Source organism: Succinimonas amylolytica DSM 2873 (assembly GCF_000378405.1).
In the GTDB taxonomy this organism is placed as follows: domain Bacteria; phylum Pseudomonadota; class Gammaproteobacteria; order Enterobacterales; family Succinivibrionaceae; genus Succinimonas; species Succinimonas amylolytica.
Window position 1 is genome coordinate 52,946 of sequence record NZ_KB899639.1, and the last position, 57,671, is coordinate 110,616.

The 57,671-nt window shown below is 51.5% G+C and carries 44 protein-coding genes (1 of these 44 cut by a window edge); 36 read left to right on the forward strand and 8 right to left on the reverse strand.

From position 1 onward, the window contains the following. Positions 1–301 precede the first annotated feature (301 nt). Positions 302–1,327, reverse strand: coding sequence for a UDP-glucose 4-epimerase GalE (galE, locus tag F557_RS0114420; RefSeq protein WP_019002926.1), 1,026 nt, complete (start codon positions 1,325–1,327; stop codon positions 302–304). A gap of 128 nt (positions 1,328–1,455) precedes the next feature. Then, complete coding sequence (gene purM, locus F557_RS0114425; protein ID WP_019002927.1) at positions 1,456–2,487, reverse strand: phosphoribosylformylglycinamidine cyclo-ligase; 1,032 nt, start codon at positions 2,485–2,487, stop codon at positions 1,456–1,458. A 449-nt stretch (positions 2,488–2,936) separates the two neighbouring features. On the opposite strand from purM, the gene F557_RS0114435 reads away from it, so the two are divergent. Continuing rightward, a complete protein-coding gene (locus F557_RS0114435; RefSeq protein ID WP_019002929.1) occupies positions 2,937–4,244 on the forward strand; it encodes a DUF2066 domain-containing protein in 1,308 nt (435 codons plus the stop codon). Between the two features lie 25 nt (positions 4,245–4,269). Further along, positions 4,270–5,037: a DnaA ATPase domain-containing protein gene (locus F557_RS0114440; RefSeq protein ID WP_019002930.1), complete on the forward strand. Its 768-nt coding sequence runs from the start codon at positions 4,270–4,272 to the stop codon at positions 5,035–5,037. A gap of 321 nt (positions 5,038–5,358) precedes the next feature. Here the strand turns inward: F557_RS0114440 and F557_RS21505 are convergent, their stop codons facing one another. After that, complete coding sequence (locus F557_RS21505; RefSeq protein WP_019002932.1) at positions 5,359–6,960, reverse strand: AI-2E family transporter; 1,602 nt, start codon at positions 6,958–6,960, stop codon at positions 5,359–5,361. Positions 6,961–7,390: 430 nt separating this feature from the next. Here F557_RS21505 and F557_RS20270 point away from each other — a divergent pair, with 430 nt between their 5' ends. After that, entirely contained in the window at positions 7,391–8,827 is a 1,437-nt protein-coding gene (locus F557_RS20270; RefSeq protein ID WP_019002934.1) for a M48 family metalloprotease, read from the forward strand. Positions 8,828–8,968: 141 nt separating this feature from the next. Here the strand turns inward: F557_RS20270 and F557_RS0114465 are convergent, their stop codons facing one another. After that, positions 8,969–9,817 (reverse strand): tetratricopeptide repeat protein, encoded by an 849-nt coding sequence (locus F557_RS0114465; RefSeq protein ID WP_019002935.1) that lies wholly within the window; start codon positions 9,815–9,817, stop codon positions 8,969–8,971. Between the two features lie 3 nt (positions 9,818–9,820). After that, positions 9,821–11,668, reverse strand: coding sequence for a DUF3413 domain-containing protein (locus F557_RS0114470; RefSeq protein WP_019002936.1), 1,848 nt, complete (start codon positions 11,666–11,668; stop codon positions 9,821–9,823). Between the two features lie 519 nt (positions 11,669–12,187). Between F557_RS0114470 and malE the strand changes: the two genes are divergently transcribed. The 23 genes from malE (at position 12,188) to F557_RS20290 (ending at position 41,555) form a co-directional block, all read left to right on the forward strand. Further along, positions 12,188–13,381, forward strand: a complete 1,194-nt coding sequence (gene malE, locus F557_RS0114480) for a maltose/maltodextrin ABC transporter substrate-binding protein MalE (RefSeq protein ID WP_019002938.1) — start codon at positions 12,188–12,190, stop codon at positions 13,379–13,381. A gap of 171 nt (positions 13,382–13,552) precedes the next feature. Then, a complete protein-coding gene (malF, locus tag F557_RS0114485; RefSeq protein ID WP_026297937.1) occupies positions 13,553–15,262 on the forward strand; it encodes a maltose ABC transporter permease MalF in 1,710 nt (569 codons plus the stop codon). A 3-nt stretch (positions 15,263–15,265) separates the two neighbouring features. After that, entirely contained in the window at positions 15,266–16,186 is a 921-nt protein-coding gene (malG, locus tag F557_RS0114490) for a maltose ABC transporter permease MalG (RefSeq protein ID WP_026297938.1), read from the forward strand. 68 nt (positions 16,187–16,254) lie between these two features. After that, positions 16,255–17,391, forward strand: coding sequence for an ABC transporter ATP-binding protein (locus F557_RS0114495; protein ID WP_019002941.1), 1,137 nt, complete (start codon positions 16,255–16,257; stop codon positions 17,389–17,391). Between the two features lie 313 nt (positions 17,392–17,704). Continuing rightward, positions 17,705–18,718, forward strand: coding sequence for a RelA/SpoT domain-containing protein (locus tag F557_RS0114500; protein WP_019002942.1), 1,014 nt, complete (start codon positions 17,705–17,707; stop codon positions 18,716–18,718). 18 nt (positions 18,719–18,736) lie between these two features. Beyond that, positions 18,737–19,531 (forward strand): cold-shock protein, encoded by a 795-nt coding sequence (locus tag F557_RS0114505; protein WP_019002943.1) that lies wholly within the window; start codon positions 18,737–18,739, stop codon positions 19,529–19,531. Between the two features lie 440 nt (positions 19,532–19,971). Then, on the forward strand, positions 19,972–20,187 hold the full coding sequence (locus F557_RS0114510) for a hypothetical protein (protein ID WP_019002944.1): 216 nt from the start codon (positions 19,972–19,974) through the stop codon (positions 20,185–20,187). A gap of 322 nt (positions 20,188–20,509) precedes the next feature. After that, complete coding sequence (gene queA, locus F557_RS20275; protein ID WP_019002946.1) at positions 20,510–21,601, forward strand: tRNA preQ1(34) S-adenosylmethionine ribosyltransferase-isomerase QueA; 1,092 nt, start codon at positions 20,510–20,512, stop codon at positions 21,599–21,601. 4 nt (positions 21,602–21,605) lie between these two features. Beyond that, positions 21,606–22,715 carry a tRNA guanosine(34) transglycosylase Tgt gene (tgt, locus tag F557_RS0114525; RefSeq protein ID WP_019002947.1) on the forward strand — a complete coding sequence of 370 codons (1,110 nt, stop codon included), beginning with the start codon at positions 21,606–21,608 and terminating at the stop codon, positions 22,713–22,715. A 208-nt stretch (positions 22,716–22,923) separates the two neighbouring features. Next, the gene (locus tag F557_RS0114530) at positions 22,924–23,670 is read left to right on the forward strand and encodes an aminotransferase class IV (protein ID WP_169335213.1); all 747 of its coding nucleotides are present in this window, start codon (positions 22,924–22,926) and stop codon (positions 23,668–23,670) included. Between the two features lie 245 nt (positions 23,671–23,915). Then, positions 23,916–24,284, forward strand: coding sequence for a preprotein translocase subunit YajC (yajC, locus tag F557_RS0114540; RefSeq protein ID WP_019002950.1), 369 nt, complete (start codon positions 23,916–23,918; stop codon positions 24,282–24,284). Positions 24,285–24,373: 89 nt separating this feature from the next. After that, on the forward strand, positions 24,374–26,248 hold the full coding sequence (secD, locus tag F557_RS0114545; RefSeq protein WP_019002951.1) for a protein translocase subunit SecD: 1,875 nt from the start codon (positions 24,374–24,376) through the stop codon (positions 26,246–26,248). 12 nt (positions 26,249–26,260) lie between these two features. Continuing rightward, a complete protein-coding gene (gene secF, locus F557_RS0114550; protein ID WP_019002952.1) occupies positions 26,261–27,232 on the forward strand; it encodes a protein translocase subunit SecF in 972 nt (323 codons plus the stop codon). A 220-nt stretch (positions 27,233–27,452) separates the two neighbouring features. Further along, positions 27,453–28,427 carry a hypothetical protein gene (locus tag F557_RS0114560; protein WP_019002954.1) on the forward strand — a complete coding sequence of 325 codons (975 nt, stop codon included), beginning with the start codon at positions 27,453–27,455 and terminating at the stop codon, positions 28,425–28,427. A gap of 17 nt (positions 28,428–28,444) precedes the next feature. Next, on the forward strand, positions 28,445–29,233 hold the full coding sequence (locus tag F557_RS0114565; RefSeq protein ID WP_019002955.1) for an RNA methyltransferase: 789 nt from the start codon (positions 28,445–28,447) through the stop codon (positions 29,231–29,233). Positions 29,234–29,521: 288 nt separating this feature from the next. Then, positions 29,522–30,880: an ATP-binding protein gene (locus F557_RS0114570; RefSeq protein ID WP_019002956.1), complete on the forward strand. Its 1,359-nt coding sequence runs from the start codon at positions 29,522–29,524 to the stop codon at positions 30,878–30,880. Between the two features lie 625 nt (positions 30,881–31,505). Continuing rightward, entirely contained in the window at positions 31,506–36,743 is a 5,238-nt protein-coding gene (locus tag F557_RS20280; protein ID WP_019002958.1) for a PKD domain-containing protein, read from the forward strand. A 203-nt stretch (positions 36,744–36,946) separates the two neighbouring features. After that, positions 36,947–37,189, forward strand: coding sequence for a heavy-metal-associated domain-containing protein (locus tag F557_RS0114590; protein WP_019002960.1), 243 nt, complete (start codon positions 36,947–36,949; stop codon positions 37,187–37,189). Between the two features lie 40 nt (positions 37,190–37,229). Next, positions 37,230–37,694 carry a transcriptional repressor gene (locus F557_RS0114595; protein WP_019002961.1) on the forward strand — a complete coding sequence of 155 codons (465 nt, stop codon included), beginning with the start codon at positions 37,230–37,232 and terminating at the stop codon, positions 37,692–37,694. A gap of 86 nt (positions 37,695–37,780) precedes the next feature. Then, positions 37,781–38,947: an aminotransferase class V-fold PLP-dependent enzyme gene (locus F557_RS0114600; protein WP_019002962.1), complete on the forward strand. Its 1,167-nt coding sequence runs from the start codon at positions 37,781–37,783 to the stop codon at positions 38,945–38,947. Continuing rightward, on the forward strand, positions 38,944–40,287 hold the full coding sequence (locus F557_RS20285) for a hypothetical protein (RefSeq protein WP_019002963.1): 1,344 nt from the start codon (positions 38,944–38,946) through the stop codon (positions 40,285–40,287). The genes F557_RS0114600 and F557_RS20285 overlap by 4 nt, the downstream gene beginning before the upstream one ends. An 89-nt stretch (positions 40,288–40,376) precedes the next feature. After that, positions 40,377–40,808: a nucleoside-diphosphate kinase gene (gene ndk, locus F557_RS0114610; RefSeq protein ID WP_026297941.1), complete on the forward strand. Its 432-nt coding sequence runs from the start codon at positions 40,377–40,379 to the stop codon at positions 40,806–40,808. 9 nt (positions 40,809–40,817) lie between these two features. Then, positions 40,818–41,555, forward strand: a complete 738-nt coding sequence (locus tag F557_RS20290) for an NAD-dependent deacylase (protein WP_019002965.1) — start codon at positions 40,818–40,820, stop codon at positions 41,553–41,555. Between the two features lie 3 nt (positions 41,556–41,558). Here the strand turns inward: F557_RS20290 and F557_RS22375 are convergent, their stop codons facing one another. Then, complete coding sequence (locus tag F557_RS22375) at positions 41,559–41,708, reverse strand: hypothetical protein (RefSeq protein ID WP_019002966.1); 150 nt, start codon at positions 41,706–41,708, stop codon at positions 41,559–41,561. 92 nt (positions 41,709–41,800) lie between these two features. Here F557_RS22375 and rlmN point away from each other — a divergent pair, with 92 nt between their 5' ends. The 9 genes from rlmN to F557_RS0114665 all read left to right on the forward strand — a co-directional run bounded on the left by rlmN (position 41,801) and on the right by F557_RS0114665 (position 51,619). Then, the gene (gene rlmN / locus F557_RS0114625; protein ID WP_026297942.1) at positions 41,801–42,901 is read left to right on the forward strand and encodes a dual-specificity RNA methyltransferase RlmN; all 1,101 of its coding nucleotides are present in this window, start codon (positions 41,801–41,803) and stop codon (positions 42,899–42,901) included. An 18-nt stretch (positions 42,902–42,919) separates the two neighbouring features. After that, positions 42,920–43,714, forward strand: a complete 795-nt coding sequence (locus F557_RS0114630; RefSeq protein ID WP_019002968.1) for a tetratricopeptide repeat protein — start codon at positions 42,920–42,922, stop codon at positions 43,712–43,714. Between the two features lie 20 nt (positions 43,715–43,734). After that, positions 43,735–45,057, forward strand: coding sequence for a helix-turn-helix domain-containing protein (locus tag F557_RS0114635; RefSeq protein ID WP_157617917.1), 1,323 nt, complete (start codon positions 43,735–43,737; stop codon positions 45,055–45,057). 36 nt (positions 45,058–45,093) lie between these two features. Continuing rightward, positions 45,094–46,206: a flavodoxin-dependent (E)-4-hydroxy-3-methylbut-2-enyl-diphosphate synthase gene (gene ispG, locus F557_RS20295; RefSeq protein WP_019002970.1), complete on the forward strand. Its 1,113-nt coding sequence runs from the start codon at positions 45,094–45,096 to the stop codon at positions 46,204–46,206. Between the two features lie 12 nt (positions 46,207–46,218). After that, entirely contained in the window at positions 46,219–47,487 is a 1,269-nt protein-coding gene (hisS, locus tag F557_RS0114645; RefSeq protein WP_019002971.1) for a histidine--tRNA ligase, read from the forward strand. A 19-nt stretch (positions 47,488–47,506) separates the two neighbouring features. Beyond that, a complete protein-coding gene (locus tag F557_RS0114650) occupies positions 47,507–48,214 on the forward strand; it encodes a YfgM family protein (protein WP_169335214.1) in 708 nt (235 codons plus the stop codon). A gap of 68 nt (positions 48,215–48,282) precedes the next feature. Next, positions 48,283–49,509: an outer membrane protein assembly factor BamB gene (bamB, locus tag F557_RS0114655; protein WP_019002973.1), complete on the forward strand. Its 1,227-nt coding sequence runs from the start codon at positions 48,283–48,285 to the stop codon at positions 49,507–49,509. A gap of 67 nt (positions 49,510–49,576) precedes the next feature. Then, positions 49,577–51,211 (forward strand): ribosome biogenesis GTPase Der, encoded by a 1,635-nt coding sequence (der, locus tag F557_RS0114660; protein ID WP_044143687.1) that lies wholly within the window; start codon positions 49,577–49,579, stop codon positions 51,209–51,211. 6 nt (positions 51,212–51,217) lie between these two features. Continuing rightward, on the forward strand, positions 51,218–51,619 hold the full coding sequence (locus F557_RS0114665; protein ID WP_019002975.1) for a YchJ family protein: 402 nt from the start codon (positions 51,218–51,220) through the stop codon (positions 51,617–51,619). Between the two features lie 408 nt (positions 51,620–52,027). On the opposite strand, the gene gdhA is transcribed toward F557_RS0114665, so the two are convergent. Further along, entirely contained in the window at positions 52,028–53,374 is a 1,347-nt protein-coding gene (gdhA, locus tag F557_RS0114675) for an NADP-specific glutamate dehydrogenase (protein ID WP_026297944.1), read from the reverse strand. Between the two features lie 641 nt (positions 53,375–54,015). Continuing rightward, positions 54,016–54,153, reverse strand: a complete 138-nt coding sequence (locus tag F557_RS22380) for a hypothetical protein (protein ID WP_157617918.1) — start codon at positions 54,151–54,153, stop codon at positions 54,016–54,018. A gap of 345 nt (positions 54,154–54,498) precedes the next feature. Between F557_RS22380 and purL the strand changes: the two genes are divergently transcribed. Next, a protein-coding gene (purL, locus tag F557_RS0114695; RefSeq protein WP_019002981.1) for a phosphoribosylformylglycinamidine synthase crosses the window boundary here: on the forward strand, positions 54,499–57,671 show its 5' portion. The gene runs 712 nt beyond the window's last position; only the first 3,173 of its 3,885 coding nucleotides appear in the window; the start codon lies at positions 54,499–54,501; its stop codon lies off the right edge, out of view.

Consider the following 57,671-nt stretch of genomic DNA (forward strand, 5'->3'; position numbering starts at 1 on the left):
GAACAGGGTTTACAGGCAAGTCCACCTCCGTCTTTGATCGTATCACTTTTCAAATTTCGTTACCGTGGATGGCCTCCAAGTTTTTCCTTTTACCACCAGGCCACATCTCAAATGCATGGGCAGGCTCTAAGGCCTTATAGGTTTCAAGAGCGAAAATTTATGTACCGAACCATGAACTTACAACGGTCTAGTACTTTCTTTCATGGGGTATGTCAGGGATAAAACGGCCATACCCTGGGTGATTTGTCACGGTACCACAAAACAAGCGGAACCAGGTCGTACATTCGGGAAAATTTCGATTCTACAGGTTACATCTATACCCGTCTGGGTTTTTACGCTGCCAGTTATTGGCGTCGCTTACCATGTCATGCAGATCCAGTCTGGTCTCCCAGTTTAATTCCGCCCTGGCCTTGGCAGGATCAGCATAGTATTCGGCAATATCACCAGGTCTTCTAGGGCCATAAACGAAGTTAAGAGGCTTATCCAGAATGGCACTGTAAGCATCTACCACTTCTTTGACACTAATGCCATGTCCGGTACCGAGATTGTAGGCATAGCCCCCTGGAACGTTGAGACAGTGTGAAAGTGCGGCAAGATGACCATTAGCTAAATCCACGACATGAATATAGTCTCTGATACAAGTACCGTCTCTGGTTGGATAATCATTGCCCCAGATATTAAGGTACGGTCTCTTTCCAATAGCCACCTGGGAGATGTACGGCATAAGATTGTTTGGTATTCCCAGAGGATCCTCTCCGATAAGCCCTGACTTATGAGCCCCCACCGGATTAAAATATCTCAATACGCAGACTGAAAGACTGTTGTCGGAGTTATACCAGTCCTGAAGAATAAGTTCGATATCAACCTTGGTCTGAGCATAAGGACTGTTTCCTCTCTTTAACGGCTCCTCCTCCGAAATACGCGGACTGGATGGTGTTCCATAAACTGTGGCACTGGAACTGAACACAATATTTTTCACATTGTTTTTGGCCATAGCCTTAATAAGCTGCACACTGCCGTTAACATTGTTGTCATAGTATTCCACCGGTTTGTCACATGATTCACCTACAGCCTTCAATCCCGCAAAATGAATTACCGAATCAAACTTTTCCTGCGAAAACACCCGGTCAAGAGCGGCAAAATCACGAATATCGGCCTGACAGAACTCTGGCCTTTTACCAGTAATCTCGAAAATTCTGTCAATAACGCTGGCCTTGCTGTTACAGAGATTGTCAAGGATGGTGACATCGTAACCGCTATTAAGAAGCTCTACAGTGGTGTGACTTCCAATATAGCCGCAGCCGCCGGTTACTAAGATCCTTGTCATTGAAACTTAACTCCTGAATTGTGAACATCCTCAAGAGAAATTTTAGCTTCTCTTCCTGGGCCTTGAATTAAAAAAGGGAGCCAGAGCTCCCCTTGTCCTAATTAGTACAATCTGTTGTTACGGTTCTGCTACTTGATAATTACCTGCTCTTCGCCAGCTGCAGCATTCTCGATAGAACCGATGATCCAGCTCTTTTCGCCGCAGGAATTCAGGATTTCCACAGTCTTCTCGGCATCTTCCTTGCTAACAACGCAGATCATGCCAACGCCGCAGTTAAAGGTGCGGTACATTTCGTGGGTATCAATGTTGCCGTTCTTCTGAATCCAGCTGAAAACCTCCGGCCAGGTCCAGGTGGCAGAATCGCATACCACCTTGGTTCCTTCAGGAAGTACCCGGGGAATGTTTTCCCAGAATCCGCCGCCGGTAATGTGAGCGAGGGCGTGGATGGTTACGGATTCCATAAGCTTCAGAACCGACTTGACATAGATTCTGGTAGGGGTAAGAAGCGAATCAATAAGAGTGCGGCCGTCAGAAAGCTTCGCATAGGGATCAGCCTTTGATACTTCAAGAACCTTGCGGATCAGGGAATAGCCGTTGGAGTGGGGGCCTGTGGAGGCCAGGGCGATTACGGAATCTCCTGTTTTAACCTTGCTGCCGTCAATAATCTCGTCCTTTTCAACAACGCCTACAGCAAATCCGGCCAGATCGTAATCGTTGCCGTGATACATGCCAGGCATTTCTGCTGTTTCGCCGCCGATAAGGGAGCAGTTTGACTGTCTGCAGCCTTCGGCAATGCCGGCGATAACCCTGGTTGCGTCATCTACGTTAAGCTTGCCAGTGGCATAGTAGTCCAGGAAGAACAGCGGCTCGGCACCCTGAACAATAAGATCATTTACGCTCATGGCTACGAGATCGATTCCCACAGTGTCATGCTTTTTAAAGTCAATGGCTAAACGAAGCTTGGTGCCGACGCCGTCCGTTCCGGATACCAGAACAGGATTTTTATAGCGAGCCGGAATCCCGCAGAGAGCTCCGAAACCTCCGATGCTGCCCATTACCTCGGGTCTGGTGGTTGACTTTACGCTGCCTTTGATGTTCTGCACAAGTGCGTTGCCGGCGTCAATATCCACACCAGCCTCTTTGTAGCTTAATTTATCCATATGTTACTGAATCTGCCTCGTAAGAGATGCTGAAAAAATTTTGTTCATTTTAACAACAGCCCCGTATTTTATCAAGGCAGATCACATTTTTAGAAAATTGCCTTTTTCAGAAATTGTGCCGTGGCATCGCTCCGAATAAGGATCCAGCGTGAAAGTGTTATCAAACCTGCTTTATTGCTGCTTCAGAACACTGATTTCTTATCTTTTCCCATAAATTTTCTTTGGACTGCTTCTGATTCCGGCCGGTTTTTCGAGCTGGATAAAATTTTATTCCGGGCGGCACGGGATATTTTTCTGATACTTAAACCGTAAATGATATAATGAGGCGGGTTTTGTTCTGTAAAGATTGTCCGGTATTGCCGGATTAGAAGGCCGGGTGACAGGGCTGTTCAGGTGTCATTCCGGGGATCCACGGAAAAGAGTCAGATAAACTAACTGTCGGCAGAGCTATGAAAATTTCATTCAAAAGTGCATTGTTTTGTTCCCTTCTGGGATTATCCGGAGTTTCTCTGGCAGCCGGATACACCTATAAGGTTCCTTTTGACGGTGACTATGATGCGGCGTATTCCAAAGCCTTTAAAAAGATGGTTACCGAGGTGAGCCACGGAGCCACGGATCCGGATTCTCTCAGAGTTAACATTCCGTCCCTGATTGCTTCCGAGGATATTTCTCTGGACGGTTCGGAATACATCGTGGTTTTTGATGAGGCCAAGGTAAAACGGCTTATTTCAAGAGGAGATATCTCAGTATGGAAGGGGTTCAGCCAGCCTCTGGTAGCCTGGGTGCTTCTGGGATTGCCGGAAACCGATGATTTGGGTGAGCAGCAGTACAAAACCTCATTTATTACCGATACCGAGGATCAGTTTTTAAAGGAACTTAAGAATGCGGGCAGCAAAAACGGCGTCAGTCTTCTGGTGCCGGTTTTTGATCTTGATGACATGACCGCACTCGGAACCTCAGATGTAATGCTTTCAGATGCCGGAAAGGCCAGCACTGCCTCTGCGAGATATAGTTCCGGATATGCTCTTTTGGGGGTTTTGAGTCCGGAGGCCGGCGGTCCGTACCAGTTTTCCTATCACATTGTGAATATTGCCCAGAAATCCGAAGTGCTTTCAAATTCAGTTTCCGGGAGCCTTTCTCAGGTGGCGGTGAGGTTTTATCAGGATCTGAAAAATAATGCGGCGCTGTTTTCAAGAAAGAATGTCGTAGATAATGACCGGGACAGCCAGAACGGCCGGGACAACAGCAGTGATGCCGATACTGTTCCCGGATACTCTCATGTGGAGGCTCTCGGACTTGGCAGGCAGGATGACGGCTCCTACCGGATTCTGGTGCAGGGAGCGGTAAACTTTTCCATAATGAAGCAGATTAAGGATGACCTTTACAACCGGGGATTCCAGTCGGTAAGCATTGCCGAGGTCAAGGGCGGAGATGTGGTTTATGCCCTGAAACCGGAGAAGAACATGTCTCTCGAAGAGGTTCTGGCTCAGGAAAAGGTACTGGTCAACAGAACGCAGTATGTTTATCTGTATAATCCCAAGGCCTTCGGACGCAGTTCCGGCACCCAGTCTTCGGGAGGAAGTTCCGGAAGCGGGCGTGTCACTGAAGCCCCTCAGAGCGGCGATGCTCAGGACAGCAGCAGCGTGTCCTATGATGAAGCTGCCAAGGAGATCAGAGAACGCTACCGGCGCGATTCCGGCGGCTCTCCCAACCCGAACAACAGACTTCATACCGGCGGAGGCGTGGTAGAACGTTAAGCTGTCACAGGACAGGCAGGCTACTATGGTGAAAAGAAATTCTGACGTTACAGAAAGCGGCATCCAGATGCCCCTGACTCTTTCGTTCGGGGCAGGCATTTCCATGGACTCGTTCTGCGTCTGCCAGTCAAATGCAGCTGCCTATAACTATATTAACGAATCGGTGGATACCGCCCGTGATGAACGTCGTTTTCTGTACCTTTACGGTCCTTCAGGCAGCGGGAAGACACATCTTATAAAAGGGGCTACCCTCCGGGCCGAAGCCATGGGAATGCGGGCCACAGTACTGGATATGGCCATCGTCAGCGAGTTTGACTGGGATTCCATGTACACCATGATGGTAGGTGTGGAAAGCAATGACGTTATCCTTCTGGACAATATTGACGCCATTGCCGGAAACAGCGATCTGGAGGCGGAGATATTCAGTCTCTACAACCGCTGGCTAGGAGAGCCTTCCGGTTTTTTGGCGGTTGCTTCTCACGGATCCCCCACCAAGTCCGGCTTTGCCAAAAAGGATCTTATTTCCCGGTTCTCTTCCGGGGTCACCCTCTCAGTGGACTGCATTCCCCCGGAAATGTATCCTGAAATGCTGATGCGGCGCGAGAAGGCAAAGGGCGGCATTCTTCCGGAATCCCGGGCCGAGCAGATCTGCCGCCGCGTTAACAATATCAAGGATGCGATCAGGGCAGTAGATCTGATTGACGAAACCAGTATTGCCAACAAGAAGGGCGTTACCCGGAATCTGGTAAATCTGGTGCTGGATCGGCTGTTCGGCCGGAATGCCGAGAAATAGCAGGAAAACGTAAACCATACCTTTCTTAAGAGAGGTGGGGGAGTAGGAGAGAGTAGAAGTAGAGTAGAGGCTTACCTCATTGTTATTTACGAACGATGAGAGTAGCTCAAAAACTTCCTTTTTACCAAAATAAAAGGAAAGCCGTTTTCAGGACTTTTTTCGTAAGGTTCAGACTCAGACTGGGGTTTATTTTCAGAAAACTCAGTATCTCACCCAGGATTTTCTGGGACTGTTCAGATTTTCTTCATTTTATTCCCGGTTTCCGGTTTTATGCCGGGATTTCCGTATGTCCATACGGAAATCCCGAACTCTCTTCGGCCGTCAGCTTTGCGCGGCATCCGGCGGCAGCTCTTTTTCAGGCGGGGTGTCGTGGGGTGGCAGTTCCCGTGTGGGCCACATGGTTACCACCGTCTTTACAAAAATTGCCAGCGGGATAGCCAGCACAATTCCCCAGAAGCCCCAGATGGCCCCGAACACGAATACCGATATCAGAATTGAGAAGGCATCCATGTTCAGTCTTTCTGAAAACAGCATCGGAGTAATGACATAGGCGTCTATCAGCTGAAGAACGGCATAGATGGTCAGGAGCATTACCAGATCTCCGCTTAGACCGAACTGCATGATTCCCACAGCGACCAGGGGGATGGTGATGATTACCATTCCCACATAGGGTACCAGCACACTGAGACCAACGCCGATTGCCAGGAGCAGGGCGTAGTTCAGATCCATTGCCCACAGGAAAATGCCGTTTATTAGGGCAACAATGGCTATGTGGATAATGTTTCCGATAAAGTACTGGGTGATAAGCCTGTTGATCTCCTTCCAGAAGTTCGCCACTTCATCGTAGGCGGAACAGTAATGCCCGATGATACTGAGCAGGCGATCCTTGTCCTTGAGCATAAAGAAGGAAAATATCGGAACAATGATAACGTAGACCGTTATAAAGCTCATGGTGTTCATGAACAGGGGGGCAATCTGCTTGATAGCAGGAGTAATGAGATTCTTGAACCCCTCTTCAAGATAGTCTACCAGAGACTTCAGCTGATCGGTAGTGATGATGTTCTGATAGCTTTCGGGAAGCTTGCTCCGGATTTTGTTGAACTGCTCGGTGAGCCAGTTTAATGCCTTGTCGTTTTCGGCCTTGTCAATTTCATTCCGGGCCTGCTTTCCGCTGTCAGCAGGCACTTCTTCATTGTTATCGCCGGCATCCTTTGCTGCGGGATCTTCAGATTTGGCGATGCTTTCGTCTGGAACACTTTTTCCGGTCTCAGAGACATTGGTTACAGTGTTTTCCGGGGCCGGACTACCTTCAGGAGTTTTCACGGCTTCATTAAGCGCACTTTCCCGGGGGGCTTCGGAAATCACCGGGGTTCCCTCAAGGACGGGAGTGTCCGCATTTTCTAAATGCTGTTCCGGGGTATCCGGGACTGCGTCCGGGTCTTTTACCGCTTCCTCTGACTCCGGTTTGGGAGTTTCGCTGATTACCGTATCTTCCTTTTGAGAAGTATTGCTATTCGGGGAGATTTTTTCAGACCGGGAGAACATTTTTCCCTTCCCGGAACCAAAGACGGCTTCGTTTGGTGCGGGAGTATTGCTGTTATTAATGGCAATGCCGATTTTCTGGGTCATGGTGGTAAGCTGCTTTACCGCAGGAGGTGCTACGGCAAACACAATGCTTCCCACGAGAATAAGGGCGGACAGCATGATGATGGTGGCGGCTTTGGTACGGCTGATGCCGTGCTTCACCATGAAGGATACCGGCCGTTCAAAGATAAAGGCCAGCACCAGAGCGGCGATGAGGGGCCCGAATACGCTGCTCCCGTAGTAAACCATAAGGTAGATGGTTATGAACTGAAGCAGAAGGACGGCACATGGGGGATTTGAAAGATTTCGAAAATACCACTTTCTGATAAACTCAAACATATTTCACTTCTTCAATAACAGACCAGAAATATACTGCTATGCTACCATAAAGTGGCCTTGCCGTGCTAATGTGGCAGGACGGCCTCTTGGGGTGTAAGCCGGTAATCACAATCAGGGGAGAATTTTTCGGGAAGTATCTGTGGATAAGTGCCTGATAAACGTCAGCTAAGCCCTTGGAACGGATTTTGCCGGGGCATATGTGCGGTCCTGCGAGCTGTGCCAGGGATTCAGATTCCGTTTTTTACTGTTTCAGCCGGCAGAGCGTCGAACATTTTGACCGTTTTCTCTATCTAATGCTGGTAATGGATTTATGATGTCGGGAAGTTTCTGGGTGTTTTTCCGGTTTTTTCTATTGATTTCCTGCAGTATCCGGGATTTTTAGGCCTGAAGGACCGTGCGGGACGGCTCTCTCACATCAAATGGTGGTTTTATGATTCTGAAAGTGCGGAAAACTCTTAAATTGCTTCTGATAGCCGGACTTCTGACCTGCGGAGGTACCGGGGCTTCTGATTTTAACATCGGAACAGCCGGTGTCAGGGGGATGACTGTTGAAAAGGAAAAGGAGCTGGGACAGTATTTCATGCTTGTGGCCAGATCCCAGCTTCCGATTGTCTATGATCCCGTGCTCAGCGAATATCTCACCGGTACTGTAGGCAGAATGGCCGCTCAGGCCCAGGGTGTCAGGTATCCCTTTGAATCTTTTTTTGTGGAGGATTCTTCGGTTAATGCCGCCGCGTTTTTCGGGGGAAAGGTCATGGTTAATACTGGCCTTATTGCGGTAACCGACACGGAGAGCGAATTTGCCGGAGTGCTGGCCCATGAAATGACTCACATTACCCAGAGACACCTGGCACGCAGTATTGAGATCCAGAGTGATGCTCAGACCGCCGGAATTCTGGGAATGCTTGGCGGGCTTATTCTGGGAGTGGTAAACCCCGCCCTGGCGATGGCCACTGTTTCTGCATCTATTAACGGAGTACAGCAGACGTCCATAAACTATACCCGCAGTAACGAGGAGGAGGCGGACAGACTCGGGGTGGATCTTATGTACCGGTCCGGTTTCAACCCCGAAGGGATGCCGGGAATGTTTAGAAAACTGCGCACTCTTGATAATAAGGTTAATCCGGCTTTTGAAATGCTTTTGACACACCCTCTCAGCGAAAAGCGCGTGGCCGATGCCGAAAACAGAGCCCGGCAGCTCAAAAAGAACCGGTATTACGAAAGTGATGACTATCAGTTTGCCAAAAGCCGTGTTCTGGCCAGATTCAGCAAGCTCCCCCGGGATTACCTCAGGGGGGAAGCCGAAAGGCGTATCAGGGGAAATCCTGATGATTACGGAGCCTGGTATCTTCTGGCTCTGGTAGCGACTGACGGCGGAGACCGTGCTACAGCGGGGAAGGCTCTTGAAGTTCTTAACCGGAAATTCAGTTCCAATCTTTTTATTATTGATACGATGACTGACTATCTGATTGGTTCCGGAAAGGCGGCCAGTGCTGCTGAAATGCTGGAAAAGCAGCTAAAGAAGCATCCGGACAACGAAGTGGTGGCCGTAAATCTGGCCCAGTCCTATCTGGAAAGCGGCAAGCCGGACAGTGCCATTCAGGTGCTGAGACGCCTTAACCGGACCCGGGATTCTGTTGTGGGAAAGGAGCTTCTGATGAAGGCCTATCGCAGTAAAAAGGATATCTGCAGCATGTATCAGCTTAACGCCGAGCTTATGACCTATCGTGGCCGCTGGGAAGAGGCGATGATGAATGCAAATACTGCATTGCGAGTCTGCAAAAATAAAAACGATGTGATGCGAACCAGAGCTCTGGTTTCAAAAATTGCGAAGGATCAGTCCCTGTACAAGGAGCTCCTGAAATAACCCCCCCGGAGCGATTATGCTGTCTCTCTGAGAGAGTCTTCATTGAAAAAAGAAAGCGCGGAACTTTTTGAAGTCCCGCGGATTTTCTGATTCTGGAGGCGGCATTCTGTCAGCCTCCTGTGCTGCCGGATTACAGGTTAGTTAATACATGAGGGAGTAAATGGCCCGGCGGTACTTCGCCTGCAGCGGATCTCCGTTCAGAGTAGAAAGAATGTCGAGATAAACTTTCTTGATATTTCCGGCATTGAGATCCTTTTTAAGGTAGTCCAGGAGCATCTGGAGAGCCTGTTCGGTTTTTCCGTCCTGGCTCCAGGCAGTGGCCAGCTGTTCGGCGATGGAGAGATCGTCAGGATTCTCATGATGCCGGTTTTCCAGAATTTTTGTCTCCGGGTTTTCCAGATTCTTTTCGGCCAGAGTCAGGGCGGCCATGAGATCCTTGAAGATCTGGGACTGCTGATCGGCAGGATCCGCAGCAGCGAGGAGTTCCCGGGCCTTTTCCAGCTTTTTGGTCTTAATGGCGATGTTGGCAAAACCGAATCTGATATTGGTATCCTTCGGCGCTATTTCAAAGGCTTCCTGCAGCTTGGCATAGGCTTCATGATTATTTCCGGCCTCCTCCAGCTTCACGGCTTCGCTGAGAAGGATTTTTTCTTTGGCAGGAAGGAAGGAGGCTATTAGTCCGGGAACAGCCTCCGGATTGGCAAGTCTGTCGGAGAGCACGAGATCCACCGGACGCCCTTCCTTCAGCACGCATATTGCCGGCAGCGAGGAGATCCCCACCTGGGCGCAGATGCTGTAAATGGCAGGATCCTGAACATCTGCCTCTGCCAGCATTATGTAGTCGTTATTCTGTCCAACGGCGTTTTCCAGTGTCTGGGTCAGTGCTTGGGACTTGGGGTCCTGCGGGTCGAAAACGTACAAAAGCACCGTCTTTTCTGCTGATTTCTGAATAATGTCCCTGATGTTGCTCTGATTTGCTGTTTCAATCATTTTCTATTTATCCTTAAATTTATTGAGAATCTTAATTGCCTTGATAAGAGTTGACATGTTTGGCTGACTCTTGTGTTCGGGGTCGTCGCTGTAGATACTGGCATTTCCGTGCTTGTCAAAGGCGGTGGTCTGTGTGCTGGCAATGATCCGGATTTCGGAGGAATCGCCGCTCAGTATCCAGGGACGGTTATCCAGATCCCTGACGTTCATTCCGGTGCTGTAGGTATCGTAATCGTTGCGTATTCCCAGAATTTCCCGGGAAATGGTGGGTGCCAGATCCTGGGAGCTGGTAAGCGCGGTAATTTTTGCCGGGATTATGGCATCGGGCCAGCTTATGATAAGGGGAACATGGAATGTCCGGCGATCGTACTTGGTTTCCTGATAGGACGGGAAGGGAAGGGTCATGCCCCGGATCGAGGTGATGATAAACACCGTGTTTTTGAGTTTTCCGTCCTCCAGAAGGGCTTCCTGAATCTCGTCAATGAGGATGTCCGTGCTGAGCAGGGTGTTGTAGTACCGGTTGAATACCTGCGGATCTCCGTTTTCGACATTTTCCGAAATTAACTGACTGTACGGAATTTCAGGCTGGAACTTCCGGGGGGCGATACGGGAGTCTTTCAGAGTCAGCGGGCCGTTAAGGCTGACAATTACCATCTGGGGGCGCGATGAGTCCCATTTTCTGATGTACTGCACTGCCGACTTTACGGTTTCCTCATCAGAGGAAAAACTTTTAAGCTGGTTTCTTCTGATGCCGCTGATGGCCCGGAAATCGGTAACCTTCTTGCTGGGCTTACCGGTCATGAAGGACTGAAACTTATAATCCTGCTGCAGCATTTCCGTCATGCTTACCGGAGGTGTTTCACTGGATCTTATCAGGGGAAGATACTGTCCGGGGAGACCGTAGAAGATCTCGAAGGTTGTAAGAGTGGCGTCATTGCTGCCGAGATAGTGGTTTTCATAGGAATCGTGCCTGGCAGCAAAGTCCACCAGTCTTGGCATGTACTCAATGTTGAGATACTCCTTGGAGAGTCCTTCGATTAATACCATCACGATATTCAGGGGGGCTTCGTTTGGTGTTACTCTCAGGTTTTCCAGGGGATAGCGTATTTTTTGCTGATAGCGGTCAATATTCTTTCGTTCAATTTCGTTATGACTGCCCTCATGGATGTCCACTATCCAGCCGTGTTCCTTAAGGAAGGTATTGGCGGTCATGGGGTAGTAGGCCGGGAATATGGATTTCTGCTGTGTGATGGGGACGTATTTGTAGGCGTCGGCCCAGATATGCATGATGTGAGCAGAAAAAAATGAAATCAGAAAGACCGAGGAAACAAAAAAGCTGAGCTTCTGGTGGCTTCTGGTGTAGATATGCCGCCAGGCCAGCGACGAAAACAGACATTCGATGGCCAGAAGCACCGGGGCGGCAATATAAAGGAAATTAAAATTCAGGCCGGTGGAGAAGCCTTCCTGTTCGAAAAAGAGATCCAGCACGGACAGATTGATATGGATTTTGATGGCCTGGTAGAGCTTTACGTCCACCAGCATGATCATAAACAGCAGCACGGTGAGTATTACTGCCAGAACCCGGTAGATTTTCAGATTTCCGATAAAGGAAAGGGGAAAAAAAATCAGAATATAGATAATGGTTACGAGGCAGCTGAAGTGTCCCAGCCAGCTGATGACCAGATAGACAATTCCGAGGCCGGTGGACGGTGTGGGGGTGTTGTAGAGATAGCTGAGTCCGATGGCCACGGCAAGGAAGATGTTCAGGAACAGAAACCAGTGTCCCCAGCTTATGGTGCGGGAAACTTCGTCCTTGTAGGTAAAAAAACTGGGAATTTTCAAATTATCCATGTTGCCTGATCCTAAGAGAATGCCGATTTCTGTGACGTGCATGCCGGTATGTAATTATAAGTAAAACGGCTGATTTATTCCACATGGCGGTTCCGGGCGTTCGGGAGATTGCTGGTGAGAAGGCGGTGCTCTCCCTGCGGAGATGGCAGTGGTGTACAAAGTAACTGTATTTCCGGGCAAAAAAATGTGCAGTGTGCGGGCAGGGAGGAGGGGAGGGCGGGTAACTCATTTTCCGGAACTATGAAGGGTATTGTCGGCAACCAGGAAATAAAGCAGGAATATGGAAACGGAAGCAGCCCGGAAAACGGAATTTTACCGGACAGGCGGCTCTTTTGAATAAATATTGCGCAAAAAGCTGATTTCAATTCCTGAAAATATGAGCGAGGTAGAAAAATTCGCTTTTTTTGTTGTGTAGTGGATCTTGATATCGTCTATCATTTCTATCTGTTAGGCTAACTGTTTTGTTTTTTTTTGACAGTGATGCCGTCTCATCTGGTAAATATATAAAAGGATAGACTAATGAAAAAGAGTGTTTTAGCAACTGTGGTTGGTTTGGCTGCATTTGGCTTATCTCAGTTTGCTGTTGCCGGTATCGAAGAAGGTCAGCTCACCATCTGGGTTAACGGTGATAAGGCTTATGACGGCATTGCCAAGGTAGGCAAGAAGTTCGAGCAGGCTACTGGTGTTAAGGTTACTGTTCAGCATCCTGACGGGGTTGAAAACAAGTTCCAGCAGACCGCTGCTACCGGTAACGGCCCTGACATCTTCATGTGGGCTCACGACCGTTTCGGCGAATGGGCTAAGCAGGCTCTTCTTACCCCGATTGAGCCTACTGCCGAAGAGAAGGCTCGTTTTGCTGACTTCGCATGGGAAGCAATGAAGGTAGATGGCAAGTATTACGGCTATCCTGTATCAATCGAAGCAATCGGCCTCATCTGCAACAAGGCAATTGTAAAGGACGCTCCTAAGGCATTCGAAGACTTCATCGCTCTCGATGACAAGTTAAAGGCTGACGGCAAGCGTGCTATTATGTGGGATTACAACAACGGCTACTTCACCTATCCTCTGATTTCCGCAAACGGCGGCTATGCATTCAAGAAGACTGCAACCGGCTATGACGTTAAGGATTCAGGTGTTAATAACGACGGTGCCAAGAAGGGTGTTAACTTCCTCGTTGACCTCATCAAGGGCGGCCATATGGAGAAGGGTGTTGATTACGGTGTAATGGATTCCTCCTTCGTTAACGGCAAGGTTGCATGTATCATCAACGGACCTTGGTCTTGGGGTAACTACGACACCAAGAAGATCGACATCTCCGTTAATGCCATTCCTTCCCTTGGCGGCCAGACTGCTCATCCTTTCGTAGGTGTTCAGGGCATGACCATCAATGCAGCTTCTCCTAACAAGGACCTTGCAAAGGAATTCCTCGAGAAGTACCTGCTTACCGATGAAGGTCTCCAGGCTATGAACGATGACAAGCAGCTCGGTGTGGCAGCTCTCAACTCCTTCGAAAAGAAGCTTGAGGCTGATCCTAAGATCGGTTCCCGTATCGCTGCAACCAGAGCTAACGCCGAGGTTGGTCATCCGATGCCTAACGTAGCTGAAATGAACCGTTTCTGGTCTTCATTCCAGACTGCTCTTACCAACTCCACCAAGGGCCGTCAGACTGTTGACGAGGCACTGAGCACTGCTGAGCGCCGTATTGAGCAGTAATAGTTGCTAAGCTGTTTTAGAGGCTTCGGAAGGAATCTTCCGGAGCTTTTTAAAGAGTTTTTAGAAGTAAAAACTTTAATAAGAAATTATTAAAGTTTTTATTTGTAATAAAGCTCATGGTTTATTACAGAACAGAAAAGCTAGGTTTGTTTGTTTTTAAGGTTTGTTAGCATGGAATCTATTAAGAATGGAGGAAAAGCTTCAGGAGGAGGAGCCTCAAAGGGCGATTCCGGAGCTTTACGAAAAATCCTAATCATGGCGCCAATTCTGGTGTTTGGACTGTGGTGGGTTTGCTCAATGCTTGTGGATGGACAGTATGCATTTGCAGCGTTGTTCTCCGTGGTAATTGGCGGTGGTTTGATAGCGTTTTGGTGCAAGCGCTTCTACCCGCACCGCTACATATACCCGGGCATTGCCAGTATGATAATCTTTATTATCTTCCCGCTGGTATACACAGTGTATATTGCCTTTACCAACTATTCGGATAATAACCTCTTTACTCTTGAAAGAGCTGAAGAATTTCATCTTCAGAAGAAGTACCGCGTTGAGGGCGGGGAATACAAGTTCAGCATTGTTGAAAGCAGCAACAAAGGCCTGTACTCTCTGGTTCTCACCACTGGCGGACAAACGGCTGCTGACGGTTCTGTAACTCCTGTTGAAGTTTACAAGTCATCAGAAATCCGTTTCTATGACAAGGATGACATGGCCAAGGAGACCACCAGACTGAGCGTTGAGAAGAACGTTATTCCGGTGGAGAAGGTGGACAGCAATTATCAGCCCACTCCCTGCGGCATCAAGTGCACCATGAAGTTCCGTGACTTCCTTAAGACCGTTAAGGTAAGCCTTGATTCCAACGAGCTTTCCATGATCGACCTGCATACCTTCGGCGCCATGAGAAAGAAATTTACCAAGCTGGAAGACGGCAAGGTTCTCGGCAACGGACGTATGTTCAAGAATCCGCATCTCCTTCTCGATAACCAGACCCAGAAGCTTTTCATGCCTGACATGGAAAGAGGGTATTTCCGTTATATCGATGACAAGACCGGTGATTTCGAGGGTGAAAACTATACCCCTGGTTTCCGCGTAGGTGTTGGTTTCTCACACTTCAAGAGAATCTTCTCGGACAACAACATCAGAGAACCGTTCATTAAGATCTTTATCTGGACTGTTGTGTTCGCACTGGGTACCGTAGGCATAACCCTCGCTATCGGCATGGTGCTTGCCTGCTTCGTACAGTGGGAGTTCCTGAAGGGCCGTGCCATTTACCGGGTAATTCTCATTCTCCCCTATGCGGTTCCGTCATTTATTTCCATTCTGGTGTTCAAGGGACTCTTTAATGAGAACTTCGGTGAAATCAACCGGATCATTGACTTCGTATTCGGTGTAAAGCCTGAGTGGACCACTTCTCCCAACTTGGCACGTATGATGCTCTTAATCGTTAATGCATGGCTGGGCTATCCGTACATGATGATTCTCTGCATGGGCCTTCTCAAGTCTATTCCTGATGATCTCTATGAAGCATCTGCAATGGACGGCGCCGGTCCTTTCCAGAATTTCTTCAATATTACCGTACCGCTTCTTTGGAAGCCGCTGTTCCCGCTCCTGATTGCATCCTTTGCATTCAACTTCAACAACTTCGTTCTTATCATGTTGTTGACCAACGGCGGTCCTGACTATCTGCCTGAGCCTGGCAGCACCACTGCAACCATGGCCGGTGCCACCGACTTGCTGGTGTCCTATACCTACCGTCTGGCATTTGAAGGCGGAGCTGGCGGTCATGACTACGGTCTGGCATCTGCAATTGCTACCATGATCTTCGTTCTCGTAGGCACTCTTGCAGTAGTACAGCTCAAGTTAACCAAGAAAGACGCAGGGAGATAATAAATGGCAATAGTACAACCTAAGTCGATTAAATATCGCATCTGGGCAACTCATGCGCTGGTTTGCCTGTTCCTCCTGGCGATTTTGTTCCCCCTGTTCATGGTGGTAATGATTTCGTTCCGTGAAGGTAACTTTGCAACCAACGTGTCCGACAGTATTTTTGGACTTTTCTTCCCGGGCTTTGATTCCCTGACACTGGATCACTGGAAGCTGGCTCTGGGTATGTCCTATATTGATCCGAACGGAAAGGAAGTTCTCCCGCCGTTCCCGGTTCTGCGCTGGCTCTGGAATTCAATCTATATTTCAGTTGTAACAGCTGCCTTTATCGTAGTGCTCTCAACTACCAGCGCCTATGCGTTTGCGAGACTTAACTTCTCCGGAAAGGGTCTGATCCTCGACTGCATGCTGGTGTTCCAGATGTTCCCTGCAATGCTGGCTCTCGTTGCCATCTATGCTCTGTTCGATAACATCGGTGCCTACATCCCGGCTCTGGGTCTTAACTCTCATGGCGGTCTGATATTGTCCTACATGGGCGGTATTGCGCTGCATATCTGGACCATTAAGGGCTATTTTGAAACCATCGACGCCTCTCTGGAAGAAGCTGCCGCAATTGACGGCGCTACCCCGTGGCAGGCATTCAGACTGGTTCTGCTGCCCCTGTCGGTACCTATCCTTGCCGTAGTATTTATTCTGGCATTCATCGGTACTATTACCGAGGTTCCTGTGGCCAGCATTCTGCTTACTGACAATGTTAACGACTACACTCTTGCTGTAGGTTCTCAGCAGTACATGGCTTCTCAGGACAAGAAGTGGGGCGACTTTGCTGCAGCTGCAGTTATGTCGGGTCTTCCTATCACCGTGGTATTCCTCCTGGCTCAGCACTGGCTGGTCGGCGGTCTTACTGCAGGCGGTGTAAAGGGCTAAAAGATGTATTTGGCGGCATGGCAGTTTGATGCCGCCTTTCAGAGATTTTTTAATTCGGAGCTATATAAATGGCTGAAGTTACTTTAACAAATGTTTTGAAAAACTATAAGCTTGGTGTTCTCAAGGATACCCTTCGCAACATCAATCTTGACATTAAGGATGGCGAGTTCATCGTTTTCGTCGGACCTTCCGGCTGCGGCAAATCCACTCTTCTCCGTATGGTTGCCGGCCTTGAGGACATTACCGGCGGCGAGCTCAAGATCGACGGCGTTTACATGAACGACATTCCTCCGGTAGAGCGTGGTGTAGGCATGGTGTTCCAGTCCTACGCTCTGTATCCCCACATGGACGTTCGTGAAAACATGGCCTTTGGTCTTAAGCTTAAGAAGTTCGACAAGGACACCATTGAAAAGCGTGTTGCTCATGCCTCAAAGATCCTTGGTCTGGAAGCTCTTATGGACAGAAAGCCCAAGGCTCTGTCAGGCGGTCAGCGTCAGCGTGTGGCTATCGGTCGTTCTATCGTGCAGCAGCCGAACGTGTTCCTGTTTGACGAGCCCCTGTCAAACCTCGATGCCGCTCTCCGTGTAAAGATGCGTATTGAAATTGCCAAGCTCCACAAGGAACTTAATGCTACCATTATTTACGTAACCCACGACCAGGTGGAAGCTATGACTCTGGCTGACCGCATTGCGGTTCTGAGCCCGCTCAAGGATTCTGCTGAAACCAATCTGGAGCAGTTCGGTTCTCCTCTGGAGCTCTACCACAATCCTTGCAACAAGTTCGTTGCCGGCTTTATCGGTTCTCCGAAGATGAACTTCCTCAAGGGCCAGCTCATCGAAATCGGTGAAGAGCGCTGCCGCGTCAAGCTCAATACCGGCGACGTTGTTACTGCCTGTGTTGATGCCCGCCGTGCCAATGTGGGAGACAAGGTTGAGCTCGGCATTCGTCCGGAGCACCTGGTTCCGGTTGATCATCCGGATGCCGAAAACCGTCTCTCCGGTGTGGTTCAGGTGGCAGAGCACCTGGGTGCCGAATCCTTCGTTTACATGGACGTTGACGGTGAGGACTTTACTGTTAAGGCTGCTTCCGAAATTCCGGTTGATACCGGCGATTCCCTGGAAGTAGGCATTCCTGCCAAGGCATGCTATCTCTTCGACCATGAGGAAAAAGCCTTCAGAAGAACCTCCAAGTACAATCGTTCTTAATTGAATCAATCCTAGCTAAAGACAAGGCGGTGTGCGAACATCGCCTTTTTATTTTGCCCGCTTGTAATGAAAGCGGTATTCCGGAACAGAGTGTCAGTATAGGACAGCTAGCGAACAGGATTAGCGGAAAGGAGGTAATCAATTTATTTTTATTAACTTAAACGCGGATTATAGTATTACTATTAATTTCAGATTTTTCGAAATAAAAATATTTAATTTTGTTTAATGTTGTGTTATTTGATATTATTAACAATTTATGATATGATTAATATTGTGATATTTACGGCTCCAAATTATTATTTTGGCTTTATGCATGATAATTAGTAATAAACAGATTAATAGAGCGGGTGAAATTATTCGCAGCGGAAGCACTGAAGAAAAAGAGCAGGCTATTACGCTGTTAAATCACTGGCGCCGCAGCTATATGCTTCCTTTAGAGAATATGAGAGCCATTGTCGATGCCTGTCTGAAACAGTTGCCTTTTTCCTGTACTGTTGGTCAGAGACTAAAAAGAATGCCCTCCATGATCGGAAAGATTGTCAGATTTCCGGATATGACAGTTTCCAGGATGCAGGATGTTGGCGGCATAAGAATTATTGTGCCTGATATTCCGGATATCAGGATAGTTCATGAGGCACTACTGAAGCTTGTAAAGCCTGAAGCCGTTGTTCCGGTAAAAGACTATATTGCAAAACCGAAACCTGATGGCTACAGAAGTCTTCATCAGGTATTTAAATATCTGAATGAACAGGATGAAGACAGTAACCATAAGAGAATTGAAATCCAGATAAGAACCAGACTGCAGCACGCCTGGGCAACGACTGTAGAAACATTGGGGGTGATTGATAAGGTTTTGTATAAATCTGGCTATGGACAGGCAGCAAATATAAAATTTTTAAAAATTGCCAGCGCCTTATTTTCTTTAAAGGAGAACTGTAATGTTCCTGAGGGATATGAACAGTATTCCAAAGATTATTTAATTGAAGAGTTAAGAAAAATTGAACAGGAACAACATATATTATCTAAATTTAGGGGATTGGCAGCATTAAAACCGTCTCTCAGTTCCGGAGGTCCCGGTGCTGTTTTCTTTGTGCTACTATTGGATGTTTCCAGTCAAAATGATTATAAGGTAAAAGTTATACCTTTCGGTGATGAAGAAGAGGCTGTACGGTATTATGATACCCTGGAAAAGGAAACAGGAAATACCCCTGAAGTAGCGGTGGTTTTAGTAAGATCCGAAAAATTGGAAGAATTAAATATTGCCTACCCGAATTACTTCCTGGATACCCGGAATTTTGTAAAAAATATTGAAGATGTTATTAAATAAGGATTTCAAACTGATTATATGACAGACGTTAAATTATCTTCTGCCCCGAAGGATTCCGCTTTAAAAAATACGAACGCTAACGATAAGCCGGTACCCAGAACTAAAGAGCTGGATCTCTATTCCTACACTGGCAGGGTGAAGTTTTTCGACCAGGATAAGGGCTTTGGCTATATTCAGGAAATTCCCGATACCGGAAATCTTAAAAATGTTGTTAAAGAATGGCGGGTTACGGCCGCACAGCTGGGAAACACAGTCATTCATCGCGGTGATTTTGTATATTTTCTGAAGCATGGAAAGACCATCGGTGAAATCTCCCCTATAAATCTGCGTGACTTGCTAAAAACACCTTGTCCTAAATGCGGAAGACGTGACTATGCCCCGGGGAAAGATTCTTTATGCAGACGCTGCGGTAATCAGCTTCCAGTTACTGCTGCCGTGGCAGGAGGTACCGACACCAGAGACAGTGATCCGGCATTTAACTGTCTGGCTGGCACAGATGAGGACAAGGCATGTCCTACCTGTGGCAGACATGCATGGAAAAGATACGGGTATCACCAGAATATAAGATGCCGCTGCTGCGGTTCAGATTATCCGCAGGAGTCATCGCAGCTTAATGCTTTTGGAAAAATTCTTTTTTTCATTATCTCGCTGCCTCTTTTATTAATATACTCATTATTATTCAAAAGGAAAGACGATCCGGAACATAAAATATTAAATATCGTTGTTCATATTATCCAGTCAGTAATATTTTGGGCGATTGTATTACTAATAGCTGCCGGGCTCGTCGTATTTGTGGAATATTATTTTTTCTGACAGGTTCTTTTGACTGCAGAATCTCAGATATTCAGTCTGAAATTCTCTCATGAGCTGCTCTCTTATTAATTATTAGCGCCCGCTAACACTGGTAAAGCGGTTATTCGGAAGCAATGATGAGGGAGAGGAGTCCCACCCCTGCCATCCCGTATACTATCCCGCTCCCGGATGTGCATGTTCATCCCCGTTCAGGATACCTTTTACTGTTGCCTATCCCAGGGGAGGGGCGGGGCCGGAAATCACTCCGCTGACTTCTGGGAATTGTAGCAGTCAAGGTACGCCGGTTCTTTTCAGGTATTGCCGGTGGTTAATTTCTGTGTTTTTCTGATTCCGGGAATGGGGTGAAGGGGAGAATCCCCTTCAGTTATTAACAGAAGCGCCGGAGGCGACTTCTTTCACAGTTTTCAATCATAATTTCCGGAGTGGTGGCCGGGAGTCAGATGATCTCCGGAGCTGTTTTAAGGGTGGGCTTTTTTGGGCTGGTGGTGGCTGTCCTGTCAGGTGTTTTCGGCCGGGGATTTCAGAAATTTTTCCCGAAAAAAAAACCAACCCCCGATGAGGGGTTGGCGTTATTAAACAATAACTATGAATACAAAGTGACTAATGAACGATTGACCAATGAAGTCATATCGTGGTCATTATCACAAAACTTGTGATACGTGTCAAGTTTTATAAAAATTTTTCTTCATAGAACATTCCCGTTTCCGGTATTGCCGGCGCTTCCTCTGCGGTTATTTGCAAGGTCCGGTATTCCTTTCCTCTGCTATACCGGAGGTAATGTGTGAGGTTCATTTTCAGATCCGGTACCTGTCTTCTGGAGGCTGTTTCCGTCCGGAAAGTGCCACAGGATGATACCGGCGGATTTTGGGGATTGGAAAGAGGGGGCCGAGATAATGGTTGCAAAAAATCCTGCCACTTCTTAATATTGAGCACAATTTTTTGAGACCCGTTTTTTGAACATGCTTCTTTCTTAGGATTATGCTGCGATCAGATTTTAATTTCGAGCTCCCTCAGGAGCTTATAGCCAGATACCCCGCTAAGGAACGTACCCACAGCAGGCTTCTCAGGCTGGACGGTCTTACCGGAGAGCTTTCAGAAGGATATTTTTACGACGTTCTGGATTTTATAAGACCCGGAGATCTTCTGGTTTTCAACAACACCAAGGTGATTCCGGCCCGGCTCTTTGGAAAAAAGGAGTCCGGCGGAGCCTTTGAGCTCCTTATTGAGAGGGTAACCGGAGAGCATACCGCTCTGGCGCACATCAGATCCTCCCGTTCTCCGAAGCCCGGGGCCCGGCTCCTTTTTGACGGGGGCTATGCGGCCACCATGGTTTCCCGGGAGGGGGATCTCTTTGAGCTCGAATTTGACGGGGACACCAGCGTTCTTGATGTTCTTGACGCCATCGGACACATTCCGCTGCCGCCTTATATTGACAGACCGGATACCAGCGAGGACCGGGAACGCTATCAGACAGTCTATGCCCGGAATCCCGGGGCTGTGGCAGCGCCTACCGCCGGCCTTCATTTTGATGAAAAGCTCCTTAAACAGCTTCAGGAAAAGGGCGTGAACTTTGCCTGGGTGACTCTGCATGTGGGAGCCGGAACCTTTCAGCCGGTGAAGGAGGATGATGTACTAAAGCATCATATGCATTCGGAATATGCGGTGGTTCCTCCGGAAACCGTGGCCAGGATCCGGGAAACGAAACAGAACGGCGGCCGGGTTATTGCAGTGGGAACCACCTCGGTACGTTCTCTGGAAAGTGCAGCCCTGGCTTCCGAGAAGAATGGCGGGGATCTCGCTCCCTTTGCCTCCGACACGGCTATTTTTATCTATCCGGGCTACCGTTACCGGGTGATTGATGCCCTGATCACCAATTTTCATCTTCCGGAGTCCACTCTGATAATGCTGGTGGCGGCATTTGCCGGATACCGCCATACCATGGCAGCGTATCGTTATGCAGTGGAGAAGCGTTACCGGTTTTTCAGCTACGGGGATGCCATGTTTATTACCCGTAATCCCCGTCCGGAAACCCGGGAAGATATTGAACAAATGTGCGAGCATAAGGAATAGCTTAATGGAATTCAATCTTAAGGCAAAATGCGGCAAGGCCCGGCTGGGTGAAATGGTTTTTCCGAGAGGAACCGTGCGCACTCCCGCCTTTATGCCGGTGGGAACCTACGGAACCGTGAAGGGGCTTTCTCCTGAAGAGGTGCGGGACATTGATGCCGATATCATTCTGGGGAACACCTTTCATCTGTGGCTGCGTCCCGGAATGGAGGTGGTGCGTCTTCATGGCGGGCTTCATGAGTTTATGAACTGGAAGAGACCGATTCTTACCGATTCCGGGGGGTTTCAGGTGTTTTCCCTCGGAAAGCTCCGGAAGCTTAAGGAGGAGGGATGCTATTTCAGCAGTCCGGTAAACGGGGACAAGGTTTTTCTGTCGCCGGAGGTTTCCATGCAGATCCAGACGGATCTTAATTCCGATATCGTCATGTGCCTTGACGAATGCACCCCGTATCCGGCCACCCACGATGCTGCGGAATGGTCCATGAATCTGAGTCTCCGCTGGGCCCGGCGTTCCCGTGAGGAATTTGACCGGCTTCATAATCACAATGCGCTTTTCGGGATCATTCAGGGCAGCGTTTATGAGGATCTCCGGGATCGCTCCCTTGAGGGACTTCTGGAAATCGGTTTTGACGGCTATGCCATTGGCGGGCTTGCGGTAGGCGAGGAAAAATCCGAGATGCACCGGATTCTGGATCATGTAACCTCTCAGATGCCCGAGGATCGGCCCCGCTATCTCATGGGAGTAGGGAAGCCGCAGGATATTGTCTCCGGAGTGCTCAGAGGCGTGGACATGTTTGACTGCGTCATGCCCACCAGAAATGCCAGAAATGCCCATCTGTTTACCTCTGCGGGGGTGGTTAAGCTTCGAAACGCCAGGTATCGCAATGATCTTGGCCCGCTGGACCCGGAATGCGACTGCTATACCTGCCGTAACTATTCCCGCAGCTACCTGCATCATCTGGATAAGTGCGGCGAAATGCTGGGAGCCCGGCTTAACACCATTCACAATCTCCGGTTCTACGAGCATCTTATGGAGCGGATTCGCGAGGAGATTGCCAGAGGAACCTTTGAGCAGTTTGCCGAGGAGTTCTTTAAAATCTATCCTGAAAACGGCTGATCCCTTTTCAGAGGTGCCGGGGGAACATCCCGGTATCCCTGAGTAACGGACGGAACAGGGGAAAACGGATTAATGGTGCCGGAACCGGAAGCTGCTAAAAATTGGTGAATTCGGCATGGTTTTGGGGCTGTGCCTTTTTGCTGCCCTTTTGGAATTCGGTACAATTGCAGATAAGGGCATGCAGGCCTGCAGCAGGGAGCTTTTAATTATGTTCAGAATAACCGACAACGGTATTGCGGAAATCAGCGGCTACATTCCTGACGGCTTCCTTACCGGCTATGGCCTTTATGAAACCATGAGAATCCTTTACGAAAAGGAACGCAACATTATCCGTGCCGAAAATCTGGCCGAGCATTATCGGAGACTCAGTGCCGGAATGGAGGAGCTGGGACTTACGGGGGACTTTTCGCTCCACCGCCTGGAAAATGCCCTGAGTGCCCTTATCGGCACCAGAAATATCCGTTCCGGATCCGTATCGGTGTATATTGTGGCCGACCACTATCCCCATGCGGAGTTTCTGATTTCCCATGATTCCCGGATCGTCCCTGACGAAGACTACCGCCGGGGTTATCGTGTCAAGATTTCCAGAACCCGGATTCCCGCCACGGGGCTGACTTCCCGGTATCTGACCCTTTCCCGGCTGGACAGCAGGCTTATGCTGAACACGGCCCGGAGGGAAGGGGTGGACGACCTTATTTTTCTGAACACCGACAATTATGTGGCCCAGTGCTGCGAGGCCAATATTTTCTGGCAGATGAAGCGTATTATCTACACGCCCAGCATCAGTGCCGGAATTGTGGCCGGTGTTGCCAGACAGAAGACCATTGACCGTTATCAGGCCCGGGGCTACATCATCAAGGAAGGTCTTTTCGAGCTTAATGATCTCTATCTGGCGGATCGTATTTTTCTGGTAAGCGCCATGCTGAACGAGATGCCGGCGCAGATCGTCCGGTGACTGTCTTTTAGGGCGCGGAATGCGTGTTCCGGCCTGTCCTCGCACCGATGAGGTCTCCTCGTTCCTTCTTTTTCTGTTTTCCTTTCAGAAATCCTTTTTTGTCCTGTTTGGGTCTTCTGCTTTTTTGAGCGAAAGTGCCCTGGCAGATCCGCATGCCGTCCCGGCAATTTAAAAAACGTGCGGAGGATCTCCTAATTGGTTATAATGCTCGCTTTGTAAATGCATTGTACTTTTGAGGTAGATTCATGAATTTCTTTCCGACAGCGCTGGCTGATGAAGCAGCCGCCGGAGCCGCTCAGGCCCCGCAGCCGCAGTTTGATTTCACCTTTCTCATCATCATGGTGGGGTTCTTTGTTGTTTTCTATTTCCTGATGATGCGTCCGCAGAGCCAGAAGAGAAAGGAAATGGAGAAGATCCTGAATGAGCTTAAGCCCGGGGAGGAGATTTATACCACCGGCGGTATTGTGGGCAAAATTCTGAAGATCAGTGAAAATCGTGACTACTACACCATTCAGGTCAGTGCCAGCAGTACTCTGATGATAAGACGCGTCAATATTGCCGGGGTGCTGCCGAAGGGAACCTTCGAAGTAGTAAAGACCTCGGATCTCAAATAGGATTTTATAGTTTTACCGGATTATTCAGAAAATTGGTGTTTCTGTTTTAAGTACAGGAAATCAGGAATGCCGAGAACAAGGAGGCGGTTTTGTTAAACAAATTCCCGTTATGGAAAAACCTGCTGATTATCCTGATTCTGCTCATGGGAGCGATTTACGCTCTGCCGAATCTTTATGGCGAAGATCTGGCGATTCAGATTTCAGGAACCAGAGGCGTTACTCTGGCAGAAAGTGATTTGTCCAGAATTCAGGAGGTGGTTGCTCCACTTTGCGGCGATAAATGCCGGATTGAGCATGAAAACGGTCAGGCTCTTATCAGATTTCAGGACAATAATTTGCGTCTCAGCGTCAAGGACAAGCTGTCCCGCGAGCTGGGCGACAAGTATATTGTGGCTTTGAACCTTGCTGCGGCAACTCCGGACTGGCTGCGCGGCATCGGCGCCCATCCTCTTAAGCTGGGTCTTGACCTCCGGGGCGGTCTCCACTTCCTGATGGAGGTGGACATGGACGAGGCCATGAAGAAGATCATCGGACAGACCGTTCAGGATTTCCGTACCGAACTTCGCAATGAGAAAATCCGTCTTACCGGAGCTCAGGCTGCAGGTTCCGATATCCTGATCTTCTTCAAGGATTCCGCTACCATGGATCAGGCTCTCCAGCTTCTTAAGAGCAAGCACGGGGACATGGTTTTCCAGGGAGACGAAAAGGCTGACGGCAGATTTGTCATCACCGCCCAGGTGAAGCCGGAAAAGCTTAAGGAGATCCGCACCTATGCTGTGGAGCAGAACATCAATATCATCAGAAACCGTGTAAATGAGCTCGGGGTTGCCGAACCTCTGGTTCAGAGACAGGGCGCGGAGAGAATTGTGGTGGAGCTTCCCGGTGTTGAGGATTCGGCACGGGCCAAGGAAATTCTCGGTGCCACCGCTACTCTGGAATTCCGTCTGGTGGATCAGTCTGCCGGCATTGAAGGTGCTGCCAAGGGAGAGGTTTCCGCCAACTCCGAGGTGATCATGAGCAAGGATGATCAGCCGGTAGTGGTAGCCAAGAGAGTAATTCTGACGGGTGATCATATTATCGATGCCCGGAGCGGTATGGATGAGAATTCCCGTCCGGAGGTCAATATCAGTCTTGACTCCAAGGGCGGCCAGATTATGTCCGACTTTACCCGGGATCATATCGGGGATCCCATGGCCACCAACTTTATCGAGTACAAGGCCATTGATCAGGATGATTCCCAGCCTGCCGGGGAGGGGGAGAACAGACCGCGTTTCCGCAAGACCCAGCAGATAATCAACGTGGCCACAATTCAGGCCCGTCTGGGAACCAAGTTCCGCATTACCGGTCTGGATTCTCCGCAGGAGGCCCATAACCTGGCTCTCCTGCTGCGTGCCGGTGCCCTTATTGCCCCGATCCAGATTGTGGAGGAGCGAAATATCGGCCCGAGCCTGGGACAGCAGAATATCATTAACGGTATGAACGCCATGCTCTGGGGTATGGGGATCCTTTTTGTCTTCATGATTTTCTACTACCGGGCCTTTGGTCTTGTGGCCAATATGGCGCTTCTGATGAACTTTGTCCTGATTGTCGGTCTCATGTCTCTGATCCCCGGGGCCACCATGACCCTGCCGGGCATTGCCGGTATTGTGCTGACCATCGGCATGGCGGTGGATGCGAACGTGCTTATTTATGAGCGTATCCGCGAGGAAATCAGAAACGGCCGGGGAGTACAGCAGTCTGTTAACTTGGGGTACGAAAGAGCGTTTGTTACCATTGCGGATTCCAACATCACCTCCTTCTTTGTGGCACTGATTCTTTTCCTGGTGGGCACCGGCTCCGTCAAGGGCTTTGCGCTGGTGCTGATGGTGGGTCTGGCCTCCTCCATGTTTACGGCGGTTACCGCCTGCCGTGCAGTGGTCAATGCCTTTGTGGGCGGCCGCAACATCAAGAAGCTGTGGATATAACAGGGAGAAGCTATGTTTCAGGTAATTAAGCAGGGAACCGTTATCCCTTTTATGAAAATTGCCAAGCCGGTGGAGGCGCTGTGCCTGCTTCTGGTTATCGGCTGTATTGTCCTTCTGAGTGTGAAGGGGCTTAACTGGGGGCTGGATTTCACCGGCGGTGCCGTTATTGAGGTGCAGTACCCTGAAAACGCCGGCGGTGAACCGGTGGATCTGGAGAAGGTGCGTGCCAGCCTTGCCGGAAACGGCATTGAAGGTGCGGTAGTGCAGTTTTTCGGGACCTCCAGAGACGTGTCCATAAGATTGCGTCCCCGGGAGGGTGAAAACCAGCAGGGTATCACCGAAAAGGTTAAGACTGCGGTAACCTCCATGAATCCCGACGCCCGGGTCACCCGCAGCGAGTTTGTGGGTCCGGCAGTAGGCGAGGAGCTGGTGACCAGCGGTATCGTGGCCATAGTGGTGTCACTTATTGTCATGCTGGCCTATATTGCCGCCCGCTTTGAATGGCGTATGGCTACCGGAGCTGTGGTTTCTCTGGTTTATGACGTTTTTGTGGTTTTGGGCGTGTTTTCCTTCATGTGGGTGGAATATGACCTGACGGTGCTGGCGTCTGTGCTTACCGTGGTGGGCTATTCCCTGAACGACAAGATCGTGGTGTTTGACAGAATCCGCGAGAATGCCAGAAGGCTGCACCGGATGCCGATGGATCGTCTTTTTGATGTTTCTCTTACCGAAACTCTTTCCCGAACCATTATTACCTCCGGAACCACTCTTATTACAGTGGTGGCACTGCTGCTTCTGGGCGGAGAAATGATTTACGGCTTCTCCCTGGCGCTTCTGGTAGGTATTGTCTTCGGAACCTTTTCATCCATCTATGTGGCCTCTACCTGGCCGCTCCTTCTGAAGATTCAGCGCGAGAATCTGCTGCCGATGGAAATCAAGAAGGATGTCGGAGAGCCGGAGGCCGAGGTTCCGTATCCGGATTAGTTTTTTTCAGGTGCGATATCTCAGGAGCCGGGATTGCCATGGCGGTTTTCCCGGCTTTTTTGTTATTCTCCCGGCATTACTTCACATTTTCCCCCATGATCCGCGGGCTCCAGGGGCCATATTTCCCGGCAATGCACTAAAATGCACTGAATGTACCGGATTAAGTCCTGAAAGGCAAAGCGTTTGATCCCGGGCGTTTCAAGATCAGCAGGAAGCAGCAATGTTTAACAGAGTTTTTTTGTCCCTGGCTTTTGGCAGTCTGGTTCTTACCGGATGCGCGGGCCTTAATGGAACCGCCGGGACGGTAGCGGACGGACATATTGACCCGTCATTTGTAAAAATCGTAACCCCCAGAGTAGTTGATACCGCTGATCAGATGCTGATTATCAAGCTCTCCCGGCAGATTGCCAATCCCAATATCACCAAGGCTGAAAGAGCCAGGCTGCTTTATGAGAGAAGCTTTGTCTATGACAAGACCGGCCTGTCGTTTCTGGCGCAGCTGGGGATAATGTCTGCCATTCAGGAAAACCTCCAGTTTGCCGAGGGCTACGGGTATTTTGGAGTGATGCTGGCCATGGACGGCAAGTATCTTGAGGCTTACGACGCCTTCGATGCCGCTCTGGAGCTGGAGCCGACTCTTACCAGTATCTATTCCGCCCGGGGCATTGCTCTCTACTACGGCCTCCGGGATCAGATGGCCCATGAGGATTTCAGCAGGTTTTATCTTGAGGATCGCACAGATTTTTTCCGGATAATGTGGCTCTACATCATTGAATCAAAGCTGTATCCGGATCAGGCCAGGTCCCGGCTTCAGGAAAGATTCCGCCTGGTGGCTGACCGGGAGGACGAATGGAATGTGAGACTCCTTCAGGTTATTCTCGGCGTCAGATCCGAGGCTGATTTCTGGGAGCATGTGCTGGACGGTGCTACCGATGAGCAGAAGACCGAAAGGCTGTGCGAGGCCTATTTCTATCTCGGGAAGTACCACCAGATTCAGGGTGAGACCGAAAGAGCCAATGACTATTTCCGGCTGGCCATGATGACCAATGTGACCTATTATCTGGAATATCACTATGCCGGAAAGGAACTCCAGAGGGTTGGCGGCTATCACCGGGCTGCTCCGGATGATGCCCCCCAGAATTCCGACGGCGATGATCAGGTTACCGCGGATAACGGGGCCAGGTCAGCAAAATAGTCCGGAGTTTTTATTTAATGTCCGAAATTATTAAGGAGCAGAATGCCCGGGACTCGCTGAGTCCGGATTCCCGGAAGCTATTAAATCTGGTACGGGTCGTTCTGGTGGAGCCTACGCATCCCGGGAACATCGGTTCCGCAGCCCGGGCTATGAAAACCATGGGGCTAAGCCGTCTTACAGTGGTAACGGATCGCCCGGTAGTGACTCCGGAATCGGAAGCCCTGTCCGGCGGTGCTTTTGATGTGGTTCAGGAAATTACCGTGGTTTCCTCTCTGGACGAGGCGCTCCGGGATGTTTCCTTTGCTGCCGGAACCTCCGCCCGGCTCCGGACCCTGGATCGTCCCCTGTACCAGCCCCGGGAGGGCCTTTCGAGAGTGCTGTCCCATACCGGAAACGGAGAGGAGACTGCTCTGGTGTTCGGGAGGGAGAGCTCGGGGCTCAGCAATGCCGAGCTTTCACGATGCGATATTCATATAAATATTGATGCCTCTCCGGAGTATTCCTCTTTGAACCTGGCCATGAGCGTGCAGGTGCTGGCTTACGAGCTAAGACAGCTTCTTTTGCGGAGCGAGCACGGTGAAACGGGAAATTCCGGGTTCCGGGAGGAGCCTCTCAAGCCTGCGCACCGGCAGTGGGAAAGCTTTTATGCTTTTCTTGAGGATTCTCTCAGAGAGAGCGGCTTCATTAAGCCTGACGTCAACGGAACCATTATGGAGCAGCTCCGCCATATTATGGGAAAGGCCGACCTGACAAACCATGAGCTTCAGATCCTGTACGGTGTGATGGCCTCTCTGAAACGGCACTGAGGGCACGGCTAATAACTGAGCTCCCTTTGGCACGGGCGGGGCCTTTTTTTGCAGCCCCGCTCTTTTTATTTCCCGTACTCTATTTTTCCCCTGCTGTCAGTTTCCGGGGTGTCTGATAGCATCCTGCAGTTTCATTAAAGTCAATAGTGCGCATAATCAAAGATCTTGATTAAATTAGATTGCTCATAATCAAAGATTTTGATTAAATTGGACTGCGCATAATCAATGAAAATGCAAACACGAAGTTTGCGTACAGTCAAAAAATCTCAATTAATTTGGAAATCTGGAATGATTTTAAAAAGAAAAATCTATGGCAAATTGCTGGACTGGAAACATCAGTGTCAGGGAACCAAAGCGATAATGGTGGAAGGTGCCAGGCGTATAGGCAAGTCCACGATTGTAGAGGAATTTGCCAGACAGGAATACGAATCCTATATTCTCATAGATTTTGCAAAGAAGGATAAAGCTGTAGAAGAATACTTTAAGCAGCACCTTAACACGCTCGATGATTTATTCATGCTGCTTAGCACTTATTACGGGGTTAGGCTGGTTCCAGGAAAATCTGTACTGATCTTTGACGAGGTGCAGATGTTTCCGCAGGCCAGAGCTGCAATAAAGTATCTTGTTGCAGATGGCAGATACGATTATATAGAAACCGGATCGCTGATATCAATCAGAGAAAATGTAAAGGATATTGTAATTCCTTCAGAGGAGCGAAGTATTACAATGTATCCTCTGGATTTTGAGGAATTTGCCTGGGCGCTTGGAGAAGAACAGCTTGTAAATTATATAAGGAGCTGTTTTGAAAAGCGTGAACCATTGGAAAGAGGAATGCATAATAAGGCGCTGCTGCTTTTTAAGCAGTATATGTTGGTAGGCGGAATGCCCAAACCGGTTATTGTCTACATTGAGAATGGGAAAAACTTCGGTTTGGCGGATGCGGAAAAGCGGGATATTCTGAAGCTGTATCGCAATGATATCATGAAGATCCGGTCTCAGTACCGTAGTAAAGTGCTGGCTATTTTTGATCAGATCCCGGGATTGCTGTCACAGCATGAAAAACGTGTGGTGTTTAAAGATATACAGGAAGGCAGCTATGCGGATCAGTACAGCGATACTTTTTTCTGGCTGGCTGATTCCATGATTTCAAACGAATGTTTTCTGTGCAACGATCCAAATGTCGGACTTTCGATAAACGAAGAACGGACTTACGTAAAATGTTATATGGGTGATACCGGACTCCTGCTCAGTCACGCTTTTGATGAGAATGAACTGCTTGATAGTGAGGTATATGCGCAGATACTTAATGACCGCCTTTCTGTTAATGAGGGGATGCTATACGAGAATGCTATAGCACAGATGCTCGTGGCTAATGGATACAAATTGTATTTCTATACGCATTACTCAATCGAAAAGCGCCGTAATGATATAGAAATTGATTTTATCATTTCCAATAACAGCAAGCTGAAATACCGGATGTATCCCATAGAAGTTAAGTCAGGGAACAGATACACTGCAGCTTCATTACTCAGATTTACAGAGAAGTACAAATCAAGAATCGGAGAGAGCTATATTATCCACCCAAGAAATCTGATAATAAAGGGTAATATAGTGTGTATCCCGGCATATATGACATTCTGTTTATGATGCTGACTGAAAAGCTGACAGGATTCTTTTAACTGCTCTTATAAATCTGGCTGTAAGTCCGACAGGCTGAGACGTGCCAGCATTCCCCCGGAACAGATTCAGGGGGCAGATAGCTGTCCAAAAATTTGCCCAATGTCCGTTACTCTTCTTAATTATTATTTAGCGTTCTTTAGCACAGGTAAAGCGGCTGTTTGGAAGCAATGATAAGGAGATGTGGGATATCTGATATTTCAAATATTGCGAACAGTTCCACCGAGCAAAACATGGACAAACCTGCTGAGGGGGCATAGGGCACTGTTCATGACGCTTAAATGATTACTATTGTTCCCCTTATTGCCAGGCATATGCACGCCACGGCTGATTCTGAAATTACCGGAAACAGGGAACGCTGCCGGAGCCTTCTTCTTTTTTGAAACTCTTCCCAGTGCTTTTTCCCTGAAAATTTTTCCAGTGCCGGTGCTAAATTTTGAACAATATCATAAAACGTGAAAATAATAACAAAGTTTTAACAAGATATTAACATATCTTCTATGAAAATATTTTCCCGGAATGTAGAATGATAAGTTAACCGGGATCCTTCCCCATGTTGAATATTCCTTGCCAATTAGCCTAAGAGTTGACACCTATGAAGAACAAGCCTTCTACTTTTCATCCCCGGGCACTGACCGTTGCCATCGGTCTTGCCATGGCTCTGCCGGGTCTTACCCTGTCGCAGGATGCCGAGGCCGTGATTGCCGCCACCCATATTTACCACAATCACATGCCTAATTTCTGGCCGTACTATGACACCTCCACCTACAAGTCGGCCGCCGTGGGAAGCCCGATCCGCTACACCTATGACGGCGGAGCTCTGCTGCTCAAGACCAAAACCCCGGCTGGCTACAAGTATCTCCTGCCTTCGGGGCAGGCGATGCCGCATGACAACCTGGAGCAGTACTACATGCGTCCCGCCAAGCAGTATGCCTATAATGACTGGCCGGCTCAGACCGCCCGGGCCAATAACCGCAACCATCCCCAGAGTCAGACTCACGTAACCATGTCGGCTGCGGTTATCAACAACCTGCAGGATTTCGCCGAGAGGGGCACCTTTCCAAGCTATTTTCAGCCTGGCTGGGCCAAGTCCTGGAAGGAAACCGTAGGCAGTGTCAAGACCACCAACGGCTTTAACGCCCTGGATCCCATTCACTTCACCGGGCATCATTCCATGGGACCTCTGGTAGGACCGGATTATTTCCTCAAGGATCTCATCTATCAGAATGTCACTCTGCAGCAGGACTACTTCCTGGGATCCCAGTTTAAGTCCTCCAAGGGCTTCTTCCCCACGGAGCTCGGATTTTCTGAAAGACTGATTCCGACTCTTAAGAAGCTGGGTATCGAATGGTCTGTAATGGGCAACAACCATTTCTCCCGGGCTCTCAGAGACTATCCGTACAATCATGCCAATCCGGCGTATGACACCCTGGTTTCCCCGCCCAACCGTGCCGACCTCCAGAATGTTTACGAAAAGGGAGCCTGGGAGCATGTGGGAATGGCTCACGAGCAGCAGAATATTCTCAATAAGTTCCCGTTCTGTGCTATTCCGCACTGGGTGCAGTACGTAAATCCGGAGACCGGCGAGATTTCCCAGATTGCCGGCATTCCGGTGGATCAGAACGGTTCATGGCTGGAAGGCTGGGAGGGCCAGGCCACTGCCTCCAACGAGATTAACCGTCCCAGCTACGAGAAGGATGCCGGCGGGAGAACTATGTATTTCGTTATCGCCCATGACGGCGACAACGGCGAGGGGCGTGCCGGTTCCCTGGATACCTGGATGGCCTCCGGCAGTGAATATTCCGTTCCCGGGGTAGTAGGTATGGGCGTTCAGGAGTATCTCCAGGCCTATCCTATTCCCGAGGATGATGTTCAGCACGTGCAGGACGGCTCCTGGGTAGATACCCGTGATTCCTCCTCAGACCCGGACTGGTACCACTGGCACATTCCGATGGGGGTCTGGACCAAGGGGCAGCTGGCAGCCTTCAATAAGGCCAACGGTACCGAATTCGAGGCGCCGACCAATTTTGCCGGCACTCCGTTCGGTCATGCAGTTTCCCTGGAATACGGCTATCATTATCTGGAAAGAAACTTCGCCATTCTGCAGGCTTCTCTCAACTATGCCAAAACCGCCGAGCAGATCTGGCTGGACACCCACCCGAACTACTGGTCTCCGTCCACCGATGCCGAAAAGCAGGTTACCTATGAGGGAAATCAGCTTAACCCCTACATGATGTCCTACCCGGTAAAGGGTGATGAAGCCAATGATTACAAGGGCGGCGCCAACCCTGCCGAGCTGGCCTGGTACTTCCTGATTTCCTCCATCGATTCCGGATTCGGCTACTATGACGAAAATACCGATGACAATGTCAAGCCGTCTCTGGGCTTCAATCAGTCGCTGTTCTTCTCCGAGCCTTACGTTTCCAGGAATCTGGCCAAGGACAGGACCGGTCCTTCCATGTGGTGGGTGCAGCGCTATCCGACCAACCCGGGTTCCGCCAATGCCGGCAAGGCTGAAGGCTGGACTCCGGCCTATGCCGACAACACCTGGGCCGTCTATACCTATGCCTATGATGTCAGCGGCATTAAAGATGTGAAGGTCTATGTCCGCGCCCATAAGGACAAGAGAATGTCTCCTACCGACATTGCTCCCCGGGTATACAATCCGAAGGCCTTTACCGGTCAGCCCAATGTGGACGTTAATCAGGTGGGCGAGTGGAAAGTATACTCCACCAAGAAGCGTGAGCTGACTCCGGTCATGAACGGTGTGGCCTGGCAGGACAACGATGTTTCCAAGAACTATCAGGTGCTTCCGGCCCAGAAGATCGGCGATACCTACTACGCCTATATCTCTGATTTCCGGGATCAGCTGGTGGATTACTACATGGAGGCCACTGACAACCTCGGCAACGTAACCCGCAGTGAAATCGGCCATACCTATGTCGGTGCCGGCCGCTACAAGCAGGAGGGCGGTGCCTATATCGAGGATGTGAACGGCGACATCGAAGGTACCCACATGTTCTTCACTGACGGCAATGTGGTGCTTACTGACAAGGTAACAGTCTATGCCAAGCCGGCTGCCTCCGATACCGGTGCCGTATTTATTGACTACAAGGATTCCGGCACCGGGGACTGGAGTTCCGTGTCCATGAGCGACTACAAGGGATCCGGCTACTTCAAGACCACGGTTTCCTACACCCGTGATGCCGGCTGTGCCAGTATCAGGATTCACAACAGCGGCGAAAACACCTTCTATCCTTCTGCTGACGGCAAGTGTCTTTCCAAGGGCACCTATACCATCGCCCAGAACGGTTCGGTAACCGAGGGGGCTCCTACCGACATTCCCAACAATGCCACTATTTACTTCAGGCCTTCAGTTTCTGATCTGACCAAGGTGTGCATTCACTATCGCGGCACTCCGGGCACCGAGTCTGACTGGACCAAGGTTCCGGGCGAGGAAATGTCCGATGCCGGAAAGGGCTGGTACAAGAAGGATCTGAACTTCGGTGCCGACAAGACCGGTATTGAGTTCCTGTTCAACGACTGCGGTAATAGCTGGTACAAGAATTCCAGCGGCGGCAATTTCACCATTACCTCCGTTCAGGATACCTCTGTTGACGGTACCAAGCTTTCTGACGGCATGCCGGAAGAGCTGGATACCAGAAACAAGGCTCCCAAGGCGGTAATTGCCGGCGGTTCTGCCATTACCATTGCCAAGGGCGCCTCTGCAGTGCTGGACGCCTCCGGTTCCACCGATCCTGATGGCACTATTACTGCCTACAAGTGGAGCACCGGTGCAACCACGGCGAAGATCACTGTATCTCCGGAAAAGACCCAGACCTACACTGTTACCGTTACTGACAATAACGGGGCGGTTTCTGCAGCCTCGGTTACCGTGACCGTGGAATCCTCCGACTGCGTTCCGGTGCCCAATGCCACCGCTCCTATCGTGGCCAAGGTTAACGGGCTGGGGGTTAAGCTCTGGACTGCGCCCGGCGAAAATGACGGCTGCGGCCATGCGTTTGACTATCAGAACATCAAATGGGATTTTGGTGACGGTGCCAGCGGTACCGGAAATGAGGTAAGTCATACCTACGCCAAGTCCGGCGAGTATGTGGTTACCATGACCAAGAATTCGCCGTCCGGCAATACCATGACCGGTACGCAGAAGATTCAGGTAGCCTCCGCTGATGATATTGTTGATGTCAGGGCCGTGATTACCGCTTCGGCCACGGAGATTTCCCAGGGTGAAACCGTAACGCTCAGTGCTGCGGGATCCTCCGGTGCCGGGCTGACCTACTCCTGGAATACCGGTGAGACCTCTGCCTCCATCAAGGTATCTCCCAAGGCTACCACCACCTACGTACTGACTGTTACCGACCGGGAAGGCCGGACCGCTCAGGAGGTGGTAACCGTAACGGTACGCGGGGTGGAGAATCATGCTCCGGCTGCAGTAATCGAAAGCTCTGCCAGTGTGATTAAGGCCGGTACCGCCGTGGTGCTGGATGCCTCTGCCTCCAGCGATCCTGACGGTGACAGAATCACCTACAAGTGGAGCACCGGCGAAACCACTGCCTCCATCAGGGTAACTCCGGAGGAGACTGCCCGCTACTCCGTGGTGGTGACTGATGACAAGGGGGCCTCTGCCAGCGCTTCCGCAGAGGTTACTGTGGTTCCGCCGTCCGAGAATCTGCCGCCGGTGGTTTCCGTAACTCCGAAGACTGTTGTTACCAGTGTTAACACTGTTAACGAGTTTGTGGCTGCCGCTTCCGATGATGGCGAGATTGTCAGGTACTCCTGGATGGTAGACGGGGTGGAAATGGCCTCCGGCAAGGTAACCACCTTCAGGCATGAGTTTACTGCGGCCGGCTCGCACCGGGTAATGGTAGTGGTCACAGACGATGCAGGGGTGGTTGACTCCGCTGAGGCCACTGTTGAGGTTGGTGCCGCAGGAGAGATCATCGGTGCCGTGGATATCGAAGGGCCTGCCGAGGCTAATGCTCTGAGCAGAGTAATGTTCTCGGCTGCCAATGCCACGGTTTCCGGAGAGAGCAGCATAAGCAAGTTCGTCTGGGAGGTTGACGGCGAAAAGCTGGCTGTTAACAATCCGGTGCTGAACTGGACATTTGCCAGGGCCGGCAGCCACCGGGTTTCTGTAACCGTGTATGACGATAGCGGCAGGGCTGTGGCCAGTGATACCCATTCCGTATACGTAAAGGGCTACTGGAAGGAAGGCGAGGTGCCTGACTTTACCTTCGGCAGCGGCAACGGCGGCAGTCATACCGGGAAGATCGGCGTGGTTACTGCTGACAGCGGCAATGTCGAGCCTCTGGAGGTCTTTGTCGGCAAGCTGTTTACCCTGGTTGTCGAAAAGCTTGACATGACCTATCAGGTGTACCGCAAGACAGACGGTGCAGTTTCCCAGGCCGCCTCGGTGCAGGGAATGGAGGGCTATCAGCTCTGCCGCATCACCGGTAACGGCGTGGTGGACTGCAATGCCGCTTCCGGTGATGACTATATCACCGTGAAGAAGGGGGACGAGCTGGCTCTGGACTTTGCTGAATCCGGCGAATACCGGCTTCTGACTGAAGGAGTTGATGCCACAGCTCAGGAGGCAGGCGTCTTCTCAGGCTACATTCCGCTGACGGTCGCAGCTGCGGATGCCGCCAATCCGGATGATTCCGGCACTGCCCCGGATTCCGACTGGGAGAGCGGTTCCGACAGTGATTCCGCAGGTTCCGGCGGCAAGAAGGGCGGCGGTGCCATGGATGCGCTTTCTCTCTTCATGCTGTCTCTGGGAGCTCTGTTCCTGAGAAGAAACAGAAGGAAGTAAGAGCCGGATAGCGCTTTATAAATAGCAATGGCCGCGGGATGGTGTTCCGCGGCCTTTTTATTGGCGGCGCGGGAACGGGAAAATTCATTAAAGTCTCCGGATCTCCCGGTATGGAAAACAGTTCGGTGTTGCGCCGCCACCGGTAATTTGCTATATTCCGAAGGACGTGAGTTTTTTCAGCGGTTAGGAGGCGGTCAGGAATTATGCGTTGCCGTTTCCGGATTGTCGGCATTGACTGTCCTCTCTGTTCGCTGGCTCTGGCCCGGAGCCTTTCCGGGCTTAAGGAGCTTTCGGCGGTAAAAATGCCGTTTCTGGGAAATACGGTGGACATTGAAACCGGACTTTCTCCGGAGGAACTCGGGAAGCTTCTTTCCGGGGTTTCGAAAAGACTGCACGGACAGGTGGAGTTTATCCCGCTGGAACCCGGGGAAGTCCGGCCTGTTTGATGAAAAAGAGTTTCGGATTCCGCGGCAAGGGGAGGCGGCTATGACAGATTCAGCAGAATTGCACAATGAACAGTTTCAGGTAAAGGAAGCCAAGTCCCGGTGTCTGGAAAAACTGAAGGAAGCCGGGGTCCGCATGTCCCGGCAGCGCCAGGAGCTGGTGAATCTCCTGTTTTCCGGCAGCTTCTCCTGTGTCAAGGAGCTTTACTACGAGGCCCGGGAGAAGAATCCCGATCTGGGCATCTCCACAGTCTACCGTTTTCTGAATGTGCTGGAGGGGCTCGGGATAATTTCAGGAGGCCATGGCTTTGACATCAATGCCTGCCGCAAGTGCAGCTTCCGTCTGGGCTCCGTCAGGGATTCCCGGGGGGTGGATGTCACCGGGTGCGACATTGACCTTCCGGAGCTTCTCCGCCTCGGTCTGGTGGTCAAGGGCCTTATCCGTTCTGATGAAAAGATCGATGTCACCACCATTGACGATTCGGTGCATATTTCGGTAAAAAAATGAGGCTGCGGGTATAATGCCCGCAGGGAAAGTGACCGGAATCAGTTTCCGGTTTTTTGTTTTGAGAATCTATAGCAGTCATTAGCCAGATGAAGTTTCCAGTATATTTAGACAATGCCGCCACGACTCCGGTGGATCCCCGGGTGGCGGAAAAAATGAGTTCCTGCCTGACCATGGACGGGGTGTTCGGAAATGCGGCTTCCAAAACTCATCTTTACGGATGGCAGGCGGCGGAAGCGGTGGATATTGCCAGAAATCAGGTGGCGGATCTTGTCGGGGCTGATTCCCGGGAAATTGTGTTCACCTCGGGGGCCACGGAAAGCGACAATCTGGCGGTGACTGGACTGGCCTTCAGATTTCAGGGCGGAACCAGAAATGTTATCGTAACCTCTGAAATCGAGCATAAGGCGATTCTGGATTCCTGTAGCTTTGCCGAGCGTCTCGGGTATCAGGTTGTCCGCATTAAACCGGATCGCGAGGGGCGGATAACTCCGGAAATGCTCCGGGAGCATCTTAGTGACCGGGTGCTTCTGGTAACTCTCATGCAGGCCAACAATGAAGTTGGAACGGTTAATGATATTAAGGCCCTGGCGGAGACTGCCCATGAGTATGGCGCCCTTTTTCATTCAGACTGTGCCCAGAGTGCCGGAAAGGTCAGTATTGACGTCCGGGAAATGCCGGTGGATTACCTTTCGTTTTCAGGACACAAGCTCTACGGTCCCAAGGGCATTGGCGCCTTCTATATCCGGAATGATGCGCCCCGTCCCGAGGCCGTGATTCACGGCGGCGGTCATGAACGGGGACTCCGGTCCGGGACTCTGGCGGTGCACCAGATCGCCGGAATGGGGCTGGCCTATGAGCTGGCCCGGCAGAGCTTTGCGGCAGAAAATGCGAGAGTTGCGGCACTTCGGGAGCGTCTCAGACACGGACTCTGCTCTCTTGCGGGAGTGTCCCTGAACGGCGCGGCCCGGGATCGGCTGCCCGGAAATCTTAATTTAACCTTCCGGGGCGTGGACGGGGAGCAGTTTCTGCTGACCCTGACCAAAATTGCGGTTTCCACCGGCTCGGCCTGCACCTCGGCCGCGGTAGAGCCCTCGTATGTGCTGCGGGCACTGGGGCTTTCTCCTGCCGATGCGCATGCATCCATCAGGTTTTCATTGGGAAGGTTCACCACGGAGGAGGAGATTGACTTTACCGTGGATTATGTGAAGACGGAGTATCTGAAACTCAAGGCAAAGGGAGATTTCTGGAAATGACAGAACAGTCAGAAGAAACAGCTGAGAACAGGATCATTGATGTATATCTGATTGCCCGGGAGCATCTGCCCGCCTGGTATCCCCGGGGACAGAGCATCTCTGTTCTGGAGGACGGGATTGCGCTTTCTTCCGAAAAGCCGCTGCCGCCTCCCGGGGAGCTTTCCCGGGACTTTTTAAGATTTGTCCGGAAGTCTGCCAGAACGCTGGCAGATCGGAATTTTAACAGCGTGAGACTCCGGGATTCCCCGGATTTTGTCTGGGATCCGGAGAGCTCCTTTGCCTTCAGTCAGGGGTTTCGCACGCTGAACCGGAAGCAGAGCCTGGCTTTTACTCCGGAGGTGGCGGGGAATTCCGGTTTTCAGGATCTTCTCGGGGTTACTGCCTGGGTGCGGGACACTATCGATCTTCCGGGGAACCTCCTGACTCCGGATTCGTACCAGAAGGAGCTGGAGAAGCTTCAGGAACTTGCCGGCGGCAGATTTTCCATAAAAAAGATTTCCGGTTCCGAGCTGGACAGTGCCGGGTTTTCAGGAATTGCCACCGTAGGGCAGGGCAGTGTAAATCCCCCCTGTCTTTACATTCTGGATTACGCGCCCTCCGGTGATACGGCACCGGTTTTCATGTCGCTGGCGGGGAAGGGCATTACTTTTGATACCGGCGGCTACAGTCTCAAGCCTTCCGGGCTTATGAAGTCCATGCACAGTGATATGGGCGGTTCCGCCACCGTGGCGGGAGCGCTGGCTCTTCTGGCCCTGTCCGGTTTTCCGGGACGGGTCAGAGCCTATCTTGCCTGTGCCGAAAACATGATTTCCGGAAGTGCCATGCGTGTCGGGGACATTATCCGCTACCGGAACGGCAAAACCGTTGTTATTGACAACACCGATGCCGAGGGCCGGCTGGTTCTGGCGGATGCCCTCCTGGCGGCGGCCGGGGACGGGGGCTATATTCTGGATGCCGCCACTCTCACCGGAGCGGCCAAGGTGGCACTGGGCCGGGAGTATCATGCCGTGCTCAGTCTCAGCGACAGTCTGGCGGAGTCCTTTATTAGAGCAGCCGGCAGTGTCAGTGAATATGCCTGGAGACTGCCTCTGGAGGAGTTCCATCTGGACCTTGTAAAGTCCGGACTGGCCGATATTACCAATTCGGTGCCGGACGGGCCCGGAGCCACCACTGCGGCGGCATTTCTGGCGCAGTTTGTAGCAAACCGGGAGAAGTGGCTGCATCTTGATCTTTCCGCCTCCTATCAGAAAACCCCCGGATTCGGCTATGGTCTCGGGGCCCGGGGACACGGAATAAGATCTATCGCCCGCTTTGTGAAAGATCTTTGGGGTTTCCGGTAAGGAAGATCACAAATGAGGAAAGCTCCGCGGTTTCGGGGCTTTTTTTGATCTATGCTAGGAAAAAATTTTTCAGAAGAGCGAGGTTTTACATGGCTATTGAACGTACCTTTTCTATTATCAAGCCTGATGTTGTGGCCCGGAATCTTATTGGAGACATCTACCACCGTTTCGAAAATGCCGGACTCCGGGTGATCGCTGCCAAAATGGTGCATCTGAATCATCAGGAGGCAGCCGGATTTTATGCTCATCTGCGGGAAAAGCCGTTTTTTGAGGCTCTGATGGATTTTATGATGTCCGGACCGATTATGGTTCAGGTACTGGAGGGGGAGGATGCTGTAAGAAGGCATCGCGAGGTTATCGGAGATACCGACCCGCGGCATGCCAGAGCCGGCACGGTCAGGGCGGACTACGCCACCTCGATAGATCAGAATGCTGTGCACGGATCGGACTGTCTTGAGGCCGCCGAGCGCGAGATTTCGTATTTTTTCACCGAGGATGAAATCTGTCCCCGAACCAGATAGGTGGCGATTATGACTGACATCAGGAATATTGTAATTCTTACCGGAGCCGGAATATCCCAGGAATCCGGTATCCCGACCTTCAGATCCGAGGACGGACTCTGGGAACAGCACCGGGTGGAGGACGTGGCGACTCCCGAAGGCTATATCAGGAATCCGGTTCTGGTACATAATTTCTACAACCGGCTCCGGAAGAATCTGGCCGGCGCTGAGCCGAATTCCGCCCACCGGGCACTGGCCCGTCTGGAGCGGGAGTGGCCGCGGGGATCGGTCACGGTGATTACCCAGAATATTGACGATCTGCATGAGAGAGGAGGCTCCCAGAAGGTTATCCACATGCACGGCGAGCTTAAGAGTATTCTGTGCAAGGCCTGCGGTGCTCACTCCGTATGGGACCGGGATTCCTCGGAGGATGATGTCTGTCCGGTGTGCGGCAGAAAGGAGCTCCGTCCTGATATCGTATGGTTTGGAGAAATGCCGTATTTTTCCGAAGAGATTTTTGAATACCTGGCCTCCGGCAGTCTGTTTCTGTCCATAGGCACCTCGGGGGCGGTTTATCCGGCGGCGGGTTTTATCAGCACCGTAAACCGTCTTCATTACCCCTCTGTGGAGTTTAATCTCCGGCCGTCCCTGCAGCATTCCAGCTTTACCTTCAGCGTTTACGGCAAGGCCGGTATCACGGTGCCCGATTTTGTGGACAAACTGCTGGAAAAGGGCAGCATTGATTTTCTGAAAAAAACAAAGGTGTAATCTTTAAAGCTTTCCGGAGATGCCCTTCCCCAGAGGACCGCCATCTGGCGGTCTTTTGGGGAAGGGGGCTCCCGGACCTCCGGCAGTGATTCTCTTAAGTGCTTCAGAACCAGGTACGGCTGTCTTTCCGTACCATGCAGGGCTGGCCGTCATTTTTCTTTCCCCGTCTCCCTGTGTCGTGAAATGACACCGGTGGCTATCTGTGATAGAATCCCGCCTTGGTATTGTTTGATCCGAGCGGAAAAATGGCTGACGCAAAAATTAATCTCATGGACCTGGATCATGAGGGGCTTAATAAATTCATGCTGAGTCTGGAAGAGAAGAAATTCCGGGCCGATCAGCTTATGAAATGGATATACCAGTTCGGGGTTACTGACTTCAGTCAGATGACCAATATCAACAAGGTTCTCAGAGAAAAACTGGCCTCCCTGTGCGTTATCAGGGCTCCGGAGGTCAGAGCCGAAAACCGGGGCTCTGACGGAACCGTTAAATGGGCTTTGGATGTCGGAGACGGCCAGCTGGTGGAGACTGTCTATATCCCGGAGGATGACCGGGCGACACTCTGCGTGTCCACTCAGGTGGGCTGTCCGGTGGGCTGCACCTTCTGTTCTACCGGGCATCAGGGCTTTAACAGAAATCTCACCACCAGTGAAATTATCGGCCAGGTCTGGCGGGCCACGGAAGCTATAGGGTTCACCCCTAATCCCAAATACCGGGCCATAGACAATGTGGTGCTGATGGGAATGGGGGAGCCGCTCCTTAACCTCAAAAATGTCATCCCGGCTGTTAATATCATGCTGGATGATTTTGGATTCGGCCTTTCCAAAAGAAGAGTGACCATTTCCACCTCAGGAGTGGTGCCGGGAATTCTGGAGCTTATCGGAAAGGTGGATGTGGCGCTGGCCATATCCCTGCATGCCCCGAATGATGCTCTGAGAGACCGGCTGGTTCCCCTTAATAAAAAATACAACATTGCCGAGTTTCTGGCAGCTGCCCGGAAATATGTTAATTCCTCTAATGCCAACAGCGGCCGTGTTACTGTAGAATATGTGCTTCTGGCGGGGGTTAATGATTCCGAAAAGGATGCCGAGGAACTGGCAAGGCTTCTCAAAAGCACTCCCTGCAAAATCAATCTGATACCGTTTAATCCGCATGGCGACAGCACCTTTATGAAGCCGACCCGGGAAGCTCAGCAGAGGTTTTACCAGGTACTGTATGATCATGGCTATACGGTAGTTACCAGAAAGACCCGGGGAGACGATATCAAGGCAGCCTGCGGCCAGCTGGCAGGCGAGGTCAGAAATAAACTGAAGGCTGCTGCCGGAGAAGAGGCACAGCCGGAGTGATTTTTTAGGAAGTTGATTATGATGAGATTATGGGGTTTTCTGCTGCTTTCGGCAGTGCTCGCCGGATGCGTTACCAGCAAGGAAGTGGTAATAGGCAAGGATGCTGACGGTAACGATATTGTCAAGGAAGTGGGCGTCATTGATTACAAAAAGGCGTCTCTGGCCAGACTGCGGCTGGCAAATGCCTATATCGCACAGAAAGACATGACCAAGGCGAAGGAGAATCTGGAGATTGCCCAGGGCTATGACCCCGACAGCGAAATTCTGTACCTGTCCTGGGGCAACTACTATGAAACCGTAAAGGACTACGTGAAGGCCCGGGAGACCTACGAGGATGCCTATAAGAAGTTCCCTTCCTCCGGAAATACCATGACCAGGTATGCAAACTTTCTTTGCAGATCCAATGAAATGGACCGGGCCGAGGAGCTTTATAAGAAGGCCGTGGAGATTCCCAAATATACCAGTATCGGCTATACCTATGCCAGTGCTGCCCGCTGTGCTGCGGATCATGATCAGAATGACAAGGCCGGAGCCTATTTCGAAAAGGCCAAGCAGTACGGGGGCTCCGATCCGAATACCCTGTACAGCTATGCGGTCTGGAGCTACAGTCAGAACAACTGTCAGAAGGCGCAGGATCTGATTGGTACCTTCGGGCTCTTTGTTAAGGATCCCAGTCCGCAGGTTCTGGCTCTGAGAATAAAAATTGAAAAATGTCTGAAGCATCATGAAGAGGCTTCAGATCTGGGGGTAATTCTTACGAAAAGATTCCCCCGCAGTCAGGAGGCCCGGGATTATACCAAGGGCAAGTTTTAATATTCATACTATTGGAAAAAATGACAGACACTAATATCGAACCGGAAAGCGGAGCCTCTCCGGCTGCTAATCTGGGAGCGCGGCTTCGGGCTCTCCGCATCAGGCATAATCTTAGTCTTATTGATGTTTCCGACAAGCTTAAGATCAGAAGTCATGTGCTTAACGACATGGAGAACGGGAATTTCAGGCACCTTAAAGAAGGTGAATGCCTTGCCTATGCCCGTTACATGGGGATTGATCTGGCCGAGGTGCGGGCGATTCTGGCCGCTGGCGGGAGTTCCGGGGCTTCTGATGACGGTTCCCGGCTGCGCAGTATCCGCACCGGAATCGGTATCGGCGCTTTGGCTGTTATTGCCGTGGGAGTGGTGCTTCTGATAGCTTCCGGCGGTTCTGACAGCAAGCCCGAGGCGGAAAAGGCCCTGGTGTCGGAGCCTCTGAGAAATGGCTCTGAGGTTCTTCCTGCAGGAGAGGAGCTCAATCTCTCCGAGATCAGCAAAGGCAGAGACACTGCCGTGCTTCCGGAAGCTCCTGCCGTAAATGATCCGGAGCCTCCGGTGATTGAACCGGTGCCTGTCGAAATTACTGACGATCCGCTGCTGTCCGGCGTGCAGCCTGGCGATGAACCGCCTCTGGTGCTGCCTGCTCCCGAAACTCCGGAGACAGTGATTCCCTCTGCGGGGCCGGAATCCGGCGTGATTACCTTTGATGAAGAGCTCAAGGCAGCGGGAAATCTCCCGGACTCTCCGGCTATGACCCCGCCGTCTAAAAAGGAGAGTTCCGGGAAGGATCTTTCCGGAAAGGAAAACCGTAATCCCAACGCCGGCTACGCCTCCAGAAAGCCGGCAGCCCAGCAGAATTCCGGAAATCCGGCGCACACCCGCCCAGCCTCCGGCAAAACCGGTGCGCGGCAGGAGCCCCCGAAAAAGCCGGCCCCGGTGCAGACTACTTCCCGGAAACCACTCCGGGCCGGAGAGGTGCGTTCTCTGGCAGATGAGATGGGGGTTAAGAAAACAGCAGCTCCCGCAAAGCCTGCGGCTCCTAACGGGAAGACTCAGGCCCCGAAGCCCGCCAAGGCTCCTGAAAAGCCGGCAAAGACTGCTCCCGGCACAGGCCCCCGGAACCTGAACTCCCGGCCTGCCGGTTCCGCTCCTAGTTCCAGAAAAGGGCAGCCGGCGGCTCTCAGATCCGGTGAGGTGCGTTCTCTGGCAGCTGAACAGGGACGGACTACCGCACCGGCAGGAACGACCGCCAGTGCAGTAAAGGTGAGACAGGTTTCCGGAAACGGCCGGGTTTATGATCCTGACGAGGTCAGAAGAAAGGCTGATCTTGTTATGAAAAACTAAGCCGGATCCGCCCCCGCGGAGGAGAGTTGAGACAGTATGAACTTCAATGAGATAACACGCCGCAAGAGCAGGCAGATAATGGTAGGCAATGTTCCGGTGGGCGGCTCTGCCCCGGTATCGGTGCAGAGCATGACCAATACCGACACTGAGGACACGGCTGCCACGCTGGCGCAGATCCGGGCTATTGCTGCAGCCGGTGCCGATATTGTCAGAGTCAGCGTGCCCAGCATGCGGGCGGCTGAGGCTTTCAGGGAAATCCGGGCCGGATCTCCGATACCGGTAGTGGCGGACATTCATTTTGACTACCGGATTGCCCTTAAGGTAGCTGAATACGGGGCTGACTGTCTCCGCATTAATCCCGGCAATATCGGCAGCGAGGAAAAGACCAGGGCAGTGGTGGAGGCGGCCCGGGAAAGGCACATTCCCATTCGCATCGGAGTAAACGGCGGTTCTCTGGAGCGGGATCTTCTGGAGCGCTACGGCGAACCGACGCCAGAGGCTCTGGTGGAATCGGCCCTGCGGCATGTGGACATTCTGGACAGAATGAACTTTCCGGATTTTAAGGTCAGTGTCAAGGCCTCGAATGTTTTTCTGTGCTACGAAGCCTATCGGCTTCTGGCCGCAAAAATTGATCAGCCGCTCCACCTCGGAATTACGGAGGCCGGAGGCTTCAGGAAGGGCACTGTTTTAAGCGCCATGGGGCTTTCATGGCTTCTCAGGGATGGTATCGGCGATACTCTCAGGGTGTCCCTGGCGGCGGATCCGGTGGAGGAAGTCAAAGTGGGCTTTGACATTCTCAAGGGACTGGGGCTCCGTTCCCGCGGCATCAGCTTTGTGGCCTGTCCCACCTGCTCCCGCCGGGGGTGTGACGTGATTGGCCTGGTGAATGCTCTGGAGGAACGTCTTCAGGATATTACCGACAATATCACGGTGGCTGTAATGGGCTGTATCGTGAACGGCCCCGGGGAGGCCCAGCGGGCCAACCTGGGCATTTGCGGCGCCAAGGACCGCAGTGTCTACTATGAGGACGGCGAGAGAAAGGAGCTTATTCCTAATTCCGAGCTTCTCCCGGCTCTGGAGCAGAAAATCAGAAGCTATGTTAAAAATCATCCGGGGAAGGCATCCCGGGCGGTTTCAGAATCAGACTAAAAGGAAAATACCGTGTCAGCAAAAATTACCGCCATCAGAGGCATGAACGATCTTGTGCCGGGGCAGAGCAGTGTCTGGGAACAGGTTGAAAAAACGCTGGTGGAAACCGCCGGCTCTTTCGGGTTCAGCGAGATCCGGACCCCTGTTATTGAAAAGACCTCGCTGTTTTCGAGAGCCATCGGCGAGGTTACCGATGTGGTGGAAAAGGAAATGTACACCTTTGAGGATCGGGACGGCGACCTGCTTTCGCTCCGTCCCGAGGGCACCGCCGGCTGCGTGCGGGCCTGTCTGGAGGACGGCCTTATCCACAATCAGGAGCAGCGTCTCTGGTACCGCGGCCCCATGTTCCGGCACGAAAGACCCCAGAAGGGACGCTACCGGCAGTTTCATCAGTTCGGCATTGAGGTTTTCGGTCTCTCGGGCCCGGATATCGATGCCGAGATTATTGCCTTCTCGGCCATGCTGTGGAAAAAGCTGAAGCTTACGGATCATGTCCGGCTGGAGCTTAATTCTCTGGGATCTCCCGAAGAGCGTGCCAGATACCGGGATTCCCTGGTGGCATTTCTGGAGAAATACCGTTCTGAGCTGGATGAGGATTCGCAGAGAAGAATGTACACAAATCCGCTCCGGGTACTGGACAGCAAGGATGCCAGGACCGGAGAGATTCTTGCGGATGCTCCCGCACTGGCTGAATTTTTCGGGACAGAGACCCGGGCTCATTTTGACGGTCTCAGGGAGCTTCTCGACGGTCTCGGGATCAGCTATGTCATAAACGACCGTCTGGTCCGGGGGCTTGATTACTACAATCTTACAGTATTCGAATGGGTAACTGCGGCTCTGGGCTCCCAGGGCACTGTCTGCGGCGGCGGCCGCTATGACGGGCTGGTGGAGCAGCTGGGGGGACAGCCCACTCCGGCCATCGGATGTGCCGTGGGGCTGGAGCGGCTCGTGCTGCTCCTGGAGGCTCTGAATCTGGTACAGGAAACTCCGGCGGTGGATGTCATGGTGTGTTCCATGGGAGAACAGCCGGCCCGGGAGGCTCAGTATCTGGTCAACCGGCTGCGTTTTGAGCTTCCGGAGGTGCGCTTCATGCTGCACTGCGGCGGCGGCAAGGTCAAGAAGCAGATGAGCCATGCCGACCGGGTCAATGCCCGGCTGGCCCTGATTCTCGGAGACACGGAGGTGGCCGGACATTCCGCCACCGTGAAGATTCTTTCCAGCGGCGAACAGCAGACTGTCCCGGAATCAGATCTGGCCGCATTCATTAAACAGCATATTTAAAATCCCCGGAGGAATGAAAGTGGATATTTTAGAAGAAGACGAGAAGCAGCGGGAAGAAGAGCTGGAGAAATGGTGGAAGGAAAACTGGAAAAGCATCTTCGGCGGAGTGCTTTTGGCAATTTTCCTGATAGTTTCGGTCTATTTCTACAGAGATTATGTGACCAGGCAGCGTCAGCACGGTGCCAACGAATTTTATTCGGTGGTGCTGAATGGCGACATTAATGATCCTAAGGGGCTGGAGTCCGTTAAGGACTTTATTGCCGGTCATAATGATGTCTACGGTGAACTGGCTGCATCTGTGCTGGTGAAGTCTCTGGTTTCTGCCGGCAAATATGAAGAGGCTCTGGATAATCTCCGGAATGCCATCGGCAAGGGCAATGACACCATTCTGGACAATCTTCTCAGAATCCGGGCTGCCCGTCTGGCAGTCACCCTCAAAAAGTATGATGAGGCAGAGGGTTTTCTGAAAGCGGCAAAGGATGAAGCGGTAAAGGGCGTGGTTACCGAGATCCGCGGTGATATCGCAGCCGCTCAGGGCAAGCGTGAGGAGGCTGTGGCCCTGTATCGCGAAGCTCTTGGCATGGTGAAGGAAGGTTTTGAGAAGCCGGGCCTTAAAATGAAGTACGAAAGCCTTCTTGCCGAAAAGGGCGTGAAGCCGGCTCCGGAATTCGTTGCTGCCGCTGCTTCCGGGAAGGAGCCCGAGGCTCCGGCCGTTCCGGCAAAATAGGAAGTTCCGGCACGGGATCCCCGGGATCTCGGCGGAAGGATGACAGTCTTGCAAAAAGGGCGTGACAGATGAGGGATTTATTCAGACACCAGGTATACAGACTGCTGGCAGCGGCCGTGTTCGGCGCCGGTCTTGCCGGGTGTTCATCCGAGGTGGACGTGTATGTGCCGGTACCGGTTCCCGAGTTTGAGAATCAGATCCGGCTGGAGGTGGCCTGGAGCTCCTCGGTGGGTTCCGGGGTCGGCAGATTCTACTCTGCGCTGCATCCGGCCTTTGACGGAGAACGGGTGTATGCCGCTTCCCGCAACGGTGATGTTTATGCCTTTGACAAGAAGGACGGCGGCCGGCTGTGGCACCTGGATCTGGATGACGAGGATGAAAACGACGACCGCCGTTCTGCCAGGATTTCAGGCGGTATCACGGTGCGTGAGGACTTTGATACCTCGCTGGTTCTTCTGGCCAGTGAAAACGGCTGGGTTTATGCCGTGGACGGAGCGAAGGGCGAGCTTATCTGGAAGCACTTTACCGGTGAGGAGATCCTGACAGCTCCGGCGGTGGACGGGGATCGGGTTTTTGTACTGTCTTCTCACGGCCAGCTTTTTGCGCTTAACGCCAGTGACGGTTCCCGGATCTGGGCTACGGGGGATGATTCCGCCCAGTTTGCGGTGCGGGGAGACTGTGCTCCGGTGCCGGTACAGGGGGCAGTAGTCTTTTACGGAACCTCCGACGGCAAGCTCAATATTGTCAATCAGGAGCGCGGCGTCTTGCTGAATCAGATCAAGGTAGGGGTTCCTCACGGCTCCACCAGGCTCTCGCGGCTCAACGATGTGAATGCGTCTCCGGTGGTTATCAGTGACGAGCTTTATGTAATTGCTCTTAACGGCCAGTTCCAGGGGCTCAGCCTGCATAATCCCTCCCGTCCCATGTGGGTAAGGCAGTATTCGTCAGTGGCCACCCCGGCCTATGACCTCAGTGACATTGCCATTACCGATCAGTCCGGGCATGTTTATGCGGTGATCCGCACTGACGGCTCTGAGCGGTGGAGCAATACCCGTCTGACCTACCGGAATGTTACCGGTCCCGCCTATGCAGGAAGCTATGTGGTGGTGGGGGACTACGAGGGCTATCTTTACTGGCTGGACAGTGCCACAGGTGATTTCCGGGCCAAGCTCCAGCTTAACAGCTCCGGTATTTATACCGCCCCGGTAGCGGATGACGATACTGTATACGTAGTTACCAGAAACGGCAATCTTTACGCGGTCCGGGAAAAACAGGATTCCGAATCTCAGGATTAGTGTTGCCGGGGTTTTGCGGGTTCCGGTCTTCGGACCGGAGCTTCTTATTTTAAAAAGGAAAAAGTTCATGACAAAAGTAGTGGCTCTTGTAGGGCGGCCGAATGTAGGCAAATCTACTCTGTTTAACCGTCTTACCAAAACCAGGGATGCTCTCGTGGCGGATTTCCCGGGGCTTACCAGAGACCGTAAATACGGCCGTGCCATGTATCAGGATCATGAATATATTCTTATTGATACCGGCGGCATTGACGGCAGCGAGGAGGGCATTGAGACCCATATGGCGGATCAGTCCCTGCAGGCCATCGATGAAGCGGATCTGGTGCTGTTTCTGGTGGATGCGAAATTCGGGATCTCCGCCGGGGATTACATGATTGCCGACTATGTCAGAAAGCAGCAGAAAAAGGTTACCGTGGTGGCCAACAAGGTGGACGGCATGGATCCGGACGTGGCTATCGGTGAATTCTATGCCCTGGGACTTTCCGGTGAAATCTATCCCATTGCTGCCGAGCACGGCCGCGGTGTCGGGATTCTTCTGGATGAGGTTCTGGCCCCGGTTCTTAATGACGAAGCTGAAAAGCCCCGCTTCGAGGTGGGCCCCTTTGATGACCCGGAGGCTCTGGAGTGGGAAAAGGGCTTTGATTTCCTGGATAATGTTCCGGTGGACAAGGAGGCCGGCGGCTTTAACTGGTATGAGTGGAAGCAGCGGCACAAACCCGGTCAGGAAAGCGGCACCGAGGAATCCCAGGAGCATGCGGAAGCTCCGGCGGAGGGAAACGCCTCCTTAGAGGAGGAGGTTCCCTTTGCGGATCTGCCGGTGAAATTTGCCATTGTGGGACGTCCTAATGTGGGGAAGTCCACTCTTACCAACAGAATGCTGGGCGAGGATCGGGTAGTGGTGTATGACGAGCCCGGCACCACCCGCGATTCAATTTATATTCCTCTGGATCGCGATCGGGATCATTACATAGTAATCGACACTGCGGGAGTCAGAAAGCGCAAGAAGGTTACTGTGGCGGTGGAAAAGTTTTCCGTAGTAAAAACTCTTCAGGCTATTGAAGACTGCAATGTGGCTCTTTTGGTAATTGATGCCAATGCCGGAGTCACGGATCAGGATCTCAGCCTCCTGAGCTTTATTATTCAGTCGGGACGGGCTTTGGTTATTGCCGTTAACAAATGGGACGGTCTTACTCAGGATGTAAAGGAAAAGATAAAGAACGAGCTCAATCTCCGGCTGGGATTTGTGGATTTTGCGGAGGTGCACTTCATTTCCGCTCTGCATGGTACCGGGGTGGGAAATCTGTTTGATTCCATAAAGAGAGCCTATGCTTCGGCCACTACCCGGGTTGGCACCTCCAAGCTGAACCGGATTCTGGAAATGGCTGTCCGGCAGGTGGAGCCTCCCATGTCCGGCGGCCGGCGCATTAAGCTGAAATATGCTCATGCCGGCGGCTATAATCCTCCCCGCATTATTATTCACGGCAATAAGACCCGGGATCTTACCGATTCCTACAAGAGGTACCTGACAAACTATTTCCGGGAGAGTCTTAAGATCGTGGGCACTCCGGTAAGTCTGGAATTTCATGAGGGGGATAATCCCTATGAAAACAAGAAGAACAAGCTTACCCAGAGTCAGATCCGGGCCAAGAGACGGCTTATGAAGTTTGTGATGTCCAAAAAGAGAAAGGCAGCCAGAAAGGGATAAGCGGACATGCAGAAATATGATTTGACGAAGTGTCCCTGCGGCAGCGGTAAACCGTATCAGGAATGCTGTGAGGAACTGCATTCCGGCAAAAGGCAGGCTGAGACCCCGACGGAGCTTCTGCGGGGCCGCTATACCGCCTATGCTCTTCAGAACGGGGATTATGTGAAGGCCTCCTGGCATCCGGATTTCTGTCCCGCTGTTCCGCCGCGTTTTATGGTTTCGGATTACAGGAAGATCAAGCTGACCCGTCTGGAGATTCTCCGGGAGGAGATAACAGGGGATACCGGGGTGGTGGAATATATTGCCAGACTCCGGGTGGGAACCAGATTTGACTACATCCATGAAATTGCCAATTATGTGAAAACCGGAGGAAGATGGTATTATACTGACGGAAATCAGCTCCACTGATTTTCCCCTCTGGTTCTGAATGCTTTCCGGGATGGTGTCCCGGATTTTTTTTGCGAGAACCGCAGAAAAGGTCATCTCCCGATTTATAAAATCCCGGAAACTCCGGTTATGTTTTCAGAAAGACTGTTTATGGCTCTGTCCGGTTCAGTATTTGTCACACGTTGTTGCTGCACACTTTTTGCCACTCTTCTTTTTCCTGACAGTTTGTTCCTCCTGTCAGTTATTTCCCTTCTCTTTATTCAGTCAGAATCATGCCTGTCCCGCGTATTTATGTTGCGGTAATGGGGGCCCCGTTTATACAGGAACCGGCAAACCCGCGGGCTATCTCATACATAAATTTAAAGGACAAAAAAAGAGGGATTTCCGGAAAAACCCCTCTAACATGTCAGAAACGTTCTGGTTTAGCTATTAAACGATGCCCTGAGCATACATAGCCTTGGCAACCTTGAGGAAGCCGGCAATGTTGGCACCGGAAACCAGGTCGAACTTGTTGCCAGTATATTCTTCAGCAGCCTGGGAAGCGTTCTTGTAGATGCTTCTCATGATGTCATGAAGCTTGTTGTCAACCTCTTCGAAGCTCCAGCTCAGGCGAGCGGAGTTCTGAGACATTTCCAGAGCGGAGGTAGCAACACCGCCGGCGTTAGCAGCCTTGGCAGGAGCGAAGATAATGCCGGCCTTCTGGTAAAGGGCGATGGCTTCGTTGGTGGAAGGCATGTTGGCACCTTCGCCGACAGCGTATACGCCGTTGTCCAGGAGCTTCTGAGCGCTTTCAGCATTGATTTCGTTCTGGGTAGCGCAAGGAAGAGCGATGTCAGCCTTAACAGTCCAGATACCCTTGGAGCCGTTGGAATCAGCAACATAGGTGGCATCCTTGTGGGTGTTGACGTATTCGCTGATACGGGCACGCTTAACTTCCTTGAGCTCGTGGATAAGCTTGAGGTCAACGCCGTTGGTATCAACAATGTAGCCGTTGGAGTCAGACATGGCGATAACCTTGGCACCGTATTCGGTAGCCTTCTCGGCAGCATAGATAGCAACATTGCCGGAACCGGAAATGATAACGGTCTGATCCTTGAAGCTCTTGCCCTGAGCCTGGAGAGCTTCGTTCATGAAGTAGCAGAGACCGTAGCCGGTTGCTTCGGTACGGGCCAGAGAGCCGCCCCATTCGAGTCCCTTGCCGGTGAGAACGCCGGTGTACTCGTTGCGGAGACGCTTGTACTGACCATAGAGGAAGCCGATCTCACGGCCGCCAACGCCGATATCGCCGGCAGGAACGTCAGTATCAGCACCGATGTGCTTGCTGAGCTCGGTCATGAAGCTCTGGCAGAAAGCCATGATTTCACGATCGCTCTTGCCCTTGGGATCAAAATCGGAACCGCCCTTGCCGCCGCCGATAGGGAGGGTGGTAAGGCTGTTCTTGAAAATCTGTTCGAAGCCGAGGAATTTGATGATGGAAAGGTTTACGCTAGGATGGAAACGGATACCTCCCTTGTAAGGTCCGATAGCGCTGTTGAACTGAACACGGAAGCCGCGGTTAACACGAACATTGCCCTGATCGTCAACCCAGGGTACGCGGAACATGATCTGACGCTCAGGTTCAACGAGACGGTCAACGATGCCTGCCTTCAGCCATTCCGGGTGCTTTTCCATTACAGGTTCAATGGTGTTAAGAACTTCCTGAACGGCCTGATGGAATTCCGGCTGATCGGGATTGCGTGCTAAAACGCTGTCATAAACGTGCTGTAAAAGTTTCATAGGATTTTCCAATTCAATTTTGGTCTTCAAAAATGGCTGGGAGACATTTCATTCCTTTTGAATGTTCCTCAACTTCCGGAGCGGAATTATAAACGAGAGAATTCGCAAAACGCAAACAATTTTTTGCGAAGTCGTTCAAAAAATTCTTTTTTTTAACAAGAGTTGCATATTTGATAATGTGTGAATGTGAGAAAAATGCGGAAATGATAAGGTTAACAGGCTGAATTTGCACAAATATTCCACAAAAATAGGTGTTTATCATGTGGAAAATGTTGTAATGGTGGAAGTTTAAACATTTATTTGTGGAAGCTTGTATCAAATGTTGATTCCCGGAAGAGGGGGGGATCGGATAGTCTGTCCAGACTGCGCCCAGTGAGAGGTTCTCTTCTCCTAATTATTATTTATCGCTTCTTAACACCGGTAAAGCGGTGATGTGGAAGCATGATGAGCCGGTGCGGAGTATTCCTGACTGTCAATGGGGAGGCTCCTCCTGGCAATAACAGACAAAACTGCCGGGCATTGACAGCAGACAATGCCATAGCAGAATCAGAGATGGGAGCTCAGAAGGAATTACGGCGGTCGGGGAGAGAATTGTCCGGCAGAAATAAAGAAGGAACCCGGAGGTTCCTTCTGAGGATGTGCTAAATGCCGTTTTCGATATGAATGGTATATAGGACGTGTCTTCGCTGACGGTTTCTTTTTTTCTGGAGCGAGAGCGGGTTGCGGTGTCTTGAGATGCGGTTCGCCAGAGGCCGCATTAGTCTTCTTGTTCTGCGCACGGAATGCCTCCTTCCTTAATCAGTCAGTGCGAATTCGCCGGGTATTTTACGACTTTGCGGAATGAGTTACAACGGAGGACATGACGTTGGAGAGAACGAGCCGTTTCTTCTGAGGCCTTTCCGGTATGTCCTATCCGGATGCCGCAGAGCCCGGAGATCCGGCGTTATAAGCCCGGAACGGCAGATGTTCGCAGGCGGACGGGGCGGATTTCGCTCTCATTCTGCGATGATCCCCTGTCTTTATTTTTGTGCACAAGTTCACTATAATTGCACTGTCATGCAGCGATCCCCTGGGTCGTGTCCAGCTCTTTGAGCATCTCTGTTCACCTGTTTTGAGAATTGATAATGGAAATTTTACGTGGAGCGCCCGCTCTTTCTGAATTCCGTGTAAAGAAACTCCTTCAGGGGTTTGCGGAAAAAGGTCTGAAAATCACCTCCGTTTATGCCGAATATGTGCATTTTGCCAGTCTTTCCTCCCCGCTGTCCGACAGTGAGAAGGATATTCTCGGCAAGATTCTGACCTACGGCCCTCGCATTTCCGAAAAGGAACTCCGGGGCACGCTGTATCTGGTTACCCCGAGACCGGGTACCATATCTCCGTGGTCCTCAAAAGCAACAGACATTGCTCATAACTGCGGTCTTCCGTCCGTTGATCGTCTGGAACGCGGCATTGCCTATTATATAGAGGGAGACGATGCCGGTAATCGCGCCGGGATTCTGCCTCTTATTCATGACCGGATGATGGAATATGTTATGGACAGTCTGGAAGCCGCCGGGCAGCTGTTCCAGAAGCAGGATCCGAAGCCCATGACCTCCGTGGATGTGCTGGGACAGGGTAAGGCTGCTCTGGAAAAGGCCAATGTGGAGCTGGGACTGGCTCTTTCCGATGACGAAATGAACTATCTGGTTAAAAGCTTCACGGATCTGGGCAGAAACCCCAACGACGTGGAGCTTTACATGTTCGCCCAGGCCAATTCCGAGCACTGCCGGCACAAAGTATTCAATGCCGACTGGGTTATTGACGGGGTGAAGCAGGACAAGTCCCTGTTCAAGATGATAAAGAACACCTATGACTGCAACCATGACTACATTTACAGTGCCTACAAGGACAATGCCGCCGTCATGGAGGGCTCAGTGGCCGGAAGATTTTTCCCGGATCCGGTGACCCATGTGTTCAGCTATCATGAAGAGCCGGTGCAGATTCTGATGAAGGTGGAGACCCACAATCATCCTACGGCCATTTCTCCCTATCCCGGCGCTGCTACCGGTTCCGGCGGTGAAATCCGTGACGAGGGAGCTACCGGCGTCGGCTCCAAGCCCAAGGCCGGTATTTGCGGGTTTTCAGTATCAAACCTCAGAATTCCGGGGTTCGTGCAGCCCTGGGAGACCGATTTCGGGAAGCCGGGACGCATTGATACCGCCTTTGATATCATGATTGACGGACCTCTGGGGGCTGCCGGCTTCAATAACGAGTTCGGCCGTCCTAACATTAACGGCTATTTCAGAACCTATGAGGAGGCTGTGGACAGTCATAACGGCTACGAGATCCGGGGTTATCACAAGCCCATCATGCTGGCCGGCGGTTTTGGCAATATCCGCAGTGAGCACATTAATAAGGGCGAAATCCCGCCCGGAGCCAAAATAGTGGTTCTGGGCGGTCCGGCCATGAATATCGGTCTCGGCGGCGGTGCTGCCTCCTCCATGACCAGCGGTCAGTCTGCCGAGGATCTGGATTTTGCTTCGGTGCAGCGCGACAACCCGGAGATGGAAAGACGCTGTCAGGAGGTCATTGATGTCTGTACCTCCATGGGCTCCGAGAATCCGATTCTCTTTATTCACGACGTAGGTGCCGGCGGCCTTTCCAATGCGCTTCCGGAGCTGGTGAACGACGGTAACCGGGGGGGCGACTTTGAGCTCCGCAAGGTTCCCAACGATGAACCGGGCATGTCTCCCTACGAGCTCTGGTGCAACGAATCCCAGGAACGCTATGTGCTGGCAGTAAGTCAGGAGAAATTCCCGGAATTCGAGCGGATCTGCCAGCGTGAGCGGGCCCGCTTTGCAGTAGTGGGTACTGCCACTGAAGAGAGACATCTCAGACTTCACGACAGTCATTTCGGTAACAATCCGATTGATCTGCCCACTGATGTGCTTCTTGGCAAGCCTCCCAGAATGCACAAGAATGTTAAGAGCCTGAAGGCCCAGGGCAAGGATCTGAATTTGTCCGGAGTTACTCCGAGAGCAGCTGCCGAAAGAATTCTCCGTCTCCCGACCGTTGCCGAGAAGACCTTCCTTATCACCATCGGTGACCGTACTGTAACCGGTCTGGTTACCCGGGATCAGATGGTGGGACCGTGGCAGGTTCCGGTGGCAGACTGCGGGGTAACCGCCGCCTCCTATGATTCCTATAAAGGCGAGGCCGTGGCCATGGGCGAACGTCCTCCGGTGGCGCTTCTGAATTACGGCGCCTCCGCCAGAATGGCGGTGGCTGAAGCTCTTACCAATATTGCGGCCGCTCAGATTGGAGATATTACCAGGGTTAAGCTGTCGGCCAACTGGATGGCCGCCGCCGGACATCCGGGTGAGGATGCCGGACTTTACGAGGCTGTCAAGGCTGTGGGCGAGGAGCTTTGTCCGGCTCTGGGAATTACCGTTCCGGTGGGCAAGGACTCCATGTCCATGAAGACCACCTGGACTGAAAACGGTACTGCCCGTGCGGTAACCGCTCCGCTGTCCCTGAACATTACGGCCTTTGCCCGGGTGGAGGATGTGAGAAACACTAGAACCCCGCAGTTAAGAACCGATATGGGCGATACAGTTCTTATCTATGTCGATCTGGGACTGGGCAAAAACCGTCTGGGAGCTTCTGCTCTGGCACAGGTTTACAAGCAGCTCGGCAGGGATACCCCCGATGTGGAGAATCCTTCACAGCTTAAGGGCTTCTTTGATGCCGTACAGTTCCTGAACCGGAAGAATTTCCTCCTGGCCTATCATGACAAGTCTGACGGCGGTCTTTTTGTTACTGTTGCCGAAATGGCTTTTGCCGGCCACACCGGTGTTACCGTGGAAATCGGAGATCTGGGTGTCGATGATTTGGCGGTGCTGTTCAATGAAGAAGCCGGTGCAGTGCTCCAGATTCGGTCTGCCCACAAGGAAGACGTGCTTAACATTCTTTCCGGACACGGTCTGGCTCACTGCATTCACACTGTGGGTGTTCTCAATAATGAGAACCGGCTGATCTTCAGAAGGGCCGGAAACGACATTATCAACGAGCCGGTATCCTTCTTCCGTTCCATCTGGGCGGAAACCACCTACAGAATGCAGGCATACCGTGATAATCCGGATTGCGCCAGAAGCGAATTTGAGGCTAAGTCCGATGCCGGGGATCCGGGACTTAATGTCAGCCTGACCTTTGATGTCAGAGAGGATGTGGCTGCTCCCTACATTGCCAGGGGAGCTGCTCCGAAGATTGCCATTCTGCGTGAAGAGGGTGTGAATTCCCAGAATGAAATGGCAGCCGC

Coding starts and splice junctions, on each gene's coding strand:
- galE (WP_019002926.1), bottom strand. CDS start 1,327: ATGACAAGGATCTTAGTAACCGGCGGCTGCGGCTATATTGGAAGTCAC.
- purM (WP_019002927.1), bottom strand. CDS start 2,487: ATGGATAAATTAAGCTACAAAGAGGCTGGTGTGGATATTGACGCCGGC.
- F557_RS0114435 (WP_019002929.1), top strand. CDS start 2,937: ATGAAAATTTCATTCAAAAGTGCATTGTTTTGTTCCCTTCTGGGATTA.
- F557_RS0114440 (WP_019002930.1), top strand. CDS start 4,270: ATGGTGAAAAGAAATTCTGACGTTACAGAAAGCGGCATCCAGATGCCC.
- F557_RS21505 (WP_019002932.1), bottom strand. CDS start 6,960: ATGTTTGAGTTTATCAGAAAGTGGTATTTTCGAAATCTTTCAAATCCC.
- F557_RS20270 (WP_019002934.1), top strand. CDS start 7,391: ATGATTCTGAAAGTGCGGAAAACTCTTAAATTGCTTCTGATAGCCGGA.
- F557_RS0114465 (WP_019002935.1), bottom strand. CDS start 9,817: ATGATTGAAACAGCAAATCAGAGCAACATCAGGGACATTATTCAGAAA.
- F557_RS0114470 (WP_019002936.1), bottom strand. CDS start 11,668: ATGGATAATTTGAAAATTCCCAGTTTTTTTACCTACAAGGACGAAGTT.
- malE (WP_019002938.1), top strand. CDS start 12,188: ATGAAAAAGAGTGTTTTAGCAACTGTGGTTGGTTTGGCTGCATTTGGC.
- malF (WP_026297937.1), top strand. CDS start 13,553: ATGGAATCTATTAAGAATGGAGGAAAAGCTTCAGGAGGAGGAGCCTCA.
- malG (WP_026297938.1), top strand. CDS start 15,266: ATGGCAATAGTACAACCTAAGTCGATTAAATATCGCATCTGGGCAACT.
- F557_RS0114495 (WP_019002941.1), top strand. CDS start 16,255: ATGGCTGAAGTTACTTTAACAAATGTTTTGAAAAACTATAAGCTTGGT.
- F557_RS0114500 (WP_019002942.1), top strand. CDS start 17,705: ATGATAATTAGTAATAAACAGATTAATAGAGCGGGTGAAATTATTCGC.
- F557_RS0114505 (WP_019002943.1), top strand. CDS start 18,737: ATGACAGACGTTAAATTATCTTCTGCCCCGAAGGATTCCGCTTTAAAA.
- F557_RS0114510 (WP_019002944.1), top strand. CDS start 19,972: ATGATCTCCGGAGCTGTTTTAAGGGTGGGCTTTTTTGGGCTGGTGGTG.
- queA (WP_019002946.1), top strand. CDS start 20,510: ATGCTGCGATCAGATTTTAATTTCGAGCTCCCTCAGGAGCTTATAGCC.
- tgt (WP_019002947.1), top strand. CDS start 21,606: ATGGAATTCAATCTTAAGGCAAAATGCGGCAAGGCCCGGCTGGGTGAA.
- F557_RS0114530 (WP_169335213.1), top strand. CDS start 22,924: ATGTTCAGAATAACCGACAACGGTATTGCGGAAATCAGCGGCTACATT.
- yajC (WP_019002950.1), top strand. CDS start 23,916: ATGAATTTCTTTCCGACAGCGCTGGCTGATGAAGCAGCCGCCGGAGCC.
- secF (WP_019002952.1), top strand. CDS start 26,261: ATGTTTCAGGTAATTAAGCAGGGAACCGTTATCCCTTTTATGAAAATT.
- F557_RS0114560 (WP_019002954.1), top strand. CDS start 27,453: ATGTTTAACAGAGTTTTTTTGTCCCTGGCTTTTGGCAGTCTGGTTCTT.
- F557_RS0114565 (WP_019002955.1), top strand. CDS start 28,445: ATGTCCGAAATTATTAAGGAGCAGAATGCCCGGGACTCGCTGAGTCCG.
- F557_RS0114570 (WP_019002956.1), top strand. CDS start 29,522: ATGATTTTAAAAAGAAAAATCTATGGCAAATTGCTGGACTGGAAACAT.
- F557_RS20280 (WP_019002958.1), top strand. CDS start 31,506: ATGAAGAACAAGCCTTCTACTTTTCATCCCCGGGCACTGACCGTTGCC.
- F557_RS0114590 (WP_019002960.1), top strand. CDS start 36,947: ATGCGTTGCCGTTTCCGGATTGTCGGCATTGACTGTCCTCTCTGTTCG.
- F557_RS0114595 (WP_019002961.1), top strand. CDS start 37,230: ATGACAGATTCAGCAGAATTGCACAATGAACAGTTTCAGGTAAAGGAA.
- F557_RS0114600 (WP_019002962.1), top strand. CDS start 37,781: ATGAAGTTTCCAGTATATTTAGACAATGCCGCCACGACTCCGGTGGAT.
- F557_RS20285 (WP_019002963.1), top strand. CDS start 38,944: ATGACAGAACAGTCAGAAGAAACAGCTGAGAACAGGATCATTGATGTA.
- ndk (WP_026297941.1), top strand. CDS start 40,377: ATGGCTATTGAACGTACCTTTTCTATTATCAAGCCTGATGTTGTGGCC.
- F557_RS20290 (WP_019002965.1), top strand. CDS start 40,818: ATGACTGACATCAGGAATATTGTAATTCTTACCGGAGCCGGAATATCC.
- F557_RS22375 (WP_019002966.1), bottom strand. CDS start 41,708: ATGACGGCCAGCCCTGCATGGTACGGAAAGACAGCCGTACCTGGTTCT.
- rlmN (WP_026297942.1), top strand. CDS start 41,801: ATGGCTGACGCAAAAATTAATCTCATGGACCTGGATCATGAGGGGCTT.
- F557_RS0114630 (WP_019002968.1), top strand. CDS start 42,920: ATGATGAGATTATGGGGTTTTCTGCTGCTTTCGGCAGTGCTCGCCGGA.
- F557_RS0114635 (WP_157617917.1), top strand. CDS start 43,735: ATGACAGACACTAATATCGAACCGGAAAGCGGAGCCTCTCCGGCTGCT.
- ispG (WP_019002970.1), top strand. CDS start 45,094: ATGAACTTCAATGAGATAACACGCCGCAAGAGCAGGCAGATAATGGTA.
- bamB (WP_019002973.1), top strand. CDS start 48,283: ATGAGGGATTTATTCAGACACCAGGTATACAGACTGCTGGCAGCGGCC.
- der (WP_044143687.1), top strand. CDS start 49,577: ATGACAAAAGTAGTGGCTCTTGTAGGGCGGCCGAATGTAGGCAAATCT.
- F557_RS0114665 (WP_019002975.1), top strand. CDS start 51,218: ATGCAGAAATATGATTTGACGAAGTGTCCCTGCGGCAGCGGTAAACCG.
- gdhA (WP_026297944.1), bottom strand. CDS start 53,374: ATGAAACTTTTACAGCACGTTTATGACAGCGTTTTAGCACGCAATCCC.